Source organism: Bradyrhizobium sp. C-145 (assembly GCF_023375135.1).
Lineage (GTDB): Bacteria > Pseudomonadota > Alphaproteobacteria > Rhizobiales > Xanthobacteraceae > Bradyrhizobium > Bradyrhizobium zhanjiangense.
Genome location: NZ_CP088150.1, coordinates 4,241,663 through 4,299,333, shown reverse-complemented (window position 1 = coordinate 4,299,333; position 57,671 = coordinate 4,241,663). Strand labels below are relative to the sequence as shown.

Annotated in this window: 45 protein-coding genes, 2 tRNA genes and 1 pseudogene (2 of these 48 running past the window's edge); 9 read left to right on the top strand and 39 right to left on the bottom strand. The window is 64.9% G+C overall.

Going from position 1 to position 57,671, the window contains the following annotated elements; all coding sequences use genetic code 11:
- From hfq to LRP30_RS20005, 3 genes are all read right to left on the bottom strand, one after another.
- Positions 1-29, bottom strand: partial view of an RNA chaperone Hfq gene (hfq, locus tag LRP30_RS20015; protein ID WP_007591126.1) — the 5' end (the start) only. 220 nt of this gene lie to the left of the window's left edge; 29 of the gene's 249 nt are visible here — the first part of the coding sequence; it begins with the start codon at positions 27-29; its stop codon lies beyond the left edge, outside the window.
- 310 nt (positions 30-339) lie between these two features.
- Positions 340-1,710, bottom strand: coding sequence for a sigma-54 dependent transcriptional regulator (locus LRP30_RS20010; RefSeq protein WP_027558046.1), 1,371 nt, complete (start codon positions 1,708-1,710; stop codon positions 340-342).
- A 17-nt stretch (positions 1,711-1,727) separates the two neighbouring features.
- A complete protein-coding gene (locus LRP30_RS20005) occupies positions 1,728-4,145 on the bottom strand; it encodes a PAS domain-containing sensor histidine kinase (RefSeq protein WP_128955972.1) in 2,418 nt (805 codons plus the stop codon).
- Between the two features lie 174 nt (positions 4,146-4,319).
- Between LRP30_RS20005 and LRP30_RS20000 the strand changes: the two genes are divergently transcribed.
- Complete coding sequence (locus tag LRP30_RS20000; protein ID WP_249761447.1) at positions 4,320-4,466, top strand: hypothetical protein; 147 nt, start codon at positions 4,320-4,322, stop codon at positions 4,464-4,466.
- Positions 4,467-4,634: 168 nt separating this feature from the next.
- Here the strand turns inward: LRP30_RS20000 and ntrC are convergent, their stop codons facing one another.
- Genes ntrC through dusB form a run of 3 tightly spaced genes read right to left on the bottom strand, consistent with a single transcriptional unit; the run spans position 4,635 to position 8,254 of the window.
- Positions 4,635-6,077 carry a nitrogen regulation protein NR(I) gene (gene ntrC, locus LRP30_RS19995; protein WP_249761446.1) on the bottom strand — a complete coding sequence of 481 codons (1,443 nt, stop codon included), beginning with the start codon at positions 6,075-6,077 and terminating at the stop codon, positions 4,635-4,637.
- Between the two features lie 9 nt (positions 6,078-6,086).
- Complete coding sequence (locus LRP30_RS19990) at positions 6,087-7,256, bottom strand: nitrogen regulation protein NR(II) (RefSeq protein WP_128933915.1); 1,170 nt, start codon at positions 7,254-7,256, stop codon at positions 6,087-6,089.
- Positions 7,253-8,254, bottom strand: a complete 1,002-nt coding sequence (gene dusB, locus LRP30_RS19985) for a tRNA dihydrouridine synthase DusB (protein ID WP_249761791.1) — start codon at positions 8,252-8,254, stop codon at positions 7,253-7,255. The genes LRP30_RS19990 and dusB overlap by 4 nt, the downstream gene beginning before the upstream one ends.
- A 282-nt stretch (positions 8,255-8,536) precedes the next feature.
- Between dusB and LRP30_RS19980 the strand changes: the two genes are divergently transcribed.
- Together LRP30_RS19980 and LRP30_RS19975 are read left to right on the top strand one after the other, a co-directional pair.
- Entirely contained in the window at positions 8,537-9,718 is a 1,182-nt protein-coding gene (locus LRP30_RS19980) for a bifunctional 2-C-methyl-D-erythritol 4-phosphate cytidylyltransferase/2-C-methyl-D-erythritol 2,4-cyclodiphosphate synthase (protein WP_249761445.1), read from the top strand.
- Positions 9,719-9,721: 3 nt separating this feature from the next.
- On the top strand, positions 9,722-10,330 hold the full coding sequence (locus tag LRP30_RS19975; RefSeq protein ID WP_128933917.1) for a CinA family protein: 609 nt from the start codon (positions 9,722-9,724) through the stop codon (positions 10,328-10,330).
- An 8-nt stretch (positions 10,331-10,338) separates the two neighbouring features.
- On the opposite strand, the gene LRP30_RS45245 is transcribed toward LRP30_RS19975, so the two are convergent.
- Together LRP30_RS45245 and LRP30_RS19970 are read right to left on the bottom strand one after the other, a co-directional pair.
- Entirely contained in the window at positions 10,339-10,548 is a 210-nt protein-coding gene (locus LRP30_RS45245) for a hypothetical protein (protein ID WP_346016223.1), read from the bottom strand.
- Complete coding sequence (locus LRP30_RS19970) at positions 10,530-11,114, bottom strand: mechanosensitive ion channel domain-containing protein (protein WP_346016222.1); 585 nt, start codon at positions 11,112-11,114, stop codon at positions 10,530-10,532. The genes LRP30_RS45245 and LRP30_RS19970 overlap by 19 nt, the downstream gene beginning before the upstream one ends.
- Before the next feature lie 317 nt (positions 11,115-11,431).
- On the opposite strand from LRP30_RS19970, the pseudogene LRP30_RS19965 reads away from it, so the two are divergent.
- A pseudogene (locus tag LRP30_RS19965) lies at positions 11,432-11,650 on the top strand (cytochrome c4); the annotation flags it as partial.
- 120 nt (positions 11,651-11,770) lie between these two features.
- Here the strand turns inward: LRP30_RS19965 and LRP30_RS19960 are convergent.
- Both LRP30_RS19960 and lipA read right to left on the bottom strand, forming a co-directional pair.
- Positions 11,771-12,241, bottom strand: a complete 471-nt coding sequence (locus LRP30_RS19960; protein WP_249761444.1) for a type II toxin-antitoxin system RatA family toxin — start codon at positions 12,239-12,241, stop codon at positions 11,771-11,773.
- Positions 12,242-12,247: 6 nt separating this feature from the next.
- Complete coding sequence (lipA, locus tag LRP30_RS19955) at positions 12,248-13,204, bottom strand: lipoyl synthase (RefSeq protein WP_249761443.1); 957 nt, start codon at positions 13,202-13,204, stop codon at positions 12,248-12,250.
- Positions 13,205-13,334: 130 nt separating this feature from the next.
- Here lipA and LRP30_RS19950 point away from each other — a divergent pair, with 130 nt between their 5' ends.
- Positions 13,335-13,937, top strand: coding sequence for a DNA-3-methyladenine glycosylase (locus tag LRP30_RS19950; RefSeq protein WP_128933922.1), 603 nt, complete (start codon positions 13,335-13,337; stop codon positions 13,935-13,937).
- Positions 13,938-13,939: 2 nt separating this feature from the next.
- Here the strand turns inward: LRP30_RS19950 and LRP30_RS19945 are convergent, their stop codons facing one another.
- The 10 genes from LRP30_RS19945 to LRP30_RS19900 all read right to left on the bottom strand — a co-directional run bounded on the left by LRP30_RS19945 (position 13,940) and on the right by LRP30_RS19900 (position 25,749).
- A complete protein-coding gene (locus LRP30_RS19945) occupies positions 13,940-16,816 on the bottom strand; it encodes a valine--tRNA ligase (protein ID WP_249761442.1) in 2,877 nt (958 codons plus the stop codon).
- A 126-nt stretch (positions 16,817-16,942) separates the two neighbouring features.
- A complete protein-coding gene (locus LRP30_RS19940) occupies positions 16,943-17,695 on the bottom strand; it encodes a DUF2497 domain-containing protein (RefSeq protein ID WP_249761441.1) in 753 nt (250 codons plus the stop codon).
- Between the two features lie 302 nt (positions 17,696-17,997).
- Positions 17,998-19,383, bottom strand: coding sequence for a TolC family outer membrane protein (locus tag LRP30_RS19935; RefSeq protein WP_128944261.1), 1,386 nt, complete (start codon positions 19,381-19,383; stop codon positions 17,998-18,000).
- A 204-nt stretch (positions 19,384-19,587) separates the two neighbouring features.
- The gene (locus LRP30_RS19930) at positions 19,588-20,250 is read right to left on the bottom strand and encodes a protein-L-isoaspartate O-methyltransferase (RefSeq protein ID WP_164935016.1); all 663 of its coding nucleotides are present in this window, start codon (positions 20,248-20,250) and stop codon (positions 19,588-19,590) included.
- Between the two features lie 142 nt (positions 20,251-20,392).
- Complete coding sequence (locus LRP30_RS19925) at positions 20,393-20,572, bottom strand: hypothetical protein (RefSeq protein ID WP_128933926.1); 180 nt, start codon at positions 20,570-20,572, stop codon at positions 20,393-20,395.
- Positions 20,573-20,784: 212 nt separating this feature from the next.
- A tRNA-Asn gene (locus tag LRP30_RS19920) sits at positions 20,785-20,859 on the bottom strand.
- Between the two features lie 303 nt (positions 20,860-21,162).
- Positions 21,163-22,866: a flotillin domain-containing protein gene (locus LRP30_RS19915; RefSeq protein WP_128944212.1), complete on the bottom strand. Its 1,704-nt coding sequence runs from the start codon at positions 22,864-22,866 to the stop codon at positions 21,163-21,165.
- Between the two features lie 22 nt (positions 22,867-22,888).
- Complete coding sequence (locus LRP30_RS19910) at positions 22,889-23,548, bottom strand: OB-fold-containig protein (protein ID WP_128944213.1); 660 nt, start codon at positions 23,546-23,548, stop codon at positions 22,889-22,891.
- 10 nt (positions 23,549-23,558) lie between these two features.
- Complete coding sequence (locus tag LRP30_RS19905; RefSeq protein WP_249761440.1) at positions 23,559-24,722, bottom strand: PspA/IM30 family protein; 1,164 nt, start codon at positions 24,720-24,722, stop codon at positions 23,559-23,561.
- 766 nt (positions 24,723-25,488) lie between these two features.
- Entirely contained in the window at positions 25,489-25,749 is a 261-nt protein-coding gene (locus tag LRP30_RS19900; protein ID WP_249761439.1) for a hypothetical protein, read from the bottom strand.
- 256 nt (positions 25,750-26,005) lie between these two features.
- On the opposite strand from LRP30_RS19900, the gene LRP30_RS19895 reads away from it, so the two are divergent.
- Positions 26,006-26,200: a hypothetical protein gene (locus LRP30_RS19895; RefSeq protein WP_128955982.1), complete on the top strand. Its 195-nt coding sequence runs from the start codon at positions 26,006-26,008 to the stop codon at positions 26,198-26,200.
- Positions 26,201-26,281: 81 nt separating this feature from the next.
- Here the strand turns inward: LRP30_RS19895 and LRP30_RS19890 are convergent, their stop codons facing one another.
- From LRP30_RS19890 to LRP30_RS19860, 7 genes are all read right to left on the bottom strand, one after another.
- Positions 26,282-26,428 carry a hypothetical protein gene (locus tag LRP30_RS19890; RefSeq protein WP_164940138.1) on the bottom strand — a complete coding sequence of 49 codons (147 nt, stop codon included), beginning with the start codon at positions 26,426-26,428 and terminating at the stop codon, positions 26,282-26,284.
- 174 nt (positions 26,429-26,602) lie between these two features.
- Positions 26,603-26,676 (bottom strand) — tRNA-Cys (locus tag LRP30_RS19885).
- A 118-nt stretch (positions 26,677-26,794) separates the two neighbouring features.
- Positions 26,795-27,535 carry a tRNA-uridine aminocarboxypropyltransferase gene (locus LRP30_RS19880; RefSeq protein WP_249761438.1) on the bottom strand — a complete coding sequence of 247 codons (741 nt, stop codon included), beginning with the start codon at positions 27,533-27,535 and terminating at the stop codon, positions 26,795-26,797.
- Between the two features lie 36 nt (positions 27,536-27,571).
- On the bottom strand, positions 27,572-30,676 hold the full coding sequence (locus LRP30_RS19875; RefSeq protein ID WP_128933941.1) for an efflux RND transporter permease subunit: 3,105 nt from the start codon (positions 30,674-30,676) through the stop codon (positions 27,572-27,574).
- Positions 30,676-33,825 (bottom strand): efflux RND transporter permease subunit, encoded by a 3,150-nt coding sequence (locus LRP30_RS19870; RefSeq protein ID WP_249761437.1) that lies wholly within the window; start codon positions 33,823-33,825, stop codon positions 30,676-30,678. The genes LRP30_RS19875 and LRP30_RS19870 overlap by 1 nt, the downstream gene beginning before the upstream one ends.
- Before the next feature lie 37 nt (positions 33,826-33,862).
- Positions 33,863-35,254, bottom strand: a complete 1,392-nt coding sequence (locus LRP30_RS19865) for an efflux RND transporter periplasmic adaptor subunit (protein ID WP_249761436.1) — start codon at positions 35,252-35,254, stop codon at positions 33,863-33,865.
- Positions 35,244-36,695 (bottom strand): efflux transporter outer membrane subunit, encoded by a 1,452-nt coding sequence (locus tag LRP30_RS19860; RefSeq protein WP_249761790.1) that lies wholly within the window; start codon positions 36,693-36,695, stop codon positions 35,244-35,246. The genes LRP30_RS19865 and LRP30_RS19860 overlap by 11 nt, the downstream gene beginning before the upstream one ends.
- A 775-nt stretch (positions 36,696-37,470) precedes the next feature.
- On the opposite strand from LRP30_RS19860, the gene LRP30_RS19855 reads away from it, so the two are divergent.
- Positions 37,471-38,505, top strand: a complete 1,035-nt coding sequence (locus LRP30_RS19855; RefSeq protein WP_249761435.1) for a cysteine synthase A — start codon at positions 37,471-37,473, stop codon at positions 38,503-38,505.
- A gap of 61 nt (positions 38,506-38,566) precedes the next feature.
- Here LRP30_RS19855 and LRP30_RS19850 read toward each other — a convergent pair whose 3' ends face one another.
- The 6 genes from LRP30_RS19850 to LRP30_RS19825 all read right to left on the bottom strand — a co-directional run bounded on the left by LRP30_RS19850 (position 38,567) and on the right by LRP30_RS19825 (position 47,764).
- A complete protein-coding gene (locus LRP30_RS19850; RefSeq protein WP_249761434.1) occupies positions 38,567-40,810 on the bottom strand; it encodes a tetratricopeptide repeat protein in 2,244 nt (747 codons plus the stop codon).
- Positions 40,811-40,911: 101 nt separating this feature from the next.
- Positions 40,912-43,152: a tetratricopeptide repeat protein gene (locus LRP30_RS19845; RefSeq protein WP_249761433.1), complete on the bottom strand. Its 2,241-nt coding sequence runs from the start codon at positions 43,150-43,152 to the stop codon at positions 40,912-40,914.
- A gap of 99 nt (positions 43,153-43,251) precedes the next feature.
- Positions 43,252-43,989, bottom strand: a complete 738-nt coding sequence (locus tag LRP30_RS19840) for an amino acid ABC transporter ATP-binding protein (protein ID WP_128933946.1) — start codon at positions 43,987-43,989, stop codon at positions 43,252-43,254.
- Positions 43,990-44,000: 11 nt separating this feature from the next.
- Positions 44,001-45,521, bottom strand: coding sequence for an amino acid ABC transporter permease (locus LRP30_RS19835; RefSeq protein WP_249761432.1), 1,521 nt, complete (start codon positions 45,519-45,521; stop codon positions 44,001-44,003).
- Complete coding sequence (locus LRP30_RS19830) at positions 45,518-46,723, bottom strand: ABC transporter permease subunit (protein WP_249761431.1); 1,206 nt, start codon at positions 46,721-46,723, stop codon at positions 45,518-45,520. The genes LRP30_RS19835 and LRP30_RS19830 overlap by 4 nt, the downstream gene beginning before the upstream one ends.
- A 24-nt stretch (positions 46,724-46,747) precedes the next feature.
- Entirely contained in the window at positions 46,748-47,764 is a 1,017-nt protein-coding gene (locus LRP30_RS19825; protein ID WP_128933949.1) for an amino acid ABC transporter substrate-binding protein, read from the bottom strand.
- Between the two features lie 396 nt (positions 47,765-48,160).
- Between LRP30_RS19825 and metC the strand changes: the two genes are divergently transcribed.
- Entirely contained in the window at positions 48,161-49,345 is a 1,185-nt protein-coding gene (gene metC / locus LRP30_RS19820; RefSeq protein WP_249761430.1) for a cystathionine beta-lyase, read from the top strand.
- A gap of 155 nt (positions 49,346-49,500) precedes the next feature.
- The gene (locus LRP30_RS19815; protein ID WP_249761429.1) at positions 49,501-51,192 is read left to right on the top strand and encodes a Na/Pi cotransporter family protein; all 1,692 of its coding nucleotides are present in this window, start codon (positions 49,501-49,503) and stop codon (positions 51,190-51,192) included.
- Positions 51,193-51,202: 10 nt separating this feature from the next.
- Here the strand turns inward: LRP30_RS19815 and LRP30_RS19810 are convergent, their stop codons facing one another.
- The 6 genes from LRP30_RS19810 to LRP30_RS19785 form a co-directional block, all read right to left on the bottom strand.
- Positions 51,203-51,541, bottom strand: coding sequence for a lipid-A-disaccharide synthase N-terminal domain-containing protein (locus LRP30_RS19810; RefSeq protein ID WP_091894846.1), 339 nt, complete (start codon positions 51,539-51,541; stop codon positions 51,203-51,205).
- Entirely contained in the window at positions 51,538-52,275 is a 738-nt protein-coding gene (locus LRP30_RS19805) for a glycosyltransferase family 2 protein (RefSeq protein WP_091894848.1), read from the bottom strand. The genes LRP30_RS19810 and LRP30_RS19805 overlap by 4 nt, the downstream gene beginning before the upstream one ends.
- A gap of 64 nt (positions 52,276-52,339) precedes the next feature.
- Positions 52,340-53,185, bottom strand: a complete 846-nt coding sequence (locus LRP30_RS19800) for a phosphatase PAP2 family protein (protein WP_128933954.1) — start codon at positions 53,183-53,185, stop codon at positions 52,340-52,342.
- A 1-nt stretch (position 53,186) separates the two neighbouring features.
- Positions 53,187-54,929, bottom strand: a complete 1,743-nt coding sequence (locus LRP30_RS19795) for a glycosyltransferase family 39 protein (RefSeq protein ID WP_249761428.1) — start codon at positions 54,927-54,929, stop codon at positions 53,187-53,189.
- Positions 54,930-54,979: 50 nt separating this feature from the next.
- Positions 54,980-57,088 carry a penicillin-binding protein 1C gene (pbpC, locus tag LRP30_RS19790; RefSeq protein WP_249761427.1) on the bottom strand — a complete coding sequence of 703 codons (2,109 nt, stop codon included), beginning with the start codon at positions 57,086-57,088 and terminating at the stop codon, positions 54,980-54,982.
- 11 nt (positions 57,089-57,099) lie between these two features.
- Positions 57,100-57,671, bottom strand: the 3' end of a protein-coding gene (locus tag LRP30_RS19785) for an alpha-2-macroglobulin (RefSeq protein WP_249761426.1). 4,633 nt of this gene lie beyond the right edge of the window; only the last 572 of its 5,205 coding nucleotides appear in the window; its start codon lies off the right edge, out of view; its stop codon occupies positions 57,100-57,102.

Sequence of the window (57,671 nt, the reverse complement as noted above, 5' to 3'; positions counted from 1 at the left end):
TGTAGGTTTTGTGCGCGGTCTGCCGCCATTTTTTTTCTCGCTTTGAGTTTCTTTTTATTGCGCCGGTTGCGCCCCTGTTTTGGTTGATGCGGGGCCTTTCCCGGTTGCCGTCCCTCATGAGATCCCCCTCGGAAGGAACAGCTGTACGATTAGAGGACAGGTGGAGTTATTAGGCAAGCCGCTTCACGCGCCAGCCCTCGCCGTCTTGCCCCGAAAAACTACGGAAATCGATGATTTTCCTCGCTTATCCCTGATGTCTCACCGCAACGTCGCGGCGCGAGATCTTGTTTTGACGCGCTGTCTTTACGCGAACCGGTACCCACTTCGCTCGAAAACGCTTTAGCCGACACCGAGCGCCTTCAGCTTCCGATGCAGCGCCGAACGTTCCATGCCAACAAACTCGGCCGTGCGAGAAATATTTCCTGAGAAACGGCTGATCTGTGCAATCAAATAGTCGCGCTCGAATACTTCGCGCGCTTCGCGCAGCGGCAGGCCCATGATGTGCTCGCCATTGTTGCTGGTCGGCATCGCCGGCACCATGGAGCCGACGTCCTGCGGCAACATGTCGGCCGTGATGATGACCTCGGGCCCGCCCGCAGCCAGAATCATGACTCTCTCAACGTTGTTGCGGAGCTGGCGCACATTGCCCGGCCAGACGTGCGATTGCAGCACCGCCATCGCGTCCTGCCCGATCTGCCGCTTGGGCAGGCCGCTGCCGGCCGAGATCTGCTCCATGAAGTAGTCGATCAATTCCGGAATGTCCTCGCGCCGCTCCGACAGCGCAGGCACGCGGATCGGCACCACCGAGAGCCGATGATAGAGGTCCTCGCGGAAATGGCCGGCCGCGATCTCCTCTTCGAGATTGCGCGCGGTGGAGGAGATGATGCGGACGTCCACCTGCACCTTGGCGGTGCCGCCGACGCGCTGGAACGACTGCTCGACCAGCACGCGCAGAATCTTGTTCTGGGTCTCGCGCGGCATGTCCGCGATCTCGTCGATGAACAGCGTGCCGCCATGGGCTTCCTCGAGCGCACCGGGCTTGCGCGGCTGTTCGCCGTTGGACTGCTCGACGCCGAACAGCTCATGCTCCATCCGCTCGGGCGTGATCGCGGCTGCGTTGATGACGACGAAGGGGCCGTCCGCCCGGCCCGAGGCGGTGTGCAGCGTGCGCGCCGTCAGCTCCTTGCCGGCGCCGGCGGGGCCGACGATCAGGATACGGCTGTTGGCCTTGGCCGCGCGCTCGATGGTCTGGCGCAGCTGGTTCATGCTGGGCGAGCGGCCGACGAGCTGGCTGGCGCTCGGCGCGAGCTGCTTCAGCTCCTTGACCTCGCGCTTGAGCCGCGAGTTCTCCAGCGCTCGGGTCGCGACCAGGATCAGCCGGTCGGCCTTGAACGGCTTCTCGATGAAGTCGTAGGCGCCGCGCTTGATCGCGGCGACCGCGGTCTCGATGTTGCCGTGGCCGGAGATCATCACGACCGGCAGATCGGCGTTGTCCTTCTTGACCTGCTCCAGGAGCTGCAAGCCGTCGAGCTTGGAGCCCTGGAGCCAGATGTCGAGGAACACCAGATGCGGCCTGCGATTGGCGATCTCGGCCAGGGCCGTATCGCTGTCGCGTGCCGTCCTTGTGACGAACCCCTCATCTTCGAGAATGCCCGCAACGAGATCCCGAATATCGGCCTCATCATCGACAATCAGAATTTCACTAGCCATGGGTCGCGCCTGCCTTGTCAGCTACCTGTTGAGGCTTCGATTTTCGTTGAATCATTGGTCTTTTCAGTCGGCTCTTTGGTTTCGGCGGCCGGCTCTTTTGTTTCCGAGTCCGGCCTGGATTCTTTGACGGAATCCGCAACCGTTTCCTTGTTGCCCGGCTTGGTTGCTTCCGGGGGCGCCGGCTCGGCTCCCTCGGACTTCGCGGGTTGCCCGGAGATCGCAAAGCGCATCCGCATCCAGGCGCCGCGCTGGCCTTCGCGGAAGTCGGAGGCGTCCTTCAGCTCGATGCGTCCGCCATGGTCTTCCAGCACGCGGCCGACGATCGCCAGCCCCAAGCCAGTGCCCTTGGCGCGCGTTGTGACGTAGGGCTCGAGCAGCCGCGAGCGCGCGACCTTGGGCAGGCCGATGCCGTTGTCGACCACGTCGATCAGCACGTCCTCACCTTCGCGCGACACCACGACGTCGATGCGGCCTTTTCCGTTTTCCTGGCCGAGCTCCTCCGGCGGGACCTGCTCGATCGCCTCGGTGGCGTTCTTGACGATGTTGGTGACGGCCTGGGAGATCAGTCGCCGGTCGAACTGGGCGCGCAGCGGATCCTCTTTGAACTCGGCCTCGATGTCGATCTCGGGATGGGCGACTTTCATCAGGAACACCGCCTGCCGCACGGTGTCCGCGACGTCCTCGCCCTCCATCACCGGTTTCGGCATGCGTGCGAAACGGGAGAACTCATCGACCATGCGCCTGATGTCGTCGACCTGGCGCACGATGGTGTCGGTGCACTGGTCGAAGATCTGCTTGTCCTTGTCCTCGGTGATGGTCTTGCCGAACTTGCGGCGGATGCGCTCGGCCGAGAGCTGGATCGGCGTCAGCGGATTCTTGATCTCGTGGGCGATGCGGCGCGCCACGTCGCCCCATGCCGAGGTGCGCTGCGCGGAGACCAGCTCGGTGATGTCGTCGAGCGTGATGATGTAGCTGTCGCGCGGTTGGCTGGTCTTCTCGGCGCTGACGCGGACCGAGAGATTGCGCTCGGTGCCGTCGCGGGTGATCGTGATCTGGCCCTGCACCAGGCGCTGGGTCCCTTCCCGCGCCGCCTTCATCATCTCGTCGAGCTCAGGCAGCACGTCCGAGAGCGGGTGGCCGAGCGTCTCCGCTTCGGAGTGTCCGATCAGCTTCTCGGCGGAGCGGTTGAGGATTCCGACGCTGCCGGACGCGTCGACGCCGATGATGCCGGCGCTCGCCGACGACAGCACGGCCTCGATGAAGCGGCGGCGGCTATCGATGAGGTCGCTGGCGTTGACGAGCTCGTCGCGCTGGCTGCGCAATTCCTGCGTCATCTTGTTGAAGGTCTCACCAAGCTGGGCAAGGTCGCCTTCGGACTGGTGCACGGCCACCTGAACATGCAAGTCGCCGGTCGAGACCGTGTGGGCCGCATTCATCAGCCGCCGGATCGGCGAGACCAGCGAGTTGGCGAAGTTGAGGCCGATCAGCACCGAAGCCATCAGGATGGTCAGCGCGATCACCGCGAACATCAGCGCGAAGGCGACCTGGATGCCGAGCCGGCGCGACTCGATCTGGGCGTATTCGGCGACGCTGACCTCGGTCTGCTTGAGCTGGTTGACGACGTTCGGATCGAGTGGCCGGGCGACGTAGAGGAAGGTGTCGTTGAAGGCACGCAGGCGGATCACCGCGGCGACGAAGCTCGCATCCGGTAGCACCGCGATTTCGGGTTCATTCTCGTTCACGTTGCTGAGGAAGTCCGGCGCGGGCGGCGAGTAGGCCAGCCGCATGCCGGTGTCGGCGGATTCCAGGATGTTGGTGTTCTTGTCGATGATCATCGCGCCCGGCAAATTGCGGGAGCCGGCGCTGGCGGTCAGCATCTCCCGGAACGAGCGGCGGTCCTGGTCGTAGAGCGGCCGGGCGTGCGCGATGTCGTTGGCCATGCCGAGAATGTCGCCGCGGATCAGCTGCGCATGGTCCTGCATGTAGGCCCGCGCGATCGTCAGCGAATTCTGGATCACCTCCTTGGTCGGGCCCGAGAACAGCCGGTCGAGGCCGCGCTCGATGGTGACGTTGGCGACGACGGCGACCAGCACCGCCGGCAGCACCGCCACGATCGAGAACAGGCTGACGATCTGGACATGGAGGCGCGCGGCCGCCCGGCCCCGCCGTCGGGCCAGGATCAGCTGCCAGAGTTCCCGGATGATGATCCCGACCAGGAGCAGGATCGTGGCCGCATTGATCAGATAGAACGAGCGGACCACCTCCGGCGTCGGCTCGATCTTGGTGAGGCCGGTCAGAACCAGGAACGTGAGGAAGGCCGACAGCAGCGCCAGGGCCACGGCAAAGGGTGCCAGCCAGCGCCGCAGCGACCAGCGCTTGGGCTCTTCGGCTGGGGCCGTGTCAAAGGATGCGGCCGAGGTATCTGCGCTGATCATTCCGGCAATGGGTGCTGAAAAACGGGTCCGCGGGCGCGCGGATACTGATGTATTCGTACCACATTGTTGCCGAATTGCGACAATTCCGCGGCGTCTCCGCCGCGACCGACGCGCCCATCCACAAGACATGGTGGTTGGACGGGAACGGATTCCCGCCATCCCGGCTTGACGGGGATGGATAGATTTTTTCTCGCGACGATGGTCTCGGCCGTTCTTCTGCTGATCGTGGCCGCCGACCTCCTGGTCAACGGCCTGGGTCTCCAGCAGCCGCCGGTGAATGTCGCCAGCGTGACGCCGGCATCCGGCCGGCTTGTCAGGTAGATGTGATGCCGCGCCTTGCGGCCGAATGACCAATTTGAATGTGCGAGCGGAACATTTCGGTCCGATCCGGACTTCTGCTCACCGCGTCAGCCACAACGGCCAACGCGATCCGGACAGGCTCAGCTCCGCCTTGGGTGGGGGAGCTGAGCCACCGTCCGTTCTGAAAGCCTAGCCCCCGCTCCGATACACCTGGATGTCGAGGTCCCGGATCTTCTTGCGCAGCGTGTTGCGGTTGAGGCCGAGCAGGTCCGCGGCGCGGATCTGGTTGCCGCGGGTGGCGGCGAGTGCAGCCGTCAGCAGCGGCACCTCGATCTCCTTGAGGATGCGGTGATAGAGGCCCGGCGGCGGCATGCCGTTCGGGAAGCCCTGGAAGTGCGAGGACAGATAGGCCTCCACCGCGCCGCCGAGATTGTCGACACCCTCCTGGACCGCCGCGCCCGGGCTGACCGAGGGTGGCGCGAGCTCGCCGTCGATGACCGAGGACGTGATCACGTCCTGCGGATAGAGCGCGGCGAGGCGCCGGGCGAGGTTTTCGAGCTCGCGCACGTTGCCCGGCCAGCGGTGCTGCTTCATCCGCTCCAGCGCCAGTGCGTCGAGCTTCTTCGGCGGCAAGCCATCCTTCTCGGCCAGCGTGAAGAAGTGCCGCACCAGATCCGGCAGGTCCTCGATGCGCTCGCGCAGCGGCGGCAGCCGCAGCGGCACGACGTTGAGGCGGAAGAACAGGTCTTCGCGGAACAGGCCCTGCTGGATCAGGACGCGCAGATCCTTGTTGGAGGCCGCGACGATGCGCACGTCGGTCTTGATCGGGGTGCGGCCACCGACGGTGGTGTATTCGCCCTGCTGCAGCACACGTAAGAGACGGGTCTGCGCCTCCATCGGCATGTCGCCGATTTCGTCGAGGAACAACGTGCCGCCCTCGGCCTGCTCGAACCGGCCGGAGGCGCGGGTGTTGGCGCCGGTGAAGGCGCCGCGCTCATGGCCGAACAATTCCGATTCAATGAGGTCGCGCGGGATCGCGGCCATGTTGACGGCGACGAACGGGCCGTTGCGGCGCTTGCCGTAATCGTGCAGCGCGCGCGCCACCAGCTCCTTGCCGGTACCGGACTCGCCCGTGATCATCACGGTGAGATCGGTCTGCATCAGACGCGCCAGCACGCGATAGATTTCCTGCATCGCCGGCGAGCGGCCGACCAGCGGGATCGCCTCCATCTCGGCGTCCTCGTCCGGCGTCGAGACCCGCTCCTTCGGCTCGGAGAGCGCGCGACCGACGATGGCGATCAGCTCCTTCAGGTCGAAGGGCTTTGGCAGATATTCATAGGCGCCGCGCTCGGAGGCACGGATCGCCGTCATGAACGTGTTCTGCGCGCTCATGACGATGACTGGCAGATTCGGCCGCATCTTCTTGATCCGCGGCAGCAGGTCGAAAGCGTTCTCGTCGGGCATCACCACGTCGGTGATGACGAGATCGCCCTCCCCCTGGCTGACCCAACGCCACAGCGTTGCGGCATTGCCGGTCAGCCGCACTTCGTAGCCGGCGCGGGACAGTGCCTGATTGAGAACGGTGCGGATGGCGGTGTCGTCATCAGCTACGAGAATGCTACCTGCGGGCATCGCTAATCCTCATTTTGCCCCCTGTGATGCAGGCGACGGCTTCCCGGCAAAGTCGGCGCGACTGCTTTGATCGGCATGTTTCACCGATGTGGAATACATCGGCATCAGCACGCGGAAGGTGGTCTTGCGCGGCTGAGATTCGCATTCGATGATGCCCCCGTGATCGCCGACGATCTTTGCGACCAGCGCTAGGCCCAGACCCGAGCCGGTCTGCTTGGTGGTCACGAAGGGATCGAACAGGTTGGGCAGAAGGTCGTCCGGCACGCCTGGTCCGTTGTCTCTCACGCAGAATTCGAGCGGCAGGGATACCCGGGATTTTTGACCGGGGACTGACAGGCGCACGCCGGGGCGGAACGCGGTAGTGAGCTGGATCTCGGCGTCGGGCACGTCGATCAGGGCTTCGGCGGCGTTCTTCACGAGATTGAGGAACACCTGGATGAGCTGGTCCTGGTTCGCCAGCACCGGCGGCAGCGAGGGATCGTAATCCTCGATGAAGCGGATGTTGCGGGCAAAGCCGGACTGCGCCAGCCGCTTCACGTGATCGAGCACCGAGTGGATGTTGACGGGGCCGCGCACCACGGGGCGCTCGTCGCCGAACACCTCCATGCGGTCCACCAGCGTCACGATGCGGTCGGCCTCGTCGCAGATCAGGCGCGTCAGCATGCGGTCCTCGGAGGAAGCCTGCTGCTCCAGGAGCTGCGCCGCGCCGCGGATGCCGGAGAGCGGGTTCTTGATCTCGTGCGCCAGCATCGCGGCGAGCGCGATCACCGAGCGCGCGGCGCTGCGATGGGTGAGCTGACGATCCATCTTGTCGGCGATGGTGCGCTCCTGGAGCATCACCACGATATGGCCGGGCCGCTCCGTGAGCGGGGCGACATGCAGATCGACCTGGCGATCGCCGCCCATGCGCGGCGTGCCGAGATCAACTTTGTATTCGTTGACCGGCGAGTTCGACGAGCGCACCTGGTCGATCAGTGCCAGCAAGGGGCTGCCGAACGGCACCAGTTCCTTCAGCGACTGCCGCTTCAGGAACTGCGTCGAGATTTCGAAGAAGGCTTCGGTTGCGATGTTGGCGGCGACGATCTTGCCGTCCGGTCCGATCATCAGCACGGGATTGGGAAGCGCATCCAGGATCGCGTCGCTGTCGGACGGCCGGCGCTGTTCGGCGGCTGAGTTCATGCAGCAGCGCTCCACGCGAAGTCGTCGAAGGCGTCTTGCAGCGATCGGTGGACCAGGCGCGGATCCTCCGAGGTGAGGATCTTCTGACGCCACCCTTTCAGCTTCTCGACTGAAGCGCCGCTCGCATCTGCCGCGATATCGAGCGCCCAGCCGAGATGCTTGCGCGCGTGCCGAAGGCCAATGCGCAGACCGTACAGCGCGCAGACGCCCTCATAGAGCGTGCGGATATAATGCAGCTGCGTCTCGAGCGCCGGCGTTGCTTCCTCTGCCCCGCCCCTCAGGCGGCGGCCGATCTGGCCGGGCAGCCAAGGCTGGCCCTGCGCGCCACGGCCTATCATCACGGCGTCGGCGCCGGAGGCGTCGAGCGCCGCGAGCGCCTTGTCATAAGTGGTGATGTCGCCATTGACGACGAGCGGAATGGAGATGGCCTCGCGCACGGCGCGGATCGCATCCCAATCGGCATCGCCCTTGTAAAACTGGCAGCGGGTGCGGCCATGCACGGTGACGAGATTGATGCCTGATGCTTCGGCGCGCCGCGCCAGTTCCGGCGCGTTGCGGCTGCGGTCGTCCCAGCCGAGCCGCATCTTCAGTGTCACCGGCACCTTCACCGCCGCAATCGTCGCATCGATCAGGCTGACGGCGTGGTCGAGATCGCGCATCAGGGCCGAGCCGGACTGGCCGCCGGTGACGTGGCGGGCCGGGCAGCCCATGTTGATGTCGATGATGTCGGCGCCTTCGGCTTCGGCGATCCGGGCCCCTTCGGCCATCCAATGCGCCTCGCAGCCGGCGAGCTGGACCACGTGCGGGCCGATCCCCGTGGCTTCGCAGCGCAACCGCGACATCCGGTGGCCGTTGGCGAGCTCATCGCTGGCGGTCATTTCCGACACGACGAGACCTGCCCCCAGCTCGGCGGCCAGCCGCCGAACGGGCGAGTCAGTCACCCCCGACATCGGCGCCAGGAAGACCGGGGTGGCGACATCAATATCGCCTATTTTCAACGGCTTAGAGCCGGATACTGCCGAGCCGGTCACAGGGGTCTCGTTGACTGGACAGGGCCTCATCGCGCCTGCCATGATCTATCTTGCGCACAATTCTTGTGCAGTCAAGCGTCATGCCTACAGTTTAGACAGTTCTGCAGATCTTTCAAGTGCAGTGCAGCAAAATGCTGTTTCCCACAAAGCGGGGAAACCCCCTTTTTTTGCGGGCCTGCCGTGCTAGAGGCATGCCGTCAAATCACCCCACTCCCCGACTCTTCATCACCAACTGAGTATTTGAGTCCTATGGCGAAATCACAACGCACTGCGGTCGTCCTCGTCGCAGCCGGTCGGGGCTTGCGCGCCGGTGCCGGCGGGCCGAAGCAATATCGCGAGATCGGCGGTGTGCCCGTGATCTATCGCGCCATGGAAGCCTTCAGCCGTCACCCCGAGGTGTCGGCGGTGCAACCGGTGGTGAACCCCGACGACAGCGCGATGTTCACGGCGGCGGTCGCCGGCCTCAAGCACGAGCCGCCGGCCAATGGCGGCGCCACCCGCCAAGCCTCGGTCCTTGCAGGTCTGGAAGCGCTCGCAAAGCACAAGCCCGATATCGTCCTGATCCACGATGCCGCCCGCCCCTTCGTCTCGGCAGGCGTGATCTCCCGTGCGATCGAGGCGGCGAGCCGCACTGGCGCTGCGATCCCGGTCGTCCCCGTCACCGACACCATCAAGCTCACCGGCGAGAGCGGTCATATCGAGGACACGCCGGACCGTGCGCGTCTGCGAATCGCGCAGACGCCGCAATCCTTTCGTTTCGACGTCATCCTCGAGGCGCATCGTCGCGCGGCGAAGGACGGACGCTCGGATTTCACCGACGATGCCGCCATTGCCGAATGGGCAGGATTGACGGTTGCAACCTTTGAAGGCGATGTTGCCAATATGAAGCTCACCACTCCCGAGGATTTCGTGCGCGAGGAAGCACGCCTGGCCGCCCAGCTCGGCGACATCAGGACCGGCACGGGCTATGACGTGCACGCCTTCGGCGACGGCGACCACGTCATGATCTGCGGCGTGCGCGTCCCCCATACGAAAGGCTTCCTCGCCCATTCCGACGGCGATGTCGGCCTGCATGCGCTGGTCGACGCCATTCTCGGCGCGCTTGCCGACGGTGACATCGGCTCGCACTTCCCGCCGAGCGATGCGAAGTGGAAGGGTGCTTCCTCCGATCAGTTCCTGAAATACGCAATCGAGCGCGTCACGGCGCGCGGCGGCCGCGTCGCCAATCTCGAGGTGACGCTGATCTGCGAGCGGCCGAAGATCGGCCCGTTGCGTGACACCATGCGCGCCCGCATCGCCGAGATCTCCGGCGTCGACATTTCGCGCGTCGCGGTGAAGGCGACCACCAGCGAGCGGCTCGGCTTCACCGGCCGTGAGGAAGGCATCGCGGCCACCGCGAGCGCCACCATCCGTCTTCCCTGGAGCGTCTAAGCCATGGGCGGCAGCGACGCACGCGCCCTCTCCCGCTCGCTGCTCGATCTGTGCCGGATGCGCAAGCTGACGATCGCGACGGCCGAATCCTGCACCGGCGGCCTCGTTGCCGGCGCGCTGACCGATATTCCCGGCTCCTCTGATGTCATCGACCGCGGCTTCGTCACCTATTCCAATGACGCCAAGCGCGCGATGCTCGGGGTCGAGGCGAGCACGCTCACCAATTTCGGCGCGGTCAGCAAGGAGACCGCAACCGCGATGGCGATCGGCGCCCTCGAGCGCGCCGATGTCGATCTCGCGGTCGCCATCACCGGCATTGCCGGCCCCGGCGGCGCCACGCCCGGCAAGCCGGTCGGCCTCGTGCACTTTGCCGCTGCGGCGCGCGACGGCCGCATCATCCATCGCGAGCATCGCTTCGGCGCGATCGGCCGCAGCGCCGTGCGGGCCCGCTCCGTGGTCGAGGCACTGCGCATGCTGATGGACCTCGCCCGCGGCCCACAAGCCCAGGCCAAGCCGCGCCCCGCAGCCGCAAGCCGCCTTCGTCCCCGCGTCACCCGCTCGCCGCGCCGGCATGCTGTGAAGCGCAGGCCGCCCCGCTCGCCGCGGGGCTAAAGGCGCTCTCACGCCGCCGCCAGCAGCGCACTCGCATGATCGAGCACCCGCTGCTTGATGGCATCGGCATCTGACGGCTTCACCTTTGCGCTCACCGTCAATTCCACGACGGGCGCTGCGGGATCGGCAGCGATCACCTTTGTTACATTGACCGAGGGGGCGGTCCTGTCGTCGATGCGGGGATCGTCGCGCAGCTCCTTCAGGATCTGGTCGGCCAACGCATTGGCCGCCCCTGCCCTGACCGGAAACGCCACCTTGATCTCGCCTGTACCGGGATAGGCGCTGTGGTTGATGATGGCCGCGCCCCACACCTGCCCGTTCGGCAAGAGGATCTGCGTGTTGTCGGGCGCGACCAGTCGGTCATGAACAGCGACAACGACTTCACCTTGCCCGCCTTGCCGGCGACCTCGACGTCATCGCCGATATGGAAGGGACGGAACAGCAGCAGCATGACGCCGGCGGCGAGATTGGAGAGCGTGCCTTGAAGCGCAAGGCCGATGGCGAGTGAAGTCGCGCCCAGCACGGCAACGAGGCTCGCGGTCTGGATGCCGAAGAGCTGAAGCACTGCGATGCCAACGACTGCGAGCACGGCATAGCGAGCTACGCTGGCAACGAACAAGGTCACCAGCGGATCGACGCGGTGCGTGACGCCCAATACGCGCGTGACGAAACGCTGCAGTGCGCCGGACAGATACCAGCCGACCGCGAGCAGAAGCATCGCGTAAATCGCGTTCAAGCCATACAGGACGAGCGATGCTTTCAGCGTGTCAACATTGATGGTCATGGCGGCTCCAACCCGGACAATCCGTTGAGAACCCGCGACGGCGCGAAATGATCCCGGCGGATGTCGGCGGAACGGGTGCCGTAGTCGTGTAGCCCGGATGGAGCGCAGCGCAATCCGGGATTCGCTCTGCGGACACAGGGGTCCCGGATTACGCTTTCGCTCCATCCGGGCTACAATCCGTTGCGTTGCCCGTCGGGCAAAATACACAACCGACGGGTCAATCGTAACAAGTGAAAATATTCGTCTTTACAGAAGTTCTGATTTGTCGCATTGTCGCGCCACCTCATCCTAGTCAGAGGGGCGTATCGCGGCCGCGGCATGGCAGCCTCGATAACAAGACCGGCAGCTCTTGGCTTGAAGGCCAGTCGGAGGCCTATATGAAGGCGCAGCTCCAGGCCTTCGCCTCCGGCGAACGGCGCAATGACATCAGCCAGCAGATGCGCAATATCGCGCGCGCAATGACGCCGCAGGAGATCGAGCAGGCCGCGGCGTACTACGCCTCGCAGCCGCCGGATGTGGTGAAGGCGGTGGATTGAAGCCTCGTCATTGCGAGCGCAGCGAAGCAATCCAGACTGCCGCCGCGGACACACTCTGGATTGCTTCGTCGCAAGAGCTCCTCGCAATGACGGCGGAGAGAGCGGTGCCTGCCGGGAAGACTAGGACGGCGCCAGCTTCGGCCGGCCGTAGATCGCGTCGGCCCGCTTTTCGAACGCAGTGGAGAATCGCGCGAATGCAGCGTCGAACATCGAGCCCATCAGCATTGCCAGCATGCGGCTCTTGAACTCGTAGGCGAGGAAGAACCCGACGTCGCAGACGCGCTCGCCTTTGGGCTCGAATGTCCAGCGGTTTTCGAGGTTTCTGAACGGACCTTGCAGATATTCGACCAGGATCTTCAGATTAGCGCGGTCGAGCGTCACGCGGCTGGTGAAGGACTCCTTGACCAGCTTGAACGACACCGTCATGTCCGCGACCAGCACCTCGGTGCCGTCGGGTTTCGCCATGCGCTGGCGCACCTTCAGCGCGCTGCACAGCGGCACGAATTCCGGGTAGCGCTCGACATCGGCGACCAGATCAAACATCTCGGACGCGCTGTGGTTGACACGGTGCTTGCTCGAAACTCGATGCATGGTACGTCAGCGGGCGTGAGCTGCCCGCGCAGCCTTCAGTCTCGCGAAATCCTCGCCGGCATGATGCGACGAGCGGGTGAGCGGGCTCGCTGACACCATCAGGAACCCCTTGGTGTAGGCGACCTTCTCGTAAGAGCTGAACTCGTCCGGCGGCACGTAACGCATCACCGCGTGGTGCTTGCGAGTCGGCTGGAGATATTGCCCGACGGTGAGGAAATCGACGTCCGCCGAGCGCAGATCGTCCATCACCTGCAGCACCTCGTGGCGCTCTTCGCCGAGGCCGACCATGATGCCGGACTTGGTGAAGATGGCGGGATCGAGCTCCTTGACCCGCTGCAGCAGCCGGATCGAGTGGAAGTAGCGCGCGCCCGGCCGCACCGTGAGATAGCGCGACGGCACGGTCTCGAGATTGTGGTTGAACACGTCGGGCCTCGCCGCGACTACGACCTCCAGCGCGCCTTCCTTGCGCAGGAAGTCGGGTGTCAGGATCTCGATCGTGGTCGAAGGACACGCGGCCCGGATCGCACGGATGGTCTGGGCAAAATGCTCGGCGCCGCCGTCGGCGAGGTCATCGCGGTCGACCGAAGTAATGACGACGTGTGCCAGCCCCAGCTTGGCGGTTGCTTCCGCGACGTGCTGCGGCTCGGACGCATCGAGCGCGTTGGGCAGGCCGGTCTTGACGTTGCAGAAGGCGCAAGCGCGGGTGCAGGTGTCACCCATGATCATGAAGGTCGCGTGCTTTTTGTCCCAGCACTCGCCGATATTTGGGCAGCCAGCCTCCTCGCACACCGTGTGCAGGCCGTTGGCCCGTACGATGTTGCGGGTGTCGGCATAGCCGCGGGTATTGGGCGCGCGCACGCGGATCCAGTCCGGCTTCGGCGGCGAAGCGGAATCGGGCCGGTTCACCTTTTCGGGGTGGCGCGGGCGCAGCGGGTTCGAGATGGTATCGACAATAACGACCATGGGGTGTCCGGTCTGTTCTGGTCCTACCTAGTCGGTCTGGCCAAGCACCGCAACCCGGCTCGCCCCGCCTCAGAGAACATGGCAGATATGGGCAATATCCTGCTCTGTTCTCAGGCGATTCTCACCTCGAATGGCTCCAAGATCGAATGCCTTTCCATTGCGGCTCGGCAAGCCGCTGAAGCGGACCTTTTTCGGCCGCAGCGTCCACGAGGTCGCGCCCGACCTGATCGGTGCCACCATGCTGGTCGATGGCGTCGGCGGAATCATCGTCGAGGTCGAGGCCTATCATCATACCGACCCGGCCGCGCATTCCTATCGCGGGCCGACGCAGCGGAACCAGGTGATGTTCGGTCCGCCCGGCTATGCCTATGTCTATCGTTCCTACGGCATCCACTGGTGCGTGAACTTCGTCTGCGAGGAGGAAGGCTCAGCCAGCGCCGTGCTGATCCGTGCGCTGGAGCCGACCCATGGCTTGGCTGCGATGCGACGCCGCCGCCATCTTCAGGACATGCACGCGCTGTGCTCGGGCCCGGGCAAACTGACCGAGGCGCTCGGCATCACCATCGCGCACAACGCCGTGCCCCTCGACCGGCCACCGATCGCACTGCATGCGCGGACGGAGGATGTCGAGGTCGCTGCCGGCATCCGGATCGGTATCACCAAGGCGGTGGAGCTGCCCTGGCGCTACGGCATCAAGGGCTCGAAGTTTCTGAGCAAGCCGTTTCCGAAATAGGGCTACGATGCCTGCTTCAGCCGCTCCAGTGCTTCGAGCAGCTTGGCCTTGCGCGCGAGTGCCGCCTCGCGCTTTTCGCGCTCCTCCTCGACGACCTCCTCGGCCGCGTTGGCAACGAATTTCTCATTTGCCAGCTTGGACTCGGCGCGCTTGATGTCGGCGTCCGCCTTGCCGATCTCCTTGTCGAGGCGCGTGCGCTCGGCGGCGACGTCGATCACGCCCTTCAGCGGCAGCGCAGCCACCTCGCCGCGCACCAGCAGCTGAACCGCACCGTCAGGCGCGCGATCGGCGAAGGAGATATCCGACAGCCGCGCCATGCGCTTGATGACATCAGTCCAGCGCGGCGCGCGCTCCCTGGTCTCGGCCGAGGCGCCGGCGAGCACCAGCGCCGTCAGCGTTGCCGGCGGGATGTTCATCTCGGCGCGTACCGAGCGGATTTGCGTGACGAGGTCGATCACCCAGCCGATCTCGGCCTCGGCCGCCGGATCGGTGAAGTCGGCATGGTCGAACATGGGCAGCACCCAGGCCGGCGAGATGAGCGGATCTGTCGGCCCTGCCGTCGCCGCAAGCATCGCGAGCTGCTCCGGCGTCGGCTGCGCCGGCTTCAGTGGCCACGGCGCCAATGCGAGCAGGCCGTCGCGCTTCGCCGTCACCTCCCACAGCTCTTCGGTGATGAAGGGCATGAAGGGGTGCAGCAGCTTGAGGATCTCGTCGCGCGCCCAGGCCACCATGGCGCGGGTCTCGTCCTTGGCGGGACTGTCCGGACCAAGCAGCACGGGCTTTGCGAGCTCGACGTACCAGTCGCAATAGACGTTCCAGACGAAGCGGTAGATGCTGCCTGCGGCGTCATTGAAGCGATAGGCTTCGATCGCCTCGGTCACCTCGCGCGTGGTGTGCGCGCTCTCATGCGCGATCCAGCGGTTCAGTGTCTCCTTCGCCTTCGCCGGCTCGAAACCTTCGGGCACGGCGCAATGGTTCATCTCGGCGAAGCGACACGCGTTCCAGAGCTTTGTCGCGAAATTGCGGTAGCCCTCGACGCGGCTGGTGGCGAGCTTGATGTCGCGCCCCTGCGCCGCCATCGCGGCCAGCGTGAAGCGCAGCGCGTCGGCACCGTATTCGTCGATCAGATTCAGGGGATCGATGACGTTGCCCTTCGACTTCGACATCTTGGCGCCCTTCTCGTCGCGGACGAGGGCGTGGATGTAGACGGTCGAGAACGGCACCTCCTTCATGAAGTGCAGGCCCATCATCATCATGCGAGCGACCCAGAAGAAGATGATGTCGAAGCCGGTCACCAGCGCATTGGTCGGATAGTAGCGCTGCACCTCCGGCGCATCTTCGGGCCAGCCGAGCGTCGAGAACGGCCACAGCGCCGAGGAGAACCAGGTGTCGAGCACGTCCTCGTCGCGGGTGATGAAGCCTTCGCGCTTGTTGCGGTCGAGCGCCATCTCGCGCCCCTGCTCGGCCGTGATGACCTCCTGCTCGACGTAGTAGCCGAGCGCGTTGCTGACGGCCTCCTCCTCGGTCTCGGCGACGAACACCTTGCCGTCAGGCCCGTACCAGGCCGGGATCTGGTGACCCCACCAGAGCTGACGCGAGATGCACCAGGGCTGGATGTTCTCCATCCAGTCGAAATAGGTCTTTTCCCAGTTTTTCGGCACGAACGTCGTTTCGCCCGAACGCACCGCCGCGATTGCAGGCTTAGCGAGCGTCTTGGCGTCGACGTACCACTGGTCGGTCAGATACGGCTCGATCACGCTGTTGGAGCGATCGCCATGCGGCACCATGTGGGTGTGGGGCTCGATCCGCTCGACGAAGCCGAACGATTCCAGCCGCTCGACGAGACGCTTGCGCGCGGCGAAGCGATCGACCTTGTGGAATTCCTCGGCGAATTGCGCGGCGCCTTCGGGCAGGTCGCGCAGGTAATCCTCATTGTCGAGAAGATCGAGGCAACCTTCCCTGTCGAGAACGCTGATCCTGCGCAGGCCGTGACGATTGCCGACCTCGAAATCGTTGAAGTCGTGCGCCGGCGTCACCTTCACCGCGCCCGAGCCCTTCTCCGGATCGGAATATTCGTCGGCGACGATCCTGACCCTGCGGCCGACCAGCGGCAGGATCGCATTCTTGCCGATTAGCTTCTGGTAGCGCACGTCCTCCGGATGCACGGCTACGCCGGTATCGCCGAGCATGGTCTCCGGGCGCGTGGTGGCGACGACGACGAAGCTCGCGGGATCTTCGGGGCTGAACGTCTTGCCCTCGATCGGGTAGCGCAGGTACCAGAGGCTGCCCTTGACCTCGACCTGCTGCACTTCGAGATCGGAGATCGCGGTCAGCAGCTTGGTGTCCCAGTTCACCAGCCGCTTGTCCTTGTAGATCAGCCCATCGCGGTGCAACTCGACGAACACCTTGACGACGGCCTTCGACAAGCCCTCGTCCATGGTGAAGCGCTCGCGCGACCAGTCGCAGGAGGCGCCGAGGCGCTTGAGCTGGTTGATGATGGTGTCGCCGCTCTCGGCCTTCCACTGCCAGACCCGCTCCAGAAATTTCTCGCGGCCCATCTCGCGGCGGCTGGGCTGCTGACGCTCCATCAGCTGGCGCTCGACCACCATCTGCGTCGCGATGCCGGCGTGGTCGGTGCCGGGCTGCCACAGCACGTCGCGACCGCGCATACGCTCGAAACGGCACAGGATGTCCTGAAGCGTATTGTTCAGGGCGTGGCCCATGTGCAGCGAGCCCGTCACGTTCGGCGGCGGGATCACAATGGTGAACGGCACCGCGTCGCGGCGGTCGGGGCGGCCGGCCTTGAAGGCAAGGCTGTCCTCCCACACCACGGACATGCGGGTTTCGATATCGGTGGGCTGGTAATTTTTCTCGATCATGGGGCTGCTAGAAAGCCGCGCGCGCGGTTCAAGTCAACGGGAAGCTCAACGGCGAGCGTTTTCGGCCCGGGCCGCAGGCCTAATATGACGCAGGAGCAGGGCTTTATCGGGGCCGCACGGCCGGTCTCAGCGGCCGCCGCGCGAGACCCGCTCGATTTCGGCCTTCACAATGCGTTCAACCAGGCCCGGCAGGTTGTCATCGAGCCAGGACTTCAGCATCGGACGCAGCATCTCCTTGACCAGATCCTCCAGCGTCCGCGCATTGCTGCTCAGAACCGTGTGGGCCAGCGAGTTGAAGGCGGATTCGACCGCGGAGACCGTGGATTGCGCGAGGATCGGCTGCTGCGGCGGCAGCGGCGGTGCATCGAAGTCCACCGGCGCGTAAGACGGCGGCGGCGCGGTGCGCGGCGGCGGCGATTCGGCGAATTCGAGATCGTCGCGCGGCTCGACCTTGTGGAAGCTGGGTGGCGGCGGAGGCGGTGTCGGGTCCATCGCCATCTCGTCGGTCAATTCGAGCACGTCGGGCTCCGGCTCGGGTTCGGGAGCGCGGACCTCCGGCGTAGGCGTGACCGCGTCGAGCCCGGCCAGCAGCGCGTCGATGTCGTCCTGGCTGTTGGACGCGTCAGCCGCAGGTGCGGGCGCCGGCTTTGCGGCCGGCGGCGGTGCGGGCTTTTCGGCGGCGGGTTTGGGCGGAGCGACCTTGGATGGCGGAATGTCGTTCATCGCCTGCGGCTTTGGCGGCGCGGCGGGCGCCGCTGCCTTCTCGGGTTTGGCGGCCTCTGTCGGCGGCGGCTTGGCCTCATCGTCGGCAATGATGCGCCGGATCGAGGCCAGAATCTCCTCCATCGAGGGTTCTGTGACCTTTGCAGGCTGCGTCATCTCCGACTCCACATCATCAACGCCCTCGCATGCGTTGTTTTACACCAAGCACGACAGGATTGGCCGGTTCCGGACAGGCGGCCCGACATTTTCGTCGTGGCAGCCCGACTTGTCCCCAGATCACGGCTCAACGTGCGGCGGTGCGCCCCTGCCCGCGGCACTCAAGCTTTACGCACACGGCATCGATACGGGCGAATCGACCCGCATCTTCTTGGCAAGGCTATGTCAGGGATTTTGATGATTGCAAGCAAAGCGCCGGTCGGCCTCGGCTATTGGCGAGGCCGACCGGACACTTACGGAAATCAGCGTCCGTCGGGCGTGCGCACGCCGGCCCAGCTGTCGCGGACCTGATGGTAGTGAACGCTGGGGTCGTAGACCGTGGTCGCAAGACCAAGCACCTGCGGCGACAGGCGGCCAACGGCCGCGAGGACGTTATAGGACGCAACCACGCGATCGTGCTGCGCGGTCACCAGCGCAACGCGCGCATTGACCAGGGCCTGTTGCGCGTTGAGCACGTCGAGGGTGGTGCGCTGACCGGCCTTGGCTTCCTCGCGCACGCCGTTCAGCGCGATCTCGGACGCGGCGACCTGCGCTTGTGCGGATTGCACCTGCGCCTTGCCGGCCTGCAACGAACCCCACCATTGCACCACGGTCGCGCGAGTCTGGTCGCGTATGTTTTCGAGATTGAGACGCTGCTGCGCCAGGTTTTCCTTGGATTGGCGGATCAGCGAATACTCGCCACCGCCCTGATAGATCGGCACCGAGAGCTGCGCGATCGCCGATGCGGTGTACGAGCGCAGCTGAATCAAGGACTGTTCGTCGGCCCGCTGGGCCGTTGCCTGAACCGAAAGTGTCGGCAGCAATGCTCCTTCGGCGATTTTGACCTGCAGATAATTGACGTCGATGCCGTACATGGCAGCCGTGACGTTGGGATGCTCGACCAGGCCGAGTTCGACGGCCGAAGCGAGCGTTGACGGCAGGAACCGGTCGACCGGCGAGCCCGGTGCGAGGTTCGTCGGCTCGTTGCCGATGATGCGGCGGAAGTTCGCCCGCGTCGTGGTGAGATTCGCTTCGGCAGTGAGCGCCTGCGTCTTGCCGGCAGCCAGTTGCGCTTCCGATTGCGCAACGTCGGTGCGCGTCACTTCGCCGACGTTGAAACGATCACGGGTCTGCTTCAGCGTCTGCTCGAGCACGCGCACGTTGCTGCGCTGGACCTCAAGCGTAGCGGCATCCCGCAGATAGTCCATGTAGGTCGTTGCAGCGCTCAGCAGCACGCTCTGATCCATACCGCGCAGCGCTTCACGCGTACCGGACACCTGGCTCTCCGCCGCGCGGGTCTTGTTGGCGGTCTGGTTGCCATTGTAGAGCGTCTGCGTCGCGGTAACTCCGACACTGCGAGGTACCCTGGTTCCATGGACTGAGTTAGTCCCGACGCCGCTCTGCAAATCCTGATATTGATAGCCACCGCTCGCCGTCAGATTGACCTTGGGCCGGTAGCCCGACAAAGCCTGGGGCACGCCCTCGTCGGTCGAGCGCACCTGGGCGCGCTGTGCGTTGAGTTGCGGATTGTTCTGATAGGCGCGCACCAGCGCGGACTCGATCGTATCCGCCAAGGCAGGCATCGGCCCGGCTAGCGACAGCAGCAGGACCGAAACCGCAGCTCCGGTGAAGAGCTTCACCCCATGCATCCCTGAAATTCCGTTCATTCTAACGCCCGGCTCGTGCCCGCGAGCTGGGTTACCGTCTACCGAGTGGAGTCGTTGCCCCGCCGCAACATAGGACGGGGATTGTCGCGACGGAACCACCTCAAGGTAGTTCACGGTGGAAACTCTTCACGTGCAGCATCCCGGCCACACTTCTGATTCAGAACGGGATTTTTAGGCTTTAGGACCTCAGAACACGAATGCTGCGGCCCGTTCCAGCCCGGGAAGGACCGGGGCGGCGGCATCGAAGAGCGCCCGATGGCCGAATTCACCGTGGCTATGGGTCACGATCACGGCCCGCGGCGGCTTGGATTCGGCCGACACCCCCACAAGGCGCCCGCCTTCCTTGAGCTGCCCGAGCAACCCCTCCGGCGTTGCTTCGGCAGCGCCGTTGAGGATGATCACGTCATAAGGAGCGGTGGAGGGATCACCCTCGCTGCAGGAAGCGACCTTGCAGGTGGCATTGGCGAGCCCCAGAGCGGCGAAGGCGTCCTTGGCCTTCGCGGCCAGAGCCGAATCACATTCGGTCGCGGTGACCTGGCCCGCGAGCTTGGCGGCCAGCGCGGCGAGATAGCCCGTGGCGCAGCCAACGACCAGCACATTGTCGCCTTCGCCGATTTCGGCAGCCTGCAGCAGCTTGCCGGTCAGCTGCGGCTTGATCAGGAACCGCTTGGCGCCGCCCTCGCTCACGTCGAGATCGAGGTCGAGATAAGCCAATGCCTGCCGGCTGGCCGGCACGAAGGCCTCACGCGGAACCGTGAGCATGGCATCGAGAATACGACGGTCGGTGACGTCATTGGTGCGCACCTGGCCATCGACCATTTTTTGGCGCGCGGTCGAGAAACCGGACATTTGCGGACCCTGAAATGCGGACGATGCCGCGGAGATGAGTTGGCGGCATCTTTGGAACATGCCCGGCCAAAACGCAACATGCCGTTGGCTGCGACGAGCCCTGTGGCTTGCGCAGCTCACCGCATCAGGGCTGCGGAACGGATCATTCGATCGCCACCGCGAGGCGGCCGATCAGAGCGGCGACCTCGTCCAGTCGCGCCGAGTCGGGCGCCTCGACCGCACGTGCAAGGCAAGCGAGGCATTCATCGTCGCTGAGCTCGGGAACGTCGGCCGGCAGAATCGAGGGGGCCATATGAGTACGGTCGACCTGGATGTCTGGCATGGGAATCAGCTCCGTAAGGATCCGGCACTGCCCAGGCTCGATTTGAATTGAGTCGATTTGGCGCCGTCCTCATGGCGCGACGGCGCTGCCGGACACGTCTACTTGAACCGATTCCGCGGGGTTCGGCACCTGATGGTGCTCGCAGATCGCGCGAACGAGATCGCGCGCCACATCAGGGCGCAGCTTCAACGTATTGAAATATAAGTGAAAGTTGGCTCCCCGGGCTGGATTCGAACCAGCGACCATCCGATTAACAGTCGGATGCTCTACCGCTGAGCTACCGAGGAAAAGGCGAACCCAGTCGTTCGCGCGCGCTGCGTATAACAAAGCCGGTTGCGCTTGCAAAGACGAATTCGTCATCTTCCGCAAGGCGGCTGAGGAAGGGTCAGGAAGCGGCCTCTCCTCCAGCCATGTCAGGTCAAGCTACTCGGCCAGGAACGACGTGGTGACGTTGCCTCGAAAGATCCGTCCGGAGCGCAATCGACGGGTTCAAGACACCCATCGACCAGCACTCCGGAAGACGTGCGCGACGCGAGACACGCACGGCCTGTTCTTATCGTTTCGAATTCTCCGCAGCAATGAACGGGCATTCATAGATCGGCAGAGTTTGTTTTCTCCGGTGCGGGCGCAACCGCCGGCACCGCAGCGCCGTTTCCCTTCCCCGTCACGGCGCCGACCAGCGCCTTCACGGGATCTTCGCCCGGCGCAAAGCCGCTCTGACGTAAGATCTCGTCGATCATCGGACGCAGCGCATGCACCTTGAGCAGCTCGCCGGCAAGCCCTTCGCCGAAGCCGACATTGCCGCCGGCGCCGTTACCATTGCCGCCGAAGGCGGCGCCAGTATGCAGGATGCGGACGTCCTTGAGGTTGGCGATCGGCTTCACCATCTCGGCGAGCGCTTCCGGCATGGTCTCGATCCGTTTCTTGGCGATCTCGAAATCGATCACGTTGGTGCCGAGCTTGTTCTGCGCCTCGTTCTTCATGGTGATGACGGCGGCCTCGGCCTCACCGATGTTGCGGACACCGACCGCCTTGATCTTGTTGGACTCGGCTTCGGCGGTGGCCAGCGTGGTGATGGCCTCGGCCCGGTCGAGCGCCGCCTTCTTGTCCGCTTCAGCCGCCACGATCACCTCGGTCGATTTGCGCTCGGCCTCGGTACGCGCGGCAAGCACCTGGGTCAGGCGGGCACGATCGGCGACCTCGACGGCGCGTGCGGTCACGACCTTTTCTTCAGCGGAGACGGCGAGCGCTTCGGCGGTCTTGGCTTCGGCAACGGCCTCCGAGGTCTGCTTGCTCTTGGCGGCGATCTGGATCTCGTTCTCCTGGGTCGCGATCTGGATTTCGCGCTGCGCGTCGGTCCTGCGCTTGTTGATCGCCAGATCTGACTCGATCACCGCGGTTTCCTTGACCTGCTTGGCGCCCGCCTCCTTTTCCGCGACAGCCCTGTCGGTGTCGATGCGCGCGTTCTCCTCGGTCAGCCGCGCGGTCTGTGTCGCGGTCGCGACCTCGGCGCGGGTGCTCGCGGTCTTGTTGGCGATGTCACGCTCCTGCGAGAGTTCGGCCTCCTTCTTGGTGCGTTCGATGGTCAGGGTCTGCTGCCGTGCTTCGAGATCCTTCTGCGCGATCGCCACCTCGTTGTCGCGGACGATGGCATTGCGGTCACGGCGGCGGGTCTCGGTAATGGTCTTGAGTTGGGTCAGGCCTTCGGCGTCGAAGAAGTTTTCCGGATTGAAGAACTTGACGTCGGTCTGGTCCAGCTTGGTCAGCGACACGGACTCAAGCTCGAGGCCGTTCGATTTCACGTCGGACTCTACGGTGGACTGCACGTGTTTGACGAAGTCCGAGCGCTTCTCCTGGAGCTCCAGGATTGTCATGGTCGCCGCCACCGAGCGCAGGCCGTCGACGAATTTCGCCTCGACCTGGTTGCGCAGCGCCTCGGCATCGTTGGTCAGCGCGCCCAGCGTCTGGCTTGCGAGCGCGATGCTCTCCTCGTCGGGTCGGACGCGTACGTAGAACTCGGCGACGATGTCGACGCGCAGACGGTCCTTGGTGATGAGGGATTCCCGCTCCTTGCGCTCGACGGTGAGCCGCAATGTCTTCAGATTGACGCTGGCATAGGAGTGGAAGATCGGCAGGATCATGGCGCCGCCGTCGAGCACGACCTTCTTGCCGCCGAGGCCGGTGCGCACGAAGGCCTCGTCGCGGGTGGCGCGCTTGTAAAGAATGGTGAAGACGATCCCCAGGACGACGATCAGCGCGACGCCGATCATGGCCGGGACTGCAATGTCGAACATGACTTTCTCCGATAATGACGTGCTAGCTGCTTAGAGTGGGCTTGGAGGGTTTGAGTTCATCGTCGGCCTTGACCGCCACGAAGCGGGTGCCATCGCGGTCGACCAGAAGGACCATGGTTCCCTGCGGCAGCGGCGATGATGAAGGTGCTGCGACGGCCCAGACGAAGTGACGGTTGCCGTGGACATCGGCGACGCTGACGCGGCCAGGCGGCCCCTGGTCGAGCGGACCGACGACGACCTCACCGACCCGGCCGACGAGATCGCCGAGGCCGACGGCGTAGCTCTCGTCCTTGGGAATGACCCGCGCGATGGCACGACTTGCGCCGCGGACCAGCGGAACCGATACGGCGACCGCCCCGATCGAGGCGACCGTCGCCGGCAACGGACCGGCCACCATCCGCGCGACGTCCTGGATCAGGAAGCCCGTGATGGAGAAGGCGCCGAGCAACAGCAGCAGGAAGATCAGCAACGGCACGCCACCGACATTGATCCATGAGATCGCGTTGATCACGCCATTGTCGCTGGGGTGGCCGAAATCGATGTTGGTGCCGAGCATTTCGCTGAGCGAAGCCCCGACCAGCATCGAGACCACCTCGATCGAGCCGACGATGACGATCATGGCCGCCGCGATCGCGAACGGCCTGACCTCCGGCGACATGACGTGTTCGAGCAGAGCGCTCATGACACGGCACTCAGGAACGCGACTTCAACCGGGCCAGCCTCGCTGCAATTTCCTTGTCGCGATGCAACGTGCTGAGCTCGTCGATGTCGCTCGAATACGGGATGCCCGGCGGCACGCCGGTGACCCGTGCCACCGCCCTGCCCGCGCGCAGCGCCTTCGCGGCTGCAGAACCGCCGCCCGGTTTGCGGGGTGATGTCGACGCCTGCTGGCCTGCGACGGCCTCGCTCTTTTCGAGATCGGCGCGGCGCTGCTCGGCGTCCTGGAGCGCCGACAGCACGGCGCGCAGCGACGTCACGCATTGCTCGATCTTCTCGTTGTTCTCGTCGATGGCGCGCGAGAGCACCTCGAACTGCGCCTCCAGATCCATCTGCCGCGCGATGCCGGCGCGCGCGAGATCGTCGCGCCCGTCCATGATCGCCCCTTCGATCTTGGGAGCGAGCTCGGCCATCTCGCGCTCGATCTCGGTGCGGCGCGCGTTGAGGCGGTATTCCTCGGCGCGCGCGGCCGCGAGCGCATCGCGCGCCTCGCTCTCGGCGCGCTCGATCTCGCGGATGGCCTGGCCAACCACTTTGAGCTTGTTCTTGCCTTCCGCCTGCTCGATCGCGTCATAGGCGATCCCCGCGATCAGACGCCCGACCCGGGACAGGAAATTGTCGGGGGCGGCAGCGATGGTATCCATAGCGTTCTCCTCCTCTGGCAGAATGTTCGGCGTGACGCCGTAGTGAACTTCGAAACCGTCGTCAGTGCGGATCAGGTGCGCGGGCACGCTCTGCCCCCAGCCCTCGGCATAGCCCACATAGTCGAAGGGCACGTTGAAGCGGCCTTGCACGGTTGCAATGGAAATGGTGGCGGGGCCCTTGATCTTGGCGAGCTTGTCGTCGAGCGGCAGCCGGCGGCCCTGCGCCGCGCGATAGTCGGCACGGTCGCGCAGGCCCAGCGTCACCAGGCGTGAGGGCAGCGCGGTCTGCTTGCGGATCGGCTCATAGGCATGGGCATGGAGCAGGACAACGTTGGAGCCGACGTTATGGCTCCGCGCGACTTCGTCGAGAATCTCCATCATGCGGTCATAAGCCTGGAACGTCGCCTCCAGCGCGGCCCTGGCAGCCGGATCGGGGGCAAGCCTGTAACGCAGCGCAGATGGAGCGTTTCGGGGTGACGGGCTCATGGAAAGCACTAAAGCACCATTTTGGTGCTTTAGGAAGAGGAGTCGCGATCACGGTCCGCTGATCCCTAGGCACTCTATCGGTTAGTCGCCGAGGTCCGGGCCCGCGTTCAAGCCGGGCGATTACCTCCAGATCACAACCGATCAAGACTTCCGGCACGCACGGGTTGCAATTTGAGACGAAATGCGGAGAGCGTTCGGCATCGCGTAACCGACCCCGCCACTCACGTGTTCAGGACAAGCAGCAACGCAAAAGGCGTTGCGGCGCAGAGCCGGGATCCAGGCGACGATCGCCGCTCGATGACGCGTGGGCCCCGGCTCGGCTGCGCATCACTTCGTGCTGCGCAGCCGAGCCGGGGCACGAGATCGAGGTTGAGGTACACCGCTCTCTCCACGTCATTGCGAGGAGCTCTTGCGACGAAGCAATCCAGAATCTTTCCGCGGAGGGATTCTGGATTGCTTCGCTTTCGCTCGCAATGACGGAGAATGAGCACCCATGTAGCTTTTCCAACCGGCATCTCAATCGCAGACACAGCCGCGCCTCCTCGCGGTTTTGCCTCTGACTGGGATGAGGTTGCGCGGCAATGCGACAGATCAGAACTTGCGTAAATTTTTGCCTTGTCACGGCATCGCGTCACGGATTGCGAACGCCAGACTGGGCGTCGCGTGCGTTGAGCGCGCACCATCACTCAACAGCTTGTCCGCAGCATATTCACAGCCACGGTTCGGCAGATTTGCGTGGCGCGCAAGCCACTTGCTGCGCACAAATCCACAGAGTCTACCCGCCAGCCTGATCGAACACGCTGCGGCAGGCTTCGCTCAGGCTGGCCCGGTTGCGCCGCAGGCACGCGGTGATGGCACGGACGTTGGGGATTTCGCCGGCGCAGAGGCGATAGACGTCGGGCGTACAGGCTCGGCGCTGCTCTGGCGTTCCCTGCGCATGGGCGGCGGCGGCAAACAGCGTCAGAAACAGCCCGACGGTGGAGGCGTGGCGCGCCCGGTTCTTCACACCTGCAAACCGCAAGAACCTCGCCTTCATGACTGCTCTCCCGTTCTGCCCTGCCCGCCCGGCTGCGTTGACCGGTGTCGCAACAGATGGTGCGAGAAATAAACCTGCGGGGATGTGATTTTATTCACAGTGCTCGCAAGCGGAGGAACCTAGAGTTCCCAAAGAGTTTCAGGAATCGCTAACCAATCGGGCCCCGATTGCCGGATCGTTAAAATGCGAGCGATCGGGTCAATCGGGAAACAAACCGGCTTTGCGACATTGCGCCATCCGCGTTCCGGAGGGTGTGATGAGCGAAGCCGAATTCAACTTGCTGCTGGATGCCGTCCGGGACGTCATGATTGACGAAGATTTTGCGCCCGCGCCGGAGGAGGAATTCGTGCCCCGCTCGTGGTCGTACGCCGCAACGCCCAAAGCCGCCAATGACAATGAGGGCGCCTGGCCCCTCCTGCCCTTTCCGGACGGCTGGTACGCAGCCTGCTGAGCCACCTTCGCTGAGAAGGAAGCGCCCGCCTCGCGGGCATTTTGCTATAGGCACGCGCCGACAACCCGACGCAGCGACGAATCAAGTCTTGACGCGCTCCTCGCCGTCCTGCGGCGCCCGGTCGGCTGCGGCCGGCGGAAAGATGCTGTCATAGATCGCGCGCGCCTCGCGAATGAGGCGAGCCCGCTCCAGCTCGGATTTCGGGACAAATCGGATGATGTCGCCCACGGCTTCTCCAACGCTCGGTTGATCAGATATCCCGCCCAACCGATGCGAATTCTATGCCAACGGGCCTGAATCGCGAGTTTCCACCCGGCCCCCGGGCAAACCCGGTAGCAAGCCGCGCGAAAGCTCGCGGAACCTGCGCCGAAGTGAGTTTATGTTGAAGAATCAGAGGCTTGATGGAGGCCACGACCAGAATTGAACTGGTGTACACGGTTTTGCAGACCGTTGCGTAACCACTCCGCCACGTGGCCCCGTAAGGCCGGAGCAATATAGGGGATGAAGGGTTTAGGCAACCGCCTTCGTCCCACTTTCCAGGCGACTTCCAACGCCTTGACGGAGACCTCGAGCGCTATGCTTTTGCCCAGCCTGTCAGGCTCGTTTGCGACGTCGGAAGTCGCGGCGGCCGCGCTTCGGGGCAGGTCTGGGCGCCAATTCCGGCATCTCGGCCTGGACCTCACGGTAACGCGTCAACAGTCGCTCAAAACTGGCGTGCAGGGTGTCGGCGATATCAGGACGCCGCTCGAGGCCCGCGAGGATCGTCGCCGCCGCCTCGATGGTCGAGAGGCCGTCGCGGCGTGGCTCCTTGCGCAGGCGCCCGTAGCGCGAGGGGTGCGCCGGGTTCAGGATCACGCGCTGACACTTCAGCATCCAGGGATTGCGCCACCACAGCGCCTTGGCCTGGCTCCAGGTGCCGTCGAGCAGAACGACGCCTTCGAGCTTGCCGAGGATCGCCCGCTGATTTTCTGCGATCTCGCCCTTGCGGTTGAGCGCGACGATCTCGCCTTCGACGTCGAGATCGGCGGCGCGGGCCGAGCCGAGATAGAGCACGGCCCAACGCGCGGCATTCTCGACCGGCCGGCCCAGCGCCTTGGACAGGCTCGGCCAGGACAGGCCGACGCGCACCGTGGCATCGGCGAAATGCTTCGCGAGCAGCCGGGCGGTGCCGAGCGCCCTGTCCTGCTCCTGCGGATGCTGGAGGATCAGGAGCGACAGCCGATTCTCAATGGGCGTGACGCTGTCGCAGATGCACAGCGGTATCGGCTTCTGGCAGTGCGGGCATTCGGGGATGGGCTCGGCCGGCGCGGCGGCGGTATCGGGCGCGTTGGACATGGCGCCGCTATACGCTCGATGCGGCGCCTCAACAACCTATTCCGCCGGCGCGGCCAGCGGGCGCGGCGCGGTTCGCCGGCGCAGACGGTCGATCAGGAGGTAGATGACCGGCGTCGTGTAGAGCGTCAGGATCTGCGAGACGAACAGGCCGCCGATGATGGTGATGCCGAGCGGTCGGCGCAGTTCCGTGCCGGGGCCGGTCGCGACCACCAGCGGGATGCCGGCGAACAGCGCCGCCATCGTCGTCATCAGGATCGGGCGGAAGCGCGCCTGGCAGGCCTCGAAGATCGCCTCCGCCGAAGACAGCCCGCGCTGGCGCTCGGCATCGAGCGCAAAGTCCACCATCATGATGCCGTTCTTCTTGACGATGCCGATCAGCAGGATGATGCCGACGAAGGCGATCACCGTCAGCGGCGTGTTGGTCAATTGAAGCGCAAGCAGCGCGCCGAGGCCGGCCGACGGCAGCGTCGAGATGATCGTGAGCGGATGGGCGAGGCTCTCATAGAGCACGCCGAGCACGATATACATCGCGACCAGCGCGCCGAGGATCAAGAGCGGCTGACGGCCGCTGGTCTTGGCGAAATCGCCGGCATTGCCGTCAAAGCTGCCGCGGATGCCCTCGGGCATATGCAATTCCTCGACCGCACGCTGGATGTTCTGCGTCGCGGCCTGGAGCGGCACGTCGGGCAAGAGGTTGAACGACACCGTGGTCGAAGGGAACGACTGCGAGTGATAGACGGCGAGCGCCGCGAGCCCGCGCGTCGCGTGCACGACGGCCGACAGCGGTACCTGCGCGTCATTGGCGCCTGCGACATAAATGCGTTCGAGGTTGGAGGGATCGACCTGGAATTTCGGGTCGATCTCCAGCACGGTCATGTACTGGTTGCGCTGGGTGTAGATGATTCCGATCTGCCGCTGCGCGAAGGCATTGTTCAGCGCATTGTCGATGTCCTGCACCTTGACGCCGAGCGCCGAGGCCTTCTGGCGGTCGATCGATAAGGTCAGCTGAAGTCCGCCGGGATCGCGATCGCTGGAAATGTCGGTGATGCCTTCGACGCTCTCCATGCGTTTGGCCACGATCGGCGCCCATTTCTGCAGCAGGCCGAGATCTGTGCTGGTCAGCGTGTACTGGTAGTCGGAATCGCTTTGCCGTCCGCCGGCGCGCACGTCCTGGGCGGCGAACATGAAGAGGCGGATGCCGGGCACGGGATACAATGCGCGCCTGAGACGGTCGATGACGACCTGCGTCGAGACGTGGTCGCGCTCCTCCGGCGGCTTCAGGCTGATGAACATGGTGCCGCGGTTCGAGGTGGCGCCGCCGGGGCCCACGCCGCTGCCGACGGTCGAGCCGATGCCGGCCACGGCCGGATCCTGCATCACGATGTCCGCGAGCCGCTGCTGTAGGCCGAGCATCGACTGAAACGAGATGTCGGCCGAGGCGCGCGTCGCCCCGATCACGAAGCCGGAATCGTCGGTCGGGAAATAGCCTTTGGGGACCTTGATGTAGAGCGTCACGGTGAGAGCGATGGTGGCAAAGAACACCAGCAACGTCAGCAGCGGGAATTCCAGCGCGGTGCGCAGGGTGCGGGTGTAGAAGGCGACGATGCGCGACAGCGAGCCCTCGATCAGGCGATCGAACAAGGTCGCGGTGCCGGACGTGGTGTGCCGGATGTAATGGGCGCAGATCATCGGCGTCACCGTGAGCGACACCAGCGTCGAGACCAGGATCGCGAAGGTCAGCGTCAGCGAGAATTCGCGGAGCAGCCGGCCGACGATACCGTCCATGAAGATCAGCGGCGTGAACGCCGCGATCAGCGACAGGCTGATCGAGACCACGGTGAAGCCGATCTGCTTCGCGCCTTCCTGCGCCGCTCGGAACGGCCGCATGCCGTGCTCGAGATTGCGGAACATGTTCTCGATCATGACGATGGCGTCGTCGACCACGAAGCCGACGGAGATCGCCAGCGCCATCAGCGACAGATTGTCGATCGAGAACCCCGCGATCCACATGCCGGCACAGGTGCCGGCCAAGGCCAGCGGCACCGAGATGCCCGCCGCGATCGTTGGCGTCAGCCGCCGCAGGAACACGAACACCACGACCATGACGAGGAACGCGGTCGCCAGCAACGTCCATTGCATGTCCAGGACACTGGCGCGGATCGTGCCGGTGCGATCGACCAGCGTGGAGATCTCGACGCCGGCCGGGATCCACTGCTTCAGCGCGGGGATCAGCGCCTTGACCCTGTTGACGGTGTCGATGACGTTGGCGTCGCCCTGCTTGGTGATCTGGATCAGCACCGCCGGCTGCTTGTTGAACCAGGCGATCGAGCGGGCGTTGCGGACGGAATCCTCGATATCGGCGACGTCGGAGAGCCGGACGAAATTGCCGTTCGAGCTCTTGATGACGATATCGCGAAACTCTTTCGCCGTGCGCATCTGCCGATTGAGCGCCAGCGTCTCGCTCTGGCGCTCGCCGTTGAAGATGCCGACAGGACCGAGCGGATTGGCGTTGATGATCGCGGTCCTGACGTCGTCGGTGGCGATGCCTGCATTCGACAGCGCGACTGGATTGAGCTGCACTCGCACGGCCGGCTGATCGGCGCCGGAGACGGTGACGTCGCCGACCCCCGGCACCTGCGAGATGCGCTGCGCGATGACCGTATCTGCGACGTCGTAGATCGCGCTGGCCGATAGCGTCTTCGAGGTCAGCGCCAGCACGAAGACGGGCGCGCCGGCCGTGTTGGCTTTGCGAAAGCGTGGCAGCGTCGGCAGGTCGCTCGGCAGATCGATGAGCGAGGCGTTGATGGCTGCCTGCACGTCGCGGGCGGCCTTGTCGATGTTGCGGCCGATGTCGAACTGGAGCTGGATGTTGGTCGTGCCGAGCGAACTCGTGGACGTGATCTGGTTGATGCCGGCGATCTCCCCGAGCCGCCGCTCCAGCGGCGAGGCGACCGTCGCGGCCATCACGGACGGATCGGCGCCGGGCCGGCTGGCCGAGACGAAGATGGCGGGAAAATCGACGTTCGGGACGGAGGCGACGGGAAGGAACTCGTAGGCGACGACACCCAGCAGGAACAACCCGATCGACAGCAGCGTGGTCGCAACCGGGCGGCGGATGAAGGGCTCCGAGATCGATGCCATCACTGCATCCCCTCGGTCGCGCCCGCGACCGGCGGGCCGCCGGATTCAGCCGGCGGCAGCGCCTGCTCGAGGCGGCGGTTGATGCGGTCGAGTGCAAGGTAGATCACGGGCGTGGTGTAGAGCGTGAGCAGCTGGCTCAGCAGCAGGCCGCCGATGATGGAGATGCCAAGCGGGAAGCGCAGCTCGGCGCCGGTACCGCTCTCGATCGCGAGCGGCAGCGCGCCGAACAGGGCCGCCAGCGTCGTCATCATGATCGGACGGAAGCGCAACAGGCAGGCCTGCACGATCGCCTCGTTCGGCGACATGCCCTGCCCGCGCTCGGCCTCGAGCGCGAAGTCGATCATCATGATCGCGTTTTTCTTGACGATACCCATCAGCAGGATGATGCCGATCAGGCCGATCACCGAGAGATCCTGCCCGCACAGCACCAGCGCCACGATCGCGCCGACGCCGGCCGAGGGGAGCGTCGACAGGATCGTGATCGGGTGGATGTAGCTCTCATAGAGCACACCCAGCACGATGTAGATGGTGATGACGGCGGCGAGCAGCAGCCAGGGCTGGCCGGCCAGCGCCTTGGCGAATTCGGCGGCATCGCCGGCATAGACACCGACGATGCTGTTGGGCATGCCGATCCGGGTTTCGATCGTCTTGACCGCCTCGACGGCATCGCCCAGCGCCGCGCCCGGCGCGAGGTTGAAGCTGAGCGACACGGAGGGGAATTGCGCCTGGTGCGAGATCGCGAGCGGCGCCGTGGTGCGCTTCAGCGTCGCCACGGCCGACAGCGGTACCTGAGCGCTCGGCGCGCCGACGGTGCTGCTCGCGGCGCCCGGCAGATAGAGCTTCGACAGGATCGAAGGATCGCGCTGATACATCGGCAGCGCCTCCAGCACGACACGGTACTGGTTGGCCTGGCCGTAGATGGTCGAGATCTGCCGCTGCGCGAAGGCGTCGTTCAGCGTGTCGGTAATTCCTTGCAGACTCACGCCGAGCTGACCGGCGCGGGTACGGTCGACATCCAGCTGTGCTCGCAGGCCGCCTTCCTGCGCCTCCGAGGAGACGTCGCGGAACAGCGGGTCGCGCCGCATCTCCGCCACCAGCTTGCCCGCCCATTCCGAGACCAGCGTCGCATCGGTGCCGGTCAGCGTGTACTGATACTGCGAGCGGCTCGACTGGGTCGAGATCTGCACGTCCTGCACCGGCTGGAAATAGACGGTCATGCCGGGGATGCCTGATACCCTCTCCTTCAGGCGGATCACGACTGCCGCGACATCGTCACGCCGTTCGCCTCGAGGTTTCAAGGTCATGACGAGGCGCCCGACATTGGTGGTCGGGTTGACCGAACCGGCGCCGATCACCGAGACCACGCCGACCACGTCGGGGTCGTCCTTGATGGCGGCGGCGGCCTCGGCCTGCCGCTTCTGCATCTCCGCGAACGAAACGTCGGGCCCGGCTTCCGTCACCGCCGTGATCGAGGCGGTGTCCTGAAGCGGCAGGAAGCCTTTTGGCGCGACGACATAGAGGACGAGGGTCGCAATCAGCGTGGCGAAGGTCACGACCAGCGTGGCGCGCTGGCGTTCCAGTACCCACAGAAGCGTGCGGTGATAGAACTCGACGGTGCGGTCGATGAAGCGGCTGATCGCAGCGAGGCCGGGCACTGCCAGCTCCTCATGGGCGTGCTTGAGCAGCCGCGAGCACATCATCGGCGTCAGCGTCAGCGAGACCACTGCCGAGGTGACGACAGCGATGGTCAGCGTCAACGCGAATTCGCGGAACATGCGCCCGACGAGGCCCGACATGAACAAGAGCGGGATGAAAACCGCGATCAGCGACACCGTCAGCGAGATCACGGTGAAGCCGATTTCGCTCGCGCCCTTGAGCGAGGCTTCCATCGCACTCTCGCCATTCTCCATGTGGCGGACGATGTTCTCGATCATGACGATGGCGTCGTCGACGACGAAGCCTGTGCCGATCGTGAGCGCCATCAGCGACAGATTGTCGAGGCTGAAGCCGGCAAAATACATGATGCCGAAGCTCGTGATCAGCGACAGCGGCAGTGCCACGCCCGCGATCAGCGTGGCGCGCAGCGAACGCAGGAACAACAGCACCACCAGGGTCACCAGCACGACGCTCAAAATCAGCGTGAATTGGACGTCATGGACCGAGGCACGAATGGTGACGGTGCGGTCGGAGACGATGGTGAGGTTCACGCCGGCCGGAATCGCGCGCTGCACCTTGGGGATCTCGGCGCGGATCTGGCTGACAACGTCGATGACGTTGGCGCCGGGCTGGCGCTGGATGTCGATGATGACCGCCGGCGTGCCCTGGTACCAGCCGCCGGTGCGGTCGTTCTCGAGACCGTCGACGATCTGCGCGACGTCGGCAATGGTGACGGGCGAGCCGTTGCGGTATGCAATGATAACGGGCTTGTAGGCGTCCGCCGCGGCGATCTGGTCGTTGGCGGCGATGATGTAGGATTGCTGCGCGCCGTCGAGCGAGCCCTTCGGCCCCGAGACGTTGGCATTGGCGATTGCGGTGCGCAGGTCCTCCATGGCGATGCCGTAGGCGGCGAGTCGCGCCAGGTCAGCCTGGATGCGCACGGCCGGCTTCAGCCCGCCGAGCACGGAGACCCGTCCGACGCCGGAGATCTGGCTCAAGCGTTGCGCCAGAATGGTGTCGGCAATGTCGCTCATCACGCGCAGCGAGATGGTGTCCGAGCGCAGCGCCAGCGTCATCACCGGCGCGTCCGCCGGATTCACCTTGGCGTAAGTCGGCGGATAAGGCAGCGTCTTGGGCAGCACGCCGGCCGCCGCGTTGATCGCAGCCTGCACGTCCTGAGTCGCGCCGTCGATGTCCCGGTTGAGGTCGAACTGGAGCGATATCTGGCTGACGCCGAACGAGCTCGTCGAGTTCATCGCCGACAGCGACGGGATCTGTCCGAGCTGCCGCTCCAGCGGTGCGGTGATCAGCGAGGCGATCACGTCGGGGCTCGCACCCGGAAGCTGCGTCGTCACCTGCACGGTCGGGAAATCGACCTGCGGCAGCGCCGAGACAGGGAGCGCGAAGTAGCCGAGCACGCCGCCGATCAGCAGCGCGATGCCGAGCAGCGAGGTTGCGATCGGTCGTCGGATGAAGGGTTCGGAGACACCCATGGGTTACGCCTGCCGCGTCAAGCGGCTGTTGTCGGGATCATGGCTGCTTGGCTCCACCTCCCGATGCCCCCGGCCCCGGTGCCGGTCCGGTCTGTCCCTTCTGGTCACCTTCGCTGCTCTTGCGCTTGGCGCGGAACTCGCCGTCCTTGCCCTGTCCGTCCTTCTGGCCGTCCTTGGCACCATCCTTCTTCTGAGCGTCCGGCCCACGCGAGCGCTTGCGCGGGGCAAGATCGGCCGACGGGGTCTGGTCGTCGCGGCCGACGGTCACCTTGGAGCCGTCGGACAAATTGGCAAAGCCCGTGGTGACGACCTTGTCGTTCGGCGACAGGCCGCTGGCGATGACGGCGTCATGCTCGTTCTGCTGCGTGACCGTCACGGGCTTGGCCGAGACGATGTTTTCCTCGCCGATGACATAGCTGAAGGTCCCGATCGGACCACGCTGCACCGCAGAGGTCGGCACCACCAGCGCCTGCGTCAAGGTCTCGACCTTGAGGCGGACATTGACGAACTGGCCCGGCCAGAGCTGGTAGTTGGCGTTGGGGAATTCCGCCTTGAGCCTGAGCGTGCCGGTGGTCTGGTCGACCTGGTTGTCGATGCCGGTGAGCTTGCCGGTATCGATCACCGTGATGCCGTCATTGCCGAACACGTCGACGGCGAGCGCACCCTTCGCCGCCGCGGCGTTGACGCGCATGATCTGCTGCTGTGGCAGGCTGAACCACACCGCGATCGGCTGCAACTGCGTGATGACGACAAGGCCCGTGGTGTCGGAGGCGTGGATGATGTTGCCCTGGTCGACCTGTCGCAGGCCGACGCGGCCCGAGAGCGGCGCCACGATCTTGGTGTAGCTCAGCGTCGCCGCGGCATTGTCGATCGCGGCCTGATCCGCCTTCACCAGCGCCTCGGTCTGCGCCACCAGGGCCCGCTGCGTGTCGGCCTGCTGCTTGGAGCCGGCATTGGTGGCGGCGAGCTGCTCGTAACGCGTAAGGTCAATGCGCTGGTTGGCGAGTTGGGCCTGATCCTGCGCCTTCTTGGCCACCGCCTGATCGTACTGCGCCTGATAAATCGCCGGATCGATCTCGCCGAGCACGTCGCCCTTCTTGACGTCCTGACCTTCGGTGAAATTGACCGCGATCAGCTTGCCGTCCACCTGCGAGCGCACGGTCACGGTATTGAGCGCGCGGATCGCACCGACGCCGTCGAGATAAACCGGCACGTCCTGGACGCGCGGGCTCGCCGCCAGCACGGGCACCGGCAGATCGGGCCGCTGGTTGCGGTTGTTCGCCTGCTGCTGATGCGTGACGGTCCAGCCGAGATAACCAAGGCCGCCGAGGATCGCGAGCGTGATCAGGGTCATGACCAGGCCGCGGCCGCGCGATTTTTTCGCCGCCCCCTCCTTCGCGCCTTGCTTCGCCTCCGGCTTAAAGAGCATTGACCGGTTTCTCCATCCTCGGCTCCCAACCGCCGCCGAGCGCCTGGTACAGGCTCACGATGGCGAGAAGCCGTGCGAGTTGGGCCTGCGACAGCGCGTCTTCCGCCTGGAACAGGGTCAGTTGGGTGTTGAGCACGGTCACGATGTCGGCAGTGCCGGCGCGCAATTGCTGCTCGGAGAGATCGAAGGCGCGGCGCGAGGCGGCGACGACATCGCGCTGCAATTGCAGCTTGATCGTGGTCTGCTTGATCGAGAACAGCGCGTTGTCGACATCGGCAAAGGCCTGGACGATGGTCTTGCGGTAGGTCTGCAGCAGTTCGTCCTGACGCGCCTTGGCAAGTTCGAAATTGCCGAGGATCCTGCCGCCGTCGAAGATCGGCTGCGTGGCGCTTCCGACGAGCTGGAAGAAGGCGGCATGCGGCTGGAACAGCGAGACCAGCGCCGAGCTCTGATAGCCGCCATTGCCGGTCAGCTGGATCGTCGGAAAGAATTGAGCGCGGGCATTGCCGATGTTTGCGGTGGCCGAGGCGAGCTGCGCCTCCTGCCGGCGGATGTCCGGCCGCTGCGTCAGGATCTCGGACGGCAGGCCGGGCGTGACGCGCGGGATCGCGATCCGGTCCAGCGAGCCGCCGAGCAAGCGCACGCTCTCCGGCGGGCGCGATACCAACACAGCCAGCGCGTTGATGTTCTGGTCGAGCGTCTGGCGCAGTGGCGGCACCAAGGCCTTCTGGTTCGCGACCAGGCTCTCCTGCTGGGCGACGTCAAGATCGCTTCCGGTGCCGGCCTTACGTCGCTCCTTGACCGCATCGAGGATGCGTTGCGCGCTCGCGATGTTGCGCTGTGAGGTCCTGATGCGGTCCTGCGAGGCCAGCACCTGGAAATAGGCATTGGCGACGGCTGCCAGCGTCGTCAGCGCGACCGTGTCGCGATCGAAGCGGTTGGCGTTCGCCGTCTCCTCAGCCGTTTGCAGCGCGTCGCGGTTCTGGCCCCAGAAGTCGAGCTGGTAGCTCGCGCTCAGCGAGGCCGAATAGTTGACGACTTCGCGCCCGCCGATGGACAGGCCCGAGGCGCTCGAGCCCGAGGTGCGCGAGTAGGTTTCCGATCCAGCCGTGGACAGGCTCGGCAGCAGCGCCGCGCCCGCCTGCCGCGCCTGGGCGTCGGCCTGGACGATTCGCGCCACCGCAGCGGCGATGTCGAGGTTGACAGTCTGCGCCTCCTCCATCAGCTGCGTCAGCTCCGTGGAGCGGAAGCCGCGCCACCAATCCAGCGACGGCGGCGCATCCCCTTTGCCGGCGTATTTGTACTGCGTGGGAACATCGAGCGCGGGATCGGGAAGATCCTGCGTCAGCACGCAAGCGCCCGAACTGGCCGCGAGGCACAGCGCCGCAAGCCAGCGCGCCGCGTGCCGCGTCCTGGACGCAGACCCTGGAGACCGCCGCATGGCGATCGCAGGAACAACCTGTGTCACATCCACCCCCCGCCGGGCAGGTCGAGCCGCCACCGCGAAGCCGGATTAACCGATTCGCGGCGGCGCAGTCGGGGGGCGTTGGACAACTCGTTCACAGCTGTGATGCTTTCTGCGGAACCTGAGACCCATATTAGCCGGGCGCGGAACTGCGGGACAGTCCCGCAGGTGCGAGAGGCGCGTCGGAACGGACCGACGTCAGGACCGCGCAAATGCGAGATGTCCTTGTCTCGCAGTGGCTTCTTGCATTTCAGCGCCGTCCTGTCACGCGCTCAAGCTTACTAAGATTTCATGTGATATTGCCGCAACACCGGTGCGGCTCGATCCTTATCGGACTGCTCAACAGCACCCACGCGATTTCAGCTCCGTCTCGAGGTCGGGCGACTCTCACGAGATCGTCAATTGCGACGAAAGCAAATGCGCCTCGCTCACGCAGATATGCTTTCAAGCTTCCGGACGCCTTTCACCCAGCTCGACATCGAGACATGCCGCCGAAGGCGAAGATTGTCGCGAGGACCGCCCACGACGATCGTTATCTTCTGTGCTCCGACGAAGATCGCCCATATTCTCCTACCGATATCCCGCCTCGCGGCCCGGCACATCATCGCCGGGTCTGTGCTCTCAAAAATATCCCTGCTGCGGCGGGGGCTTCGACCGGTTTCGCCGCAGCGCAAAAGCCTTCCCCTTTTGTCTTGCAAGCACTAGGTTCTGGCCAAGCTGATCAACCCCTTTGCCAGTGATTTCCCCCGATATGACCATCAAGAATGACGTTGTCGAAGCCATCGGCAACACCCCGCTCATCAAGCTCAAGCGCGCCTCGGAATTGACCGGCTGCACCATCCTGGGCAAGGCCGAGTTCATGAATCCCGGCCAGTCGGTGAAGGACCGCGCCGGCAAATGGATGATCCTGGAGGCCGAGAAGCGCGGCGAGCTGAAGCGCGGCGGGCTCGTGGTGGAGGCGACGGCCGGCAATACCGGCATCGGGCTTGCGGTCGTTGCGAGCACGCGCGGCTATCGCACCCTGATCGTGATCCCGGAGACGCAGAGCCAGGAGAAGAAGGATTTCTTGAAGCTGTGCGGCGCCGAGCTGATCGAGGTGCCGGCCCTGCCCTATGCCAACCCCAACAGCTACCAGCATGTCGGCCGGCGCCTCGCCGACGAGCTGCGCAAGACCGAGCCCAATGGCGTGCTCTTCGCCGACCAGTGGAACAATCTCGACAACGCCAAGGCGCATTACGAATCCACCGGACCCGAGATCTGGGAGCAGACCGGCGGCAAGGTCGACGGCTTCGTCTGCTCGGTCGGCAGCGGCGGCACGCTCGCCGGCGTCAGCCGCTATCTCAAAGAGCAGAACAAGAACATCCGCATCGCCTGCGCCGATCCGCACGGCGCCGGCATGTACGAATATTTCAGGACCGGCGATCCCAAGGCCACGCCCGGCGGCTCGATCACCGAGGGCATCGGCCTCAACCGCGCGACCGCGATCGTCGAGACGGCCAAGGTCGATGACGCCTATCTCATTCCCGACGCCGAAGCCGTCAGCGCGATCTACGAGCTGCTCCAGCACGAAGGCCTGTGCCTCGGCGGCTCGACCGGCATCAATATCATCGGCGCGATACGCCTTGCGAAGCAGCTCGGGCCCGGCAAGACGATCGTCACCGTGCTCTGCGATTCCGGCAGCCGCTATCAGTCGAAGCTGTTCAACGCGGACTTCATGCGCGCCAAAAACCTTCCGGTGCCCGAGTGGCTGGAGAAGCGCAGCAACATCAAGCCGCCGTTCGTCTGACAGCGGTAGGATTCCTAACGTCCCGAAAGCGCGTGCCCAGAGGGCCCGCGCGGCCGGCTGTTTACACGACCTCGCCGCGTTCCGAGGCCGAGGCACAATAGTCGTGCCAGAACTGGCGATATCCCGCCTCGACCCTGCGCGTATAGATCTCGACATTGCCTGCCGGCGAGGCTGCGATCCGAGCTGGCAACTCCGCACGCAACTTCGCCAGATGCGCAGGCTGTGCCGCGTATTTGCACGCGATTGCGGCGTAGCCCTCGTCGTCCTCGGCGACCCAGTCGTTGAGCCCAACGGCAGCCACGATGGCGCCACCGGCGCGCGACGAGGCGCCATTGCCGAGCTTTGCAACGACCGGAACGCCCGCATAGAGGGATTCCCAGGTGCTGACGCCGCCATTTTGCGGGAACGTATCGAGGGAGATGTCGACCTGCGCGAAGGCCAACAGGTGCTCGTGGCGTGGGGTCGAGCCCATGCAGATCACGTTCTCTTCGGCGATCCCCTGCGTCACGAACCGCGCGATCAGATTGTCGCGCAGCAAGGAATCATCGAGCAAAGTATGCTTGATGATGATCTTCGATCCGGTCGCCTCGCGCATCACTTTCGCCCATACGCGGATTGCCTGGTCCGAGATCTTGTAGATGCGGTTGAACACACCGAAGGTGACATAGCCGTTGCGGAGCATGGGAAGCTCCGAAGGCGGCACATCCAGGATGGGATCGGTCGTGATCAGGCACGGCAGATCGTGAACCTTTTCGGCGAGCAGATGGCGCGCCGATTGCGGAATGAAGACCGGATCGGCGAGCACGTAGTCCATGGTCTGAAGGCCCGTACCGGTCGCGTGACCGAAGCCCGTGACCTGGATGGGAGCCGGCTTGCGGGCGAATACGGGCAGCCTGTTGCCGGTCGAATGCCCGGACACGTCGATCAGGATATCGACATTGTCCGCCTGGATACGATCGGCCAGCTCGTCGTCCGAAAGCTGCCAGACGTCCACCCAGACGTCCGCCAACGACTTGAATTCGGCAGTCATCTCGTCTCGCAACGGCGAGCACGAATAGCAGACGATTTCGAATTTGGCGTGATCATGATGGCGCAGCACCGGCAGCAGGCCGAACGCCGCCGAATGGTACCAGAACTCGGCAGCGACATAACCGATCACGATCCGCCTGTCAGGATCGAGCTGCCGTGGTGAGAGCTTCCTTTGCGGCAATCTGCCGCCGATCGCCTCCCACCAATATTTTCGCGCGGCCTGCTGGACCGCGAAATCGGCGTCGGAAAGAAAGTCCAGAAAGTGGATCTTCCGCGCAATCAGGTCCGCATGGTCCGGCGCGATTGCCAGCGCGGCGTCGAGATGTTCGATTGCGGATGCGATCTCGCCCTGGTTTGCAAAACAGGCGCTCAGCAGCGTCATCGCGATCGCGGAGCGCGGATTTTCCTCGAGCAAGGTCTTGACGGCCGCAATCGCCTGCGCCGTGTTGCCCATGGCAAGCGCGACCTGCGCCTTTCCCTGCAAGGCCACCTCGAGCCGGGGCGAAAGCGCCAGTGCTGCATCGAAATCCGCTGCCGCCCGCTCCGAGCGCGACAGCTCGAGATGGAGCCGTCCGCGGTGTGCCAGGGCCTTCGCCGAATTGGGCCGGATCGTCAGCGCCGCGCCGAGCGCGGCTTCCGCCTCATCGTCGTGCTTGAGCTCGATACTGACCACGCCTTTGCCGACGAGCGCTTCCACGTGCCGCGGCTGAAACACCAATGCGCGCTCGAAACTTTGCTTGGCGCGGTCGAACTGGCGTAGCGTCAGCTCCGCCAAGCCACGATTGCAAAGCGCATCGGCATGGTCCGGCTTCAGGCGAATGGCGCGGTCGTACGCTTCGATCGCCTGTTCGGGCAGGTTTAGGTGGAGCAAGGTATTACCGAGGCTGGTCAGGGCCTGCGGAAAATTCGGCTTCAGCGCGATCGCCCTCTCCTGACATGCGCGGGCGGCCTCAAATTGCCCGAGACCGGAGTGTACGGTCGCGAGATTGTTATAGGCCTCATGCGAACGCGGCTCGAGCGCGATCGCGCGCGCGAGCAGCTGTTGCGCCTCCCCCAGGCGGCCGCCTTGATGCGCGCACAGGCCGAGCAGGTGCGTGGCGTCGAAATGATCGGGAATGGCTTGCAGGACCTGACGGCACAGCGCCTCGGTCTCCGCATATCGTCCCTGGCCATGGGCGCTCGCCGCGGCGGAGATGATGGCGTCCGCCTGCTTCTTCAATTTCTTCTGCAATCGCGCGTTCTGGAACGCGCGCGCGCCGGCGCCGCTGCTCTGCAAGGTATCTCTCCGGAGGATGGCCCGGAGCGAGTCTAACTGATTCGCGGCCGGCGCCGCCCCGTCAGCTGGACCAGTAACGCCCCGGGGGGCAACCGACCTGCTTATGCCAGCTCGCCGCCGTCCGAGGCGGCGGCACAATAATCGCGCCAGAACTGGCGGTAGCCCGCCTCGAGCTCACGCGTGTAGATCTCGACATTGCCGGCCGGCGAGGCTGCAATCTGAGCCGGCAACTGCGCGCGCAACTTCGCGAGATGATCGGGCTGCGTCGCAAATTTGCGCGCGATCTCGATATAGCCCTCGTCATCCTCGGCGATCCAGTCGCCGAGACCGACGGCGGCCACGATGGAGGCGCCGGCACGCGACGACGCCCCATTGCCGAGCTTGGCCACCACCGGAACGCCCTTGTAGAGCGATTCCCAGGTGCTGATGCCGCCATTTTGCGGGAACGTATCGAGGGAAATATCGACCTTGGCAAAAGCCGCCAGGTGGTCGTTGCGCGAGGTGGTGCCCAGGCAAGTGATGTTCTCCTCGGTAACGCCCTGCGCCACGAAGCGCGCGACCAGGCTATCGCGCAGCAATTGGTCATCGAGCAGACCATGCTTGAGGATGATCTTCGATCCCGGCAGCTCTCGCATCAAGCGCGACCACACCCGGATCGCATCGTCCGATATCTTGTAGATGCGGTTGAACACGCCGAAGGTGACGTAGCCGCTGCGGAGCATCGGCAGCTCGGAAGGCGCCAGATCCGAGACGGGCTCCATCGTGATCAGGCACGGCAGATCGTGGATCTTTTCGGCAAACAAATGCCGAACCGATGGCGGAATGAAAATGGGATCCGCGAGCACATAGTCCATGGTCTGCATGCCCGTGCCCGTCGCGTGTCCGAAGCCGGTGGCCTGGATCGGGGCCGGCTTCCGCGCGAAGACCTGCAGCCTGTTACCGGTCGTGTGGCCCGAAACGTCGATGAGGATGTCGACATTGTCGGCCTGAATGCGATCGGCGAGTTCGTCGTCCGACAGCTGCCAGGCGTCGACCCAGACGTCCGCCATTTGCTTGAACTTGGCGGTGTACTCGTCCTCTCCCGGCCAAGAGTAGTAGCAGATGATTTCAAATTTGGCGTGATCATGATGGCGCAGCACCGGCAGCAAGGTGAGCCCCGCCGAGTGCTGCCGGAATTCGGCAGCGACATAGCCGACCACGATCCGCTTTTCCGGATCAAGCGGCCGCTTCGGCAGCTCCCTTCGCGGCATCTTGGAGCCGATCAAGTCCCACCAGTCTCTGCGGACCGCCTGCTGGACCGCGAAATCGGCTTCGGCACGGTAGTCCTGCAAGAAGATCTTGCCCCTGATCGCATCCCCATAGTCCGGTCGGATCGCAAGCGCACGATCGAGATATTCGATCGCGGAGTCCATGTCCCCCTGGTTCGAATAAGCGAAGCCCATCAGCGCCAACCCCATCTCGGAGCGCGGATTTCGCTCGATCAAGGTCGTCGCGGCCGCCATCGCCTGCGCGGTCTTTCCCATGACGAGGCAGGCCTGCGCCTTGCCCCGGAGCGCCAGTTCGAGCTTGGGCGAAATCGCAAGCGCCGCCTCGAAATCCGCCAGCGCGGGCTCCAGGCGCTGCAGCTCGTAACTGAGGCGCCCGCGTTGGGCCAGGATCCTTGGCGCGCCGGGCTTGATCGCGAGCGCCATGGCAAACTTGGCTGCCGCCTCCTCGTGGTGCCGCAGCTCCATGCTGACCATGCCGCTGCCGACGATGGCCTCGGCGTGACGCGGCTGAAACAGCAGGGCGCGATCGAAACTTTCCTTGGCGCGAGTGACCTGTCCAAGCAAGATCTCGACCATGCCGCGATTGCAGAACGCATCGGCATAATCCGGCTTCAACTTGATGGCGCGTTCGTGCAGCTCGAGCGCCTGGCCGTAGTGCCCCAAATGCATCAGCGTATTGCCGAGGTTGGTCAGCGCCACCGCGAAATTCGGCTTCAGCGCGATGGCCCTCTCCTGACACCGCCGCGCCTCTTCGTAATTGCCGAGGTCGAAATGCACGGTGGCGAGATTGTTATGGGCATCGTGCAGGCGCGGATCGAGCTCGATCACGCGCTCAAGCAGTTGTTGCGCCTCCTCCAGGCGCCGGCCGTCATGCGCGCACATACCGAACAAGTGCATGGCGTCGACATGATCCGGAATCGCTTTCAGGATCTCACGGCAGAGCGCCTCGGTCTCGGCAAATCTGCCCTGGCCATACGCGGCGGCCGCGGCGGAGAGGATGGCATCCGCCTGCTTCATCAATTTCTTCTGCAATCGCGCGTTCTGGAATGCGCGCGCGCCGCCGCTGCCCTGCAAGGTGTCTCTCCGGAGGATTGCCCGGAAAGAGTCTAACTGATTCGCGGCCAGGGCCGGCCGATCAGCAGGACCGGAGATGCCCCCGGGATTTCCCGGGGCTCAGCGCAGGATCTGGCTCAGGAAAAGCTTGGTGCGGGCGTGCTGCGGGGCGGCGAAGAATTCTTTCGGCGTGTTGGCCTCGATGATCTGGCCGGCGTCCATGAACACGACGCGGTTGGCGACCTCGCGGGCAAAGCCCATCTCGTGGGTGACGACCAGCATGGTCATGCCCTCCTCGGCGAGATCGACCATGGTGTCGAGCACCTCCTTGACCATTTCGGGGTCGAGCGCCGAGGTTGGCTCGTCGAACAGCATCACCTTCGGGTTCATGGTCAGCGCACGGGCGATCGCGACGCGCTGCTGCTGGCCGCCGGACATCTGGCCGGGAAACTTGTTGGCCTGGTGCGGGATCTTGACCCGCTCCAGGAATTTCATGGCGGCCTCCTCGGCATCCTTCTTGGGGATGTTGCGCACCCAGATCGGCGCCAGCGTGCAATTATCGAGGACCGTGAGATGCGGGAACAGATTGAAGCTCTGAAACACCATGCCGACTTCGCGTCGCACCGCATCGATATGTTTGAGGTTCGGACCGAGCTCGATGCCGTCGACGACGATCTCGCCCTCCTGGAATTCCTCGAGCGCGTTGATGCAGCGGATTAGCGTCGACTTGCCCGAGCCCGAGGGCCCGCAGATCACGATGCGCTCGCCCTTGTGGACATCGAGGTCGATGTCGCGCAGGACGTGAAAGTCGCCGTACCATTTGTTGAGGCCGGAAATCTTGACGATGGGGTCGGACATGGTGAGCTCCATCAGTTGCGGCGGTGAGCGTTGAGGCGGTGCTCGACGAACAGCGAGTAGCGCGACATTCCAAAGCAGAAGATGAAATAGATGACGCCGGCAAAGGCAAAGCCGGTGAACGCGGTCGACGGCGTCGACCATTTCGGATCCGAGAACGAGGCGCGGAGCGAGCCGAGGAGATCGAACAGCGCCACGATCGAGACCAACGAGGTGTCCTTGAACAGCGAGATGAAGCTGTTGACGAGGTTCGGAATGACGTGGCGCAGCGCCTGCGGCAACACGATCAGCGAGGTCGTCTTCCACCAGGAGAGCCCCAGGGCAGCGGCCGCCTCGCCCTGCCCGCGCGGAATCGCGGCCAAGCCGCCGCGGACGTTCTCGGCCTGATAAGCGCCCGTGAACAGCGCAATCCCGATCAGGGCGCGCACGAGCCCGTCGACGGTGAAATTGCCGGGCAGGAACAAAGGCAGCATATAGGTTGCGAAGAACAGCACGGTGATCAGCGGCACGCCGCGCCAGAATTCGATGAAGGCGATCGAGAAGATCCGGATCAGTGGAATGGTGGAACGGCGGCCAAGCGCCAGCGCGACACCGATCGGCAACGAGGTGACGATGCCGGTGACGGAGACCACCAGCGTCACCAGAAGGCCACCCCACAAATTCGTTGCCACAACAGGCAATCCCCCGCGGTCGAGGCCCATCAGCTTGATGACGATCGCGATGCCGATGAAGGCGGCGATGCTGGATGCCAGAGCCCGCCCGCCGGTGCGAACGCCGCCGCCAAGAACGAAGGCGATCAGGCAGACAATCGCGGCCGTGATGGCGAAATCGGCCCAGACCGGCTGCCCCGTCTCCTGGATCTGATCGCGCAGCCAAGTGAGCGGAAAGATCAGCCAGGAGATCGCCGTGCCGACCAGCACGATGAGGCTTCCGACGGCCCACAGCAGCGGTGCGATGGCGGACGTCTTGCTGAGATTGAGCAGCGCCTGCCCGGCGCCGATGAGGCTCTCGTCGAACAGTTGCAGCAGGCCGGCCGTCCAGCTCAGGCCAAATCCCTTGATGCCGCCACCGTGCAACAGGAAGAATGCCACCACCGGAAGGGCGATGAAGAACAGGCTGGCATTCAGCCCCTTCGCGGGCAGCCTGGGAATGAGCAGCGGCGCCAGCAGGACCACCGCCAAGACGAACGTGAGATTGACCCGCCAGCGCTCGGCCTCGGGATAGAAGCCATAGATCAGTTGCGGCAGCTTGGCCTGGATGTAGGGCCAGCAGGCGCCGACCGCAAAACCAGCGTTCTCGGCAAGGCAAGCCGTGCGATCCTTGCCGGTCCAGACCGCATCGACCATCAGGAATTTGACGGAGGGAACGATGGTGAACCAGAGCAGCAGGGCGCCCACGATCGTGAGCAGGATGTTGGTCGGCGAGTTGAACAGGCGGGTTCGCAGCACGCCGATGAAGCCCGTGGTCTTGACCGGCGCGGGACGCTCGGCGACCAGGTCCCGACGAACGAAGGCGGACGTCGCAATATCGCTCATGCGCCGAGGCTCCGGCTGACGCGCCAACCGTAGACGCTCATGATCGCGCTGGTGACGAGGGAGATCAGGAGGTAGACGCCCATCGTCATGGCGATGATCTCGATCGCCTGGCCGGTCTGGCTCAGCGAGGTGCCGGCGAATACCGACACCAGGTCAGGATAGCCGATCGCGACCGCCAGCGAGGAATTTTTCGTGAGGTTGAGGTATTGGTTGGTCAGCGGCGGCACGATGACGCGCATGGCCTGCGGCACGACGATCAGGCGGAGCGTGGCGCCGCGGCTGAGACCGAGCGAGGATCCCGCCTCCATCTGCCCCTTGTGAACGGACAGAATGCCGGCACGCACGATCTCGGCAATGAAAGCAGCGGTATAGGTCGACAGCGCCACCGTGAGCGCCACGAATTCCGGGATGATGCGTGAGCCGCCGGCGAAGTTGAACCCCCGAAGCTGCGGCAGCTCGAAGGTAAAGGGCAGACCAAACACCAGCATGGTGGCGAGCGGCAATCCGAACAGGGCCCCCAGCACATAGGGCCAGATCCGGATCAGCCGCCCTTCCTGAAACAACGCGCGCCGCGCATGGAAACGCAGCACCAGCGAGGCGACGATGCCGAGCGCCAGCATCGCCAGGAACGGCCCGAGGCCGCTCTGGCCGATCGGACTGGGAACGACGAGGCCGCGATTACTGAGAAAGGCAATGCCGAGCAGCGAAATGCTCTGCCGCGGATTGGGCAAGGCAGCGAGCACGGCGAGGTACCAGAACAGGATCTGGAACAGCAGCGGCAGGTTGCGGATGACCTCGACATAGATCTCGCCGACGCGCGACAACAGCCAATTGGGCGACAGCCGGCATAGCGCGACGATGAAGCCGATCACGGTGGCGAAGACGATGCCGACCACCGAGACCACGAGCGTGTTCAGGAGCCCGACCACGAACACGCGCAGGAACGTGTCCGAGCCGGTGTAGGGAATCAGGGTCTGATTGACATCGAAGCCGGCATTGTTGCGGAGGAAGCCGAAGCCGGCGGCGATGTGCTGGTTTTCGAGGTTGGCGCGGGCGTTGGAGACGATCTCATAGCCGATCCAGCCCAGGATCGCCGCGAAGGCAAACTGGACGGCAATGCCGTTCCAGCCTGCCTTGCCGCCCAGCACACGCCTGATCTTCAGCGCGATCTGGGGCGGCGGTTTACGGGCCTCGGTGCTCATCGCCGCGAGCTGCGATCAGGGTGATCAGCGGATCGGCGGCGCGTACTGGAGACCGCCCTTGTTCCAGAGATTGTTGAGCCCGCGATTGATGGCCAGCGGCGAGCCTGAGCCGACGTTGCGGTCGAACACCTCGCCGTAATTGCCGACCGCCTTCACGATCCGTACCACCCAGTCCTTGGTCAGGCCGAGCTGTTCGCCGAAATTACCGTCGCTGCCGAGCACGCGCTTCAGCTCCGGGCTTTCCAGCTTCGCCTTCTCGTCGACGTTCTTCGAGGTCACGCCGAGCTCTTCAGCCGTGATCATCGCAAACAGCGTCCATTTCACGATGTCGAACCACTGGTCGTCGCCGTGGCGCACCATCGGCCCGAGCGGCTCCTTCGAGATGATTTCGGGGAGCACCATATGGTCGTTGGGATTGGCGAGCTTGAGGCGGTTGGCGTACAGGCCCGACTGGTCGGTGGTGAAGACGTCGCAGCGGCCGGCTTCATAGGCCTTGACCGTTTCGTCGTTGGTGCTGAACGCGATCACCTCGTACTTCATGTTGTTGGCCTTGAAGTAGTCGGCGAGATTTTGCTCGGTGGTGGTGCCGGTCTGCACGCAGACCGATGCGCTATTGAGCTCGAGCGCGGAATTCACCTTGAGGGACTTCTTCACCATGAAGCCCTGCCCGTCATAATAGGTCACGCCGGTGAAGTTGGCGCCCAGCGAGGTGTCGCGCGAGATGGTCCAGGTGGTGTTGCGCGAGAGCACGTCGATCTCGCCGGATTGCAGCGCCGTGAAGCGGTCCTTGGCGGACAGCGGCACGTATTTGACCTTGGTCGGATCGTTGAAGATGGCCCCGGCGATGGCGCGGCAGACGTCGACGTCGAGCCCGGTCCAGTTGCCCTTGTCGTCGGGCGATGAGAAGCCCGGCAGGCCCTGGCTGACGCCGCAGGACAGCATGCCCCGGTCCTTGACGGTCTTGAGCGTTTGCGCATCGGCGGCCTGCGCGGTGAGGCCGGCGGCGAGAGCCAGAGTGAGAGCCAGGGTTACGCGTTTCATGGGCTTCGGGCCTTTCAAAATCGTCTCAAGTGTCGGGAACGTTGTCTTTGGGTCATCTCTGCCAGGGCTAATCGTACCAAGGCTAGCCTTGCAAGACTCATGCTGGCCAACCTAGCCGAACACCCGCCGATCCCGGGAGGCCATACCTTCATCCCCGCCGAAAGGCGCCCGCCATTATGGCTGTAGCGCAAAGTCCGGTCAGGCGATGGATCGAAGGTCGCGGCAGGCCCCTCAACATGCGGCGACTGAATAGCACCTGCGCATCACAGAACGACTGGCGTGCCGAGTCAAGGGGTTGACGGGACTCTTCTGTGTTCTGTTATTAACGACGGCGGCCTTTCGGCCAGCCCGCGGGCGCGACGCGCCCGCTGGAAACGCGGTTTTGAAAGCAGACGCATGGATTCCTCGCACCCCTCCCAGCAGCAGGCCGAGACCCGGCTGGTCACCTCCGGCCGCGACACCAAGGCGCAGAAGGGGTTCGTCAATCCGCCGGTATTTCACGGCTCGACCGTGCTCTATCCGACCGCCGAGGACCTGCACGCCCATCGCGGCGAGTTCACGTATGGCCGCCACGGTTCCCCCACCACGAAGGCCTTCCAGGAGACGCTGATGGCGCTGGAGGGGCCGCAATGCGCCGGCGTCGGCATCGTGCCGTCGGGACTGTCGGCGATCTCGACCACCCTGCTCTCGGTGCTGAAGGCCGGCGACCATCTCCTGGTCTGCGACAACGTCTATCGGCCCTCGCGCAATTTCTGCAACGGCATGCTCGCCCGCTATGGCATCGAGACCACCTATTTCGATCCGCTGATCGGCGCCGGCATCGACAAGCTGCTCAAGCCCAACACCCGCGCCGTTCTGGTGGAGGCGCCAGGCTCGCAATCGTTCGAGATGCCCGACATCCGCGCCATCGCCGAGGTAGCCCATGGTCGCGGCGCGCTCGTCATCGACGACAACACCTGGGCGACGCCGCTCTATCACCGCTCGCTCGAACAGGGCGTCGACATCAGCATGCAGGCGGCCACCAAATATATCGGTGGCCATTCCGACATCATGTTCGGCACCATCTCGGCCAACGCCAAGGCTTGGCCGATGGTCGCCGAAGGCATCCGCCTGCTCGGCGTCTGTGCCGGCCCCGACGACGTCTTCCTGGCGCTGCGCGGTCTGCGCACGCTGTCGGTGCGGCTGGCGCAGCATCATCGTTCGGGGCTCGACATGGCGCGCTGGCTCGCCGCCAGACCCGAGGTTGCGCGCGTATTGCATCCGGCACTCGAAACCGATCCCGGCCATGCAATCTGGAAGCGTGACTTCACGGGCGCGTCCGGCCTGTTCAGCATCGTGCTGAAGCCGGCGCCGCAGAAGGCGGTCGACACCATGCTCGACACGCTCAAGCTATTCGGCATGGGCTTCTCCTGGGGCGGCTTCGAGAGCCTCGTGATTCCCTTCGATTGCGACGCCTATCGCACCGCGACCAAGTGGGCGCCCGGTGGCCCGACGCTGCGCCTGCACATCGGGCTCGAGAGCGTCGACGACCTCAAGGCCGATCTCGACCGCGGCTTCGCTGCTCTCAAGGCGGCAATGTGAGCCTGCTCACAGGGCATCGTGCGCGAGGACGCGGCATCGCGCGCCGCGGGAACGTGCACGCGCCGTAAACGTTAACGGCGACGCGCCAACAAATGATTTGATCCGCCGACGTTTGGCGCTAGCCTCACCAATCGACTCCAATCCGGACACGGAGCATGGGAACGTTGGTTCTGCTTGATCTCATGGGCGGCGTTGCGCTGTTGTTGTGGGGCCTGCACATGGTCCACAGCGGGATCTTGCGCGCCTTCGGTCCCGACCTGCGGCGCCTGCTCAGCAAGGCGCTGAGCAACCGCGTCAGCGCATTCGCCGCCGGCCTCGGGCTCACCGCCCTGCTCCAAAGCAGCACGGCGACCGCCCTGATCACGAGCTCGTTCGCCGCCGAGGGTCTCGTCAGCCTGGCCGCCGCGCTCGCCATCATGCTCGGGGCCAATGTCGGCACGACGCTGATCGTGCAGGTGCTGTCGTTCAACATCGCAGCCGTTGCGCCGGTGCTGTTCGTGCTCGGCCTCGTCGCCTTCCGCTCAGGCCCGCGATCGCGGATCAAGGACATCGGCCGCGTCTGCATTGGCCTCGGCCTGATGCTGCTCTCGCTGCACATTCTGCTCGACACGCTGGCGCCGGCGGAGAACGCGCCCGGCGTCCGCGTCGTGATGTCGGCCATAACAGGCGATCCCATTCTGTGCATCGTCATCGCGGCTCTCATCACCTGGGCGGTGCATTCGAGCGTCGCCAGCGTCCTGCTGATCATGTCGCTGGCCTATTCGCAGTTCGTGACGCCTTATGCGGCCCTCGCACTGGTGCTCGGAGCCAATCTCGGCAGCGCCATCAATCCCGTGTTCGAGGGCGCCAGGCGCGACGATCCCGCGAGCTACCGCCTGCCGGTCGGCAATCTCGTCAACCGCGTGATCGGGATTGCCCTGGTCCTGCCCTTCCTGGGCGTGATCGCCGAGCACATGCACGCCTGGCAGCCCGATCTCGCCCGGATGACAGCCGTCTTCCACATCGCCTTCAACGTCGGCACCGCCGTCCTCTTCATCGGCCCGCTCGATATCATGTCGCGCCTGTTGACCCGGCTGCTGCCCGATCGTGTCAAGGAGGCCGATCCGGCCCGCCCGCGTTATCTCGACGAGACCGCGCTGGAGACGCCGTCACTGGCGCTCGCCGACGCCGCCCGCGAGACCTTGCGCATGGGCGACCTCGTCGAGGTCATGCTGCGCAAGGTGATGGCCGCGATGATGACCGGCGACCGCGCGCTGGTCGACCAGGTCTCGAAAACGGACAATCTCGTCGACGGTCTCGACGAGGCCATCAAGCTCTACGTGACGAAACTCATGCGGGGCAGCCTCGACGAGAGCGAAGGGCGGCGCGCGATGGAGATCATCTCCTTCGCCATCAACCTCGAGCATATCGGCGATATCATCGACAAGAGCCTGAGCGAGCTCGCCACCAAGAAGATCAAGCGGCGCTTCCAGTTCTCGGCCGAGGGGGCCGAGGAGCTCGCCGCTTTCCACAAGCGCACGATGGATTCGCTGCGGATCGCCTTCGGCGTCTTCATGTCGGGTGACGCCAATGAGGCGCGCAAGCTGCTGGTGGAGAAGACGGCGCTGCGCAATACCGAGCTTGCCGCCGTTGAGCGCCATCTGGATCGGCTGCGCGAGGGCCGCCCCGAGACCATCGAGACCACGTCGCTGCATCTGGACGTGCTACGTGATCTGCGCCGCATCCACTCGCATATCTGCTCGGTCGCTTACCCCGTGCTGGACGCGGCCGGCGAACCCTATCGCCGGCACGAGGCCGATCAAGCCGCCCTGCCCGCGTCAGGCGCGGCGTCGGCGTTGCCGCGCTAGCGCTCCCAGGTCAGCGGTCCAGCGTCTTCGAGGCGCTGCCGCGGTTCTTCACGATCAGCATGATGTTGCGGATATAGATGATGGTCGCGAGCGCCTGTCCGAGGATGATGACCGGCTCGCGCTTCACGACGCCGTAGACCAGCGTCATCAGCCCGCCGCCCATGGAGCAGAACCAGAACGCCATCGGCACCACGCTGTTGCCGGCGCGTTCGCTCGCGATCCACTGCACCAGGAAGCGCGCGGTGAAGAACAATTGTGCGACGAGGCCGAACGCGAGCCAGAAATCGAACTTGGCGACGAAGACGTCGTAGAGATAGTTGCTCAGCGCCTGACCGTATTGGATGATCATGCGTTCACCTCGGTCACATCTGGCGTCGTCTTCTTGCGGCGGATCAGCCACCACACGCCGGCGAGATCCATGATGCCGATCCACAGCCGGTCGAAAAAGCCGTAATTCGACACGCCGGAACGGCGCGGCCGGTCGATCACGTCGACATAGGCAATGTCGTAGCCTTCGCGGCGGACCAGCGCCGGCAGGAAGCGATGCAGCCCGTCGAAATAGGGCAGCATCAGGAACACGTCGCGCCGGAACGCCTTCAGGCCGCAGCCGGTGTCGCGCGTGCCATCCTTCAGGATCGCGTTGCGAACGCCGTTCGCCACGCGCGACTGAAACTTCTTGAAGCCGGTGTCCTTGCGCCCGATCCGCTGGCCGGCGGCGAGCCCGACGCGCCCTGCTCCCTTCTCGACCGCCGCGATCAGGTCCGGCAGGAACGCCGGATTGTTCTGGCCGTCGCCGTCGAGCGTGGCAACGATCACCCCGCGCGCCGCACGCACACCACTGCGCACGGCTGCCGATTGGCCGCCCGATCTCGCATGGCGGAGCTGACGCAGATTGCCCCGCTGCTTCATGATGCCGGCAAGCCGCTCGCCGGTCGCATCCGTCGAGCCGTCGTTGACGTAGATGATCTCATAGGCCCAGCGGCCATCGAGCGCCGCCGTGATCTCCTCGATCAAGGGCGCGATGTTGTCGGCTTCGTTGCGCACGGGAACGACGATGGAAACCGATGGCTGGGACGTCGACAAATCAAGGCTCGTGGTTGGAATTGGCCTGCCTCCAAGGAACCGGCGCCCCGGCAGGCAGCCGCTTTTATGGGGCGGATGCCCCGTGGGCAACCCTTTTGAGACGGCTCGATACCGCCCCGGGAAGCGGCACGATCGTGCCGTCCGCGCGGATGGCAAAGCCCAGCCTTCGAGCCGCGAACCAATAGCGGACGGCCAAGGCGCCGACCGTGCCGACCATGGCGCCGGCCACGACGTCGCTCGGGTGGTGCGCGAGCAGCACCAAACGCGTTAAAAGGATCACGATTGCGTAAGTGAACATGAACACGCGCAGGCGCGGCCACAATGCTGATACAGCAAACGCCAAGGCGAACGCTGCCACTGCGTGGCCCGACGGCAGGCTGGCGTAAGCCCCCGTTCCCTCGAACGGAATGAAGTTGAACGGATTGGCCTGTCCGCCGACGAACGGACGTCCGCGTCCGATGAGATATTTCAGGATCTCGGCGACCAACGCTGACACGGCAACCGACAGAAACATGAATTGCAGCCGCGTGCCGAGGCCAAGCAGCAGCGCACGGCGAGTCCCGTGCAGCGCTGCCGCAACGAACGCCACAGCCACAAGCGCAGCACCCAGCACCGACAGCACATACTCGTCCTTGCCGAAATCGGTGAGGATGCGGATTGGCCACAGGCTTGGCGTGCCCCGCGCCGGCATCAGCTGGATCTCGGTCAGATCGAACGCGACCATCAGCACGATGACTAGTGCTGCGCCCGCTGCACTGAGCCAGAGCGAATGCCGCGCCAGCTTTCGGGCGGCCTCGGCGCGGCGCGAATGCGAGGGCGTGCGCACGAGTTGCGCTAGCGCATGCCAGGACACGGCGAGCACTTGCGCGGGATAGCCTGCAGGCGGCCCAATGTCGTTCGGGGCCCGCATCCTATTCGGTGCCTTCCGAGCGGAAGGTCGAGATCGCGATCGCGCGCCCTTGCGAGAAATTATAGCCCTCGATGCGCGTACCGACCTTGTAGCGCAGCCCGATCGCCTCGGCGCGCTGCACGAAGCTACGCTCGGAGCGTTGCTCGATCAGCGCGAAGCGACAGCTGCCCTGCCGCAGGAAGTCGGCCGCGCCCGAGCCGTCGGTGAGCAGCGTCTGCGTGCCCGTCAGGAAGACGAGGCTCGGTTCGTGATAGCCGGCAGCAGCCGCCTTCGGTCCGACGCAGGTGACGTTGCGAAGCGCGCGCGCGATCTCGATGCTCGGAAACAGCGGGGTCAGCGACGGCAGCACGATGCCGTAGACCGTCACCGCCAGCATCAGCGCAGCGACCAGCGCGTTCAGCAGCGAGCGCTCGGCGCGATTGTTGTCGTAGAGCCACCAGGCGAACAGGCCGAAGATCAGCGATGCCGCGATGAACGGCCAGGCCACGAAGGCCGGCTGGCGCGTCAGCATCACCGCGCCGACCACCGCGATGATCGAGGCGGCCGCGGGGATCGCGAACCACCAGGCCGAGCCGCGCATCAGCCAGGACCGCGACAGCACACGCCGCTCCACCGCTCCCGCGGTGAGGATCGCGATCGCGGGATACAGCGGCAGCACATAGTGCGGCAGCTTGGTCAGCACGGCTTCGAACACGATCCAGGACGGGACCAGCCAGGCCAGCAGGAATTGCGCGCCGGGTTCGCGCCGTGCCCGCCAGACTGCGGGCGCTGCCATGGCCGCGAGCGGCGCGCCGGGCCAGAAGGTGATCCAGAACAGCGCGAGGTACAGACCAGGAGGTGCGCCGTGGGATTCCTGGGCGCCTATCTTGCTCAGCATGTCGCCGCCGACGGAATCGGCGAAGAAGGCATCGCCCGCGCGCCAGAAGATCGCGACGAACCAGGGCAGCACCAGCACCAGCATCCACATCAGGCCCCAGACCGGGCGCAGCCGCCACAGCCAGGAGGCGTCGCGGTCCTGGATCGCGAGCGCCACGATGGTCAGGCCGGCAAACATCAGGATCAGCGGACCCTTGATCAGGATGCCGACGGCAAGCGCGCTCCAGAAGATCGCCGGCCAGCTCCAGGGCGGATGGGTCTCATCTTCCGCTCGCTGCCAGGACAGATAGGCCCGCGCCATCGCCCCCATCGCGGCGACCACGCAGAACAGCAGCATCGCATCGGTCTTGGCGAGACGCGCCTCGACACCGAGCAGCACCGAGGCGCACATCATCAGCGCCGCCAGCACCGCGGCGCGCCGCGTGACGAAACCAAGCGCGGCCCAATAGGTCATGAGCACGGCACCGATCGCTCCCAACAGCGATGGCAGCCGGTAGACCCAGATGCGCAATTCGGCCTTCGGCAGCTTGAGCGCCGCAGCGGTTTCGACCGCGGCCGATTGCAGCCAGTAGATGCCGACCGGCTTCTTGTAGCGGACGTCCTCCTGGAAGCGGATGTCGACATAGTCGCCGCTCTCGACCATCTGCTTGGTGGCCTGGGCAAAGCGCGCTTCGTCGCGGTCGATCGGCGGGATGGTGAAGAAGCCTGGCAGGAATAGCAGCAGAGCGCACAGCACCAGGAAGCCGACCGCACGAGCGTGGCTGGCCGTGACGATATCGAGCATGCGCACGAGCCCGCTGCCTGGATTGACGGGCGATTTCGGCTCGCGGGGGGCTCCAAAACGGGGAGTTGGGTAGGTCTCGGCCATTGGTTCCGCTTACGCTGAAACCGCCATCGCCACAACCGCTTAAGCCGGGCTCATTGAATTCGAATGACAACTGTGTCCGCCGCGCCCGTGGCGTCGATCACGGTGAGCCGCGCAAAGCCCGGACCAGGCGGATCGATCAGCCGCTGGCGGCGGCCGTCGATCTCGCCGAGCGCGGTTCCGTTAACCATGACGGTCATGGGCAGAACGCCGCCGGCGACTTTGACTGGCATGGCTGCGCTCTCCCGACCACTCGATCGATCGACGTCGATCCGCGAGCCGTTGAGCGGAAACTGAATGTGCAGCGCCTGCTCGCCGCCGGTGCGCACCAGTTCCCCGACCGGACGGAACCTCTTCAGCGGCAGCGGCAACTTGCTGTTGCTGGCTACCAGGGTTCCCCTCGGCGGCTTCGGCAACGGAGCCAGAGTCTTGCCGGTTCGGGCGAAGGCGTCGAACAGGATCGGCGCGGCGGCGACACGCCCGATCAGGCCGGGAACCGGCGCACCGTCGGGCCGGCCGACCCAGACGCCGATGGTCATGCGGCCGTCGAAGCCAACCGACCAGGCATCGCGATAGCCGTAGGAGGTGCCGGTCTTGAAGGCGATACGGTTATGGGCGGCATTCTCCGGGGGCGGCGTGCCCAAGAGCACGTTGCCGACCTGCCAGGCCGCAACCTGATCCAGCAGCCGCAACGGCTCACGGTCATCCCTGTCAACGATGATCTCGCGCAGCGGCTTGGTGGTGCCGAGCCGGGCGAAACCCGTATAGAGCTGGACGAGGTCCTGGAGCGTGACGCCGACGCCGCCGAGACCCATGGCGAGCCCCGGCGCCTCGTCCTTGGGCAACACGAGATTGCCGCCAGCCTGCCGCAACCGCGAGGCCAGCCGGCTCGAGCCGACGCGATCGAGCAGCACGATGGCGGGCACGTTCAGCGACAATTGCAGCGCCTTCCTCACCGGTACCGTGCCCTGGAACGTCATGTCGAAATTTTCCGGCGCGTAGGAGCCGAAGCGGACCGGCCGGTCGTCGATCAGGCTCTCCGGATGGACAAAGCCATCCTCGAAGGCGAGGCCGTAGATGAAAGGTTTCAGGGTCGAGCCCGGCGAGCGGATGGCGCGGGTCATGTCGACCTGCCCTGCCCGGCTCTCGTCGAAATAATCGGCCGAGCCGACGCGGGCGAGCACGTCGCCGCTCTCATTGTCGACCACGATGATGCCGACCGAGATATTGGGCCCGAGCGCGATGGCACGATCACGCGCCAGCGGCTCCAGCACCTTCTGCAAGTTCGCATCCAGCGTCAGCTTGATGACCGGCGCGTCCTTCACGATCGAAAGCGCGGTGTCGGAGGCATGCGGCGCCAGGATCGGCATCGGCTTGCGCAGCTTCGGAATGGCAACGGCCTTGGCCTGCTTCGCGTCCTCCACGCTGACCTGATGCTCGGAGACCATCCGGTCGAGCACGCGGTCGCGCGCGATGCGGGCGGCCTCGGGATGGCGATCAAGCCGGCGCGTCTCCGGCGATTGCGGCAGAGCCACCAGCAGCGCGGCCTCCGCCAACGACAGCCTCTTCGGCTCCTTGCCGAGATAGGCGATCGACGCAGCCCGGATGCCTTCGAGATTGCCACCGTAAGGGGCGAGCGCGAGATAGAGATCGAGGATCTGCTCCTTGCTCAAACTTCGCTCGATCTCGATGGCCCGCACCATCTGCCGCAGCTTGGCATAAAGCGAACGCTGTCGTCGCGGCTCCATCAGCCGCGCAAGCTGCATGCTGATGGTCGAGCCGCCCGACACGATGTGGCCGCGCGTTGCAAGCTGCAATGCGGCCCGGCCCAGCGCCAGCGGATCGATGCCGTCATGGGCGTAGAAGCGCTGATCCTCATAGGCGAGCAGCAGTTTTAGATAGGTCGGATCGACGTTCGTCCTGGCATCGACCGGCAGCCGCCACCGCCCATCCGCCATGGCATAGGCGCGCAGCAGCTTGCCATTGCGGTCGACGATGGTGGTGGAGACCTGCCGCGCCTCGTCGAGCGGCAAAGGACCGAGGGAGTAGACCCAGGCGACGAACCCGACGATAGCGAGGATGAAGGCAAAGGCGACGGCCGACAGGGCACGCATGACGCCGCCTCGCCCTGCTCTACCGCCGCCCTCGCTGACTTCGTTCATCCCATTCTCACTCACTTCGCCGCCCGCACCTCGACGGTCCCCGTCCCGGTGCGGCCGTAGCGCGAGGGATTATACATGTCCTCGACATAGGCCTGCGGCAGCACGTATTTGCCGGGCGAGACCGCACGCACGACATAGGCGACGGTGAAGACCGATTTGGAATCCGAGGCGCGGTCGACCGCCGCGGTGAAGCGGTCGTCGCGGAATTCGGTGTCTTCAGGCTCCTCGCCATCCTCGATCCAGTCCAGCGTGCCGCTGTCGCCGGAGGAGACCAGCTTCGGATTGTCGATCTCGAGACCCGCCGGCAGATAGTCCGACACCATGATGTGGCCGTATTCGGGCTTCGCCTCGGTGATCTTCAGCACCACCGCAAAGCGCTGGTTCTGCCTGACCTTGCTGATGTCGGCGGGCTTGCCGTCGAGCGTGAAGTAATTGCGCTCGATCTTGAAGCCGTTCGACGCCGCCGGCTCCGGCGTGACCGGCGAGCCCGACACCGAGACCACCGCCTGCACTGGCGCATCGCCGGTGTTGGTGATCTTCAGCGGCTTGCCCTCCAGCGTCGCGGCCTTGTAACTGCGATAGA

Coding starts and splice junctions, on each gene's coding strand:
- LRP30_RS19990 (WP_128933915.1), bottom strand. CDS start 7,256: ATGAACTCAGCCGCCGAACAGCGCCGGCCGTCCGACAGCGACGCGATC.
- LRP30_RS19795 (WP_249761428.1), bottom strand. CDS start 54,929: ATGGCCGAGACCTACCCAACTCCCCGTTTTGGAGCCCCCCGCGAGCCG.
- metC (WP_249761430.1), top strand. CDS start 48,161: ATGGATTCCTCGCACCCCTCCCAGCAGCAGGCCGAGACCCGGCTGGTC.
- pbpC (WP_249761427.1), bottom strand. CDS start 57,088: ATGAACGAAGTCAGCGAGGGCGGCGGTAGAGCAGGGCGAGGCGGCGTC.
- LRP30_RS19975 (WP_128933917.1), top strand. CDS start 9,722: ATGGGCGGCAGCGACGCACGCGCCCTCTCCCGCTCGCTGCTCGATCTG.
- LRP30_RS19930 (WP_164935016.1), bottom strand. CDS start 20,250: ATGTCCGGTTTCTCGACCGCGCGCCAAAAAATGGTCGATGGCCAGGTG.
- LRP30_RS19835 (WP_249761432.1), bottom strand. CDS start 45,521: ATGAGCGATATTGCGACGTCCGCCTTCGTTCGTCGGGACCTGGTCGCC.
- LRP30_RS19855 (WP_249761435.1), top strand. CDS start 37,471: ATGACCATCAAGAATGACGTTGTCGAAGCCATCGGCAACACCCCGCTC.
- LRP30_RS19925 (WP_128933926.1), bottom strand. CDS start 20,572: ATGCCAGACATCCAGGTCGACCGTACTCATATGGCCCCCTCGATTCTG.
- LRP30_RS19830 (WP_249761431.1), bottom strand. CDS start 46,723: ATGAGCACCGAGGCCCGTAAACCGCCGCCCCAGATCGCGCTGAAGATC.
- LRP30_RS19840 (WP_128933946.1), bottom strand. CDS start 43,989: ATGTCCGACCCCATCGTCAAGATTTCCGGCCTCAACAAATGGTACGGC.
- LRP30_RS19910 (WP_128944213.1), bottom strand. CDS start 23,548: ATGAGCGCTCTGCTCGAACACGTCATGTCGCCGGAGGTCAGGCCGTTC.
- LRP30_RS19960 (WP_249761444.1), bottom strand. CDS start 12,241: ATGCATCGAGTTTCGAGCAAGCACCGTGTCAACCACAGCGCGTCCGAG.
- LRP30_RS20000 (WP_249761447.1), top strand. CDS start 4,320: ATGGATAGATTTTTTCTCGCGACGATGGTCTCGGCCGTTCTTCTGCTG.
- LRP30_RS19825 (WP_128933949.1), bottom strand. CDS start 47,764: ATGAAACGCGTAACCCTGGCTCTCACTCTGGCTCTCGCCGCCGGCCTC.
- LRP30_RS19815 (WP_249761429.1), top strand. CDS start 49,501: ATGGGAACGTTGGTTCTGCTTGATCTCATGGGCGGCGTTGCGCTGTTG.
- LRP30_RS19860 (WP_249761790.1), bottom strand. CDS start 36,695: ATGCGGCGGTCTCCAGGGTCTGCGTCCAGGACGCGGCACGCGGCGCGC.
- LRP30_RS19880 (WP_249761438.1), bottom strand. CDS start 27,535: ATGTCCAACGCGCCCGATACCGCCGCCGCGCCGGCCGAGCCCATCCCC.
- LRP30_RS19915 (WP_128944212.1), bottom strand. CDS start 22,866: ATGTTCGACATTGCAGTCCCGGCCATGATCGGCGTCGCGCTGATCGTC.
- LRP30_RS19875 (WP_128933941.1), bottom strand. CDS start 30,676: ATGGCATCGATCTCGGAGCCCTTCATCCGCCGCCCGGTTGCGACCACG.
- LRP30_RS19935 (WP_128944261.1), bottom strand. CDS start 19,383: ATGCATGGGGTGAAGCTCTTCACCGGAGCTGCGGTTTCGGTCCTGCTG.
- LRP30_RS19980 (WP_249761445.1), top strand. CDS start 8,537: ATGGCGAAATCACAACGCACTGCGGTCGTCCTCGTCGCAGCCGGTCGG.
- LRP30_RS20010 (WP_027558046.1), bottom strand. CDS start 1,710: ATGGCTAGTGAAATTCTGATTGTCGATGATGAGGCCGATATTCGGGAT.
- LRP30_RS19865 (WP_249761436.1), bottom strand. CDS start 35,254: ATGCTCTTTAAGCCGGAGGCGAAGCAAGGCGCGAAGGAGGGGGCGGCG.
- lipA (WP_249761443.1), bottom strand. CDS start 13,204: ATGGTCGTTATTGTCGATACCATCTCGAACCCGCTGCGCCCGCGCCAC.
- ntrC (WP_249761446.1), bottom strand. CDS start 6,077: ATGCCCGCAGGTAGCATTCTCGTAGCTGATGACGACACCGCCATCCGC.
- LRP30_RS19970 (WP_346016222.1), bottom strand. CDS start 11,114: ATGACCATCAATGTTGACACGCTGAAAGCATCGCTCGTCCTGTATGGC.
- LRP30_RS19950 (WP_128933922.1), top strand. CDS start 13,335: ATGGCTCCAAGATCGAATGCCTTTCCATTGCGGCTCGGCAAGCCGCTG.
- LRP30_RS19810 (WP_091894846.1), bottom strand. CDS start 51,541: ATGATCATCCAATACGGTCAGGCGCTGAGCAACTATCTCTACGACGTC.
- LRP30_RS19870 (WP_249761437.1), bottom strand. CDS start 33,825: ATGGGTGTCTCCGAACCCTTCATCCGACGACCGATCGCAACCTCGCTG.
- LRP30_RS19895 (WP_128955982.1), top strand. CDS start 26,006: ATGAGCGAAGCCGAATTCAACTTGCTGCTGGATGCCGTCCGGGACGTC.
- LRP30_RS19940 (WP_249761441.1), bottom strand. CDS start 17,695: ATGACGCAGCCTGCAAAGGTCACAGAACCCTCGATGGAGGAGATTCTG.
- LRP30_RS19945 (WP_249761442.1), bottom strand. CDS start 16,816: ATGATCGAGAAAAATTACCAGCCCACCGATATCGAAACCCGCATGTCC.
- LRP30_RS20005 (WP_128955972.1), bottom strand. CDS start 4,145: ATGATCAGCGCAGATACCTCGGCCGCATCCTTTGACACGGCCCCAGCC.
- LRP30_RS19900 (WP_249761439.1), bottom strand. CDS start 25,749: ATGAAGGCGAGGTTCTTGCGGTTTGCAGGTGTGAAGAACCGGGCGCGC.
- LRP30_RS19800 (WP_128933954.1), bottom strand. CDS start 53,185: ATGCGGGCCCCGAACGACATTGGGCCGCCTGCAGGCTATCCCGCGCAA.